Origin of the sequence: Acidocella aromatica, from assembly GCF_014201825.1 — a bacterium.
GTDB lineage: Bacteria > Pseudomonadota > Alphaproteobacteria > Acetobacterales > Acetobacteraceae > Acidocella > Acidocella aromatica.
Map to the genome: position 1 here is coordinate 1 of NZ_JACHFJ010000007.1, position 56287 is coordinate 56287.

Genomic DNA, 56287 nt, shown 5'->3' on the forward strand with positions numbered 1-56287 from the left:
CTAACCAAAGTCAGATCCAGCAAGTCAGAGCAAAAACCCCAACCCGGAAACGCCACCAGCGTATCCCTTCCCAGCCTATGCAATTGTCAAACAACGAAGACTAATTCACCCTTGCCTCAGAGCTCTCACCCCGCAGCGAAGGCCAACCAGTCTAACCAACCAACCGTTCAGTTTCAAGTCCAAACGCCGTCGGTGGAGCAGCTTCTATTCAATCAATCAAACACCGTCAACTCAGACGAACACAAAAAAAGTCATCGAAACCGAAACGCCCCACATAACAAACAAATAATCGATTGAAATATAACAATAAAAAATCTTCATGCAGCTTCGGATGCTTCGCATCTAGCCAGCCGACCTCGCCAGAGCCCCCTCGTGGCCAAAAAAAACGCCGGGCCATCACAGCCCGGCGCGTATTTCCCGCCATTTCAAGTACCACTCGACAAATCGCGGTATCCCCTCTTCCAGCGTGGTCGAAGGCACATAGCCGCACAGATCATGCAGCGCTCTTACATCCGCGCAGGTCTCCACCGGGTCAGCCTCCGGCTTGGGCAAGCTCACCGTCACTGCCTCGCGGCCTAGCGAATCTTCCAGTAACCGTACGAGGTCTCGCACGTATTCCGCCCGGTGATTGCCAATATTGAACAGCCGATGCGGCTCGTCATCGCCCGGCAGGTGATCAAATACCCCAAGAATCCCGGCCACGATGTCGTCGATATACGTAAAATCCCGCTTCAGACCGCCGTTTTCGTATAACGTCACCGGCTCTCCAGCCATGATCGCCTCGGCGAACCCGAAATACGCCATATCCGGCCGTCCCCACGGCCCGTACACGGTGAAGAAGCGCAGCCCGGTCTGCTTCAGCCCGAACAGATGCGTGTACGAAGCGCTCATCAGCTCATCCGCCCGCTTGGTCGCGGCATAGAGCGAGGATGGCTTATCCGCCCGCTCGCTCTCGGCATAGGGCAGCACCGAACCGGTTCCGTAAACCGAGGACGAGCTGGCATAAATCAGATGCTTCACGCTCTTCGTGTGCCGCGCCAGTTCCAGCAGCGAGAGATGCCCCGTGAGATTGGATGCCGCATAAGCGAACGGGTTTTCCAGCGAGTAGCGCACCCCCGCTTGCGCCGCGACATGCACGATCACCTCCACGCCATCGCCCAGGCGCAGCACCGAAGCATGGTCGGCAATATCCAACTTATGGAAGGTAAACCCCTTACCAAGCCGGGCCAGCCGGGCCTGTTTCAGCCGCACATCATAATAGGTGTTGAGGTCATCCACCCCCACAACCTCGACGCCCCTGGCCAGCAGCGCCTGCGCTACGTGATAACCAACAAACCCGGCAACGCCAGTAACCAGGACACGCATCAGCCGACGAGCCTGTCTTCAAGCAGGGTAAGAATCGCATGCCCCAGCGTGATGTGGCATTCCTGCACCCGCGCGGTATCGATCTCTGGAACCACAATCGCGAGGTCACAGAGAGGCAGCGCCAGCCCGCCATCGCCGCCCAGCAGCCCGACGCTGACAATGCCCATCTCCCGCGCCGCCCGCAGCGCCCCCAGTATATTGGCCGATTTGCCCGAGGTGGTAATGCCGAACAATACATCCCCTGCCCGGCCCAGGCCGTGCAGGGGGCGAGCGAACATCTCCTCTACGCCGAAATCATTCACCGCCGCGGTCACCGCCGAGGTATCCAGCGCCAGCGTAATTGCAGGCCAGCTTTGGCGCGCCACCGCCCCGCGCAGGCGGATAACCAGCTCTGTCGCCAGATGCTGGGCATCCGCTGCCGACCCGCCGTTGCCGCAGAAAATCAACTTCCCCCCGGCCCGAATTGTCTTTTCACAGGCATCCACCACGGCCAGCACGGGGGCGGCGTTTTCCGCCAGGGCCAGCTTCAGCTCCGCCGAGCGCCGCAGCATCGCGGCATAGCGCCCAGCCTCGGTTTCTTGCGTCGAAATACTAAACTCCCGCCCCTTGTTTCATGGGGCTTATACGTCAGCGCGCCGTTACTGCGCCACCCAGCCGCCATCCATGGAATGGGCCACGCCGGTCATGGTCTCCGCGCCCTCGGAGCACAGAAACACCGTCAGCGCGCCTAAATGCTCCGGCGTGGTAAATTTCAGCATCGGCTGCTTCTCGGCCAGAAGCTTCTTCTTCTCGGCCTCGACATCGGTGCCGTTGGCCGCCGCGCGGTCCTCCAGCTGCTTCTGCACCAGCGGGGTCAGCACCCAGCCAGGGCAGATGGCGTTCACGGTAACGCCGCTATTTGCCAGCTCGATCGCCGCCACCTTGGTCGCCCCCAGCACGCCATGCTTGGCGGCCACGTAGGCCACCTTATTGGCGCTGGCCACCAGCCCATGGGCCGAGGCGATGTTGATGATCCGCCCCCAGCCCTTGGCCTTCATGCCTGGAATGGCTGCCTTCATTCCGTGGAACACGGCCGAAAGATTAAGGGCGATGATCGCATCCCATTTCGCGTCCGGGAAGTCTTCTACAGGCGCCGTGAACTGGATGCCTGCGTTATTGACCAGAACATCCAGCCCTCCCAGCGTCGCCTGCGTCTTGGCGACAAGCCCGGCAACCCCCTCCGCCTTGCTCAGATCCGCGCCGTCATAGCCCACTTTCACGGAAAATTCTTGGGCCAGCCCTACGCGCAGGGCCTCGATCTCCCCGGCATCGCCAAAACCGTTCAACATCACATCCGCGCCCTCTGCCGCCAGCGCCCGGGCGATCCCGAGGCCAATGCCGCTTGTCGAGCCGGTTACCAGAGCCACCTTGCCTTTTAACGCCATCTCGAACACTCCCGTTTTGCCCTGCGGCAACAGCATCATGCGCCCCAACCCGCGTCAAGCATTGGTAGTGTCTCAGTTTGAAATTTCTGCCGCCGCTTTTTTGTAAACCGCCGGGCGGTTTGGTTTGGCGGCGCGAGCGTCGATCAGCTTCACCACGTCCTCCATGCTCCACAGCGTGGCGCTCAGGCCAGCCGCCATAGCCGGGGAGCAACGCAGCGTCTTGTGCTGGCGGACGAAGTTGTACCAGACGGTATAAAGCGCCACCATGTCCGTGTGGCTTTCCACCTTCTTGGAGAAGCCATTGGTCAGCCGTGTGAACCGGCGCATGGACATGCGCATGGTGAGGTTCTGGCGCTCCACGTAGCTCGTGGAAACGTGCTTCTGATCCGGTTTGCCCTCAATGCGGGTTTTCTTGATGCCGGTGCATTCAGCCGGGCTGTAGCGCCCAGGGGCGGAGGTCGTCTCGCCGTACATTTTCACCAGCATGGCGTAATCGACATTGGCCCCGAACGCATCCTCCACGGCGTCCAGATAGGCCTTGTGGCCGTCCGTGGTGAGTTGGACGCGATTAGCGAGGCGATCCGCCACGTCCAGCATGAACTCATGAGCATAGCCAGCATCACGACCGCCCACCAAGAAGGCCACAATCAGCTTGCTGTCAGCATCCAGAGCGGTCCAGGTCCATACATCGCCCGCACCTTCTGGGGCAGCTTTAGCCGCCGCCACGTTTTTCTGCTTGGCGTAGCAGAAGGACCAAATCTCATCGCACTGCACACGCTTGGATCGGACATTCCGCACCGCCTCGTTGTGGAAGGCTTCACAAGCCGCGCCAGCATCGGCCAGCAGCTTCGCCACGGTGTTGATGCTCACATCCGCGATCCGCGACACGGAGCGCATGGACGAGCCCTCGCAAAGCATCGTGAGGATATTGGCGCGCTGGGCAATGCTGAGCTTGTTCATGCTCATTTTATATGAACTTTTATGCTTAGCGTCAAGGATATTTACTCAGATGCATCCACCTCTAGTTCGCCCAGAAATGATAGCTGCCGATTTTTGTCGAAAGTGCCAGGAAATGCCCGGTCAAATTTCTTAATAAACTCGTCCTTATCGTCACAAACTTTCATAATGTTGGTGACAACAGCTACTTGTTTTTCAAGATGCGGCTGGCCAATTTCCTTGCTTAAAAATTGGTGGTGACGGCTTCTTCTTTGCCATTTTTCGTCAGCCGGATTTTTCTGTTCGATCTCCTGAATAACTCCAACAGGAAGACGATCATATATCATCCATTTGGTGAGTTTTCCGGCGAATCTCGGCCCGCGTGTACCATTTGCCAGTCCGCCGGCCGGAGGCCATTGCCATCCCCACAACCGGAACATCTCTTTGTAGAACTCCTCTGGGAATCGCTGTGACCAAGGAAGAAGTTCTGGAGATATGTACGCAGATAATATCTTACGCAGCTCACTCCTGTCTCTTACTTCCTGATACCGGGTAGCTTCGTCAACCAGGGCAATAATGCCCACATGGGCCAGGCCGCGCATAAGCGATTCGGCCCGTTCAGCGGCGGGCAATTGGGTTTTGCTCAGGGCTTTCGCTGCACGGGCTTTAAGCCACACGTCGCAAATATGCGGTATAAGCTCAGCGCGGATGCCGTGAGCCGTACCACCAGATCGAGACCCCGCAGTGTACAAGATTGGCTCAAACTCCATCAGCTCCATATCATTGATAATGAACGGTTTTAGGGCGCTGGCGGTCAAAAAATAAGGGAGTTGTCCAGCACCCTCAATGGATGCTCTTTTCCAGTCTTGTCCCCCAGGATTCCTTCCGAGGGCCTTTCCCATTCCGCGCATTGAAATAACCCTCGTCCCGTCATCCAAGACGGCACAAGGGATAACAGAATCGCCTATCTCCAACTCTCCGAGAGCAATCGCTTGGCGAACATTTGGGGGTATCACCTCAGGCTCTACCGCGCCTCGCCACCGCGCCTTTGCAGCGGTCTTAGCAATCTCCCGCCGCTCTTCGGTAGTAAGTTTACTTGCACGCGCCTTGCCGCCGAGCGCTTGTGGAGATGGTGCGTTCTCATCACTGGACAAATTGCGGCTCCATGCTTGCTGATCATTCTCTGATTAGCAAGCATGGAGCCGGCCAAGCAAGCATTTATTTTTTTATGCTTGCTGTTTTTTTCCATCTCTTTTCCGCCGCCTTTTTAGCAATCTCTGCCCGACGTTCCGGCGGCATCTTCGCCGCCCGCGCCTTCCCGCCCAGCTTCCCCAGGGTAGCGGCAGCGGACGCGGGTGCGATGTCCTCGGTTTCCTCGCCAGTTGCGATTCTCATGACTTTCACGGCATTGCCGATCACATCAGCGGGGCGCTTCTCGCCTTTGGGGCCTTTAGGCATCCTCGTCACCATTTGTGGCGGTCTGCATATAATTGACGACTGAACTTTGATCGTTGGCCGCCAAGGTAAAGGCTTGCGCTAAATGCAGTCGAGCATCCATTAGCGTCCATGCGCCGCTTTTGTAGTTCTCCAGAACAGTATCAAGGTAACGGTCTAAGAGAATGTGTTGCTTTTCCGTCAATTCCAATGTCACGGCGTACTCCTATGCTTTCCGCTAAGCATAGGTCATCTGGCCCGGAAATGCACGGCCCAAGGAGTCTAACTCCTGAGATTTTCAAACTGAGACACTACCCAAGCATTCCGTGGGCGTTCCCTCCCGCCGCCTATATGAGTACAACCAAGCACAAAGAGGAGGAGTTTCCTGTCTCATGGATATGCAGACCGACCCGCGTCACCCGCATCACGCCCCCCTGCCCCCGATGCCCAAAGTTCCCCGCCCCAAAGGATGCGAAGGTGTCGGCCTGGTGCTCCAGGGCGGCGGCGCGCTGGGCGCCTATCAGGCCGGGGTGTACCAGGCACTGCACGAGGCGGGGCTGGAGCCGGACTGGATCGCCGGCATGTCCATCGGCGCCATCAACTCCGCCATCATCGCGGGTAACCCGCCAGAGCACCGCGTCGCCAAGTTGGAGAAATTCTGGCTCGATATCACGGCGCGCGATCCGTACACCGTCTGGCCCGAGGGCGACTACGCCCGCATGCTACGCAACATGGTCTCAGCCATGAACGGCGTGCTGTTCGGCCAGCCTGGCTTCTTCCGCCCCCGCCCCTTCTCCGGTTTCTTCGCCCCGCGCGGCTCGCGCGCCGCCACCGCATTGTACGACACCGCCCCCTTGCGCCGCACGCTGGAGACCCTGGTCGATTTCGACCTGATCAACGACGGCCCGATACGCTTCGCGGTGGGCGCGGTGAATGTCGCCACCGCCAATTTCCAGTATTTCGACAATCACGACGTGGAAATCGGTCCCGAGCACATCATGGCCTCGGGCGCCCTGCCCCCCGGCTTGCCGATGATCCGCATCGGCCGCCACCGCTACTGGGATGGCGGGCTGGTCTCCAACACCCCGCTGCAACACTTGCTCGACCATATTGGCGGACGCAACATGCTGGTCTTCCAGGTCGATCTGTTCTCGGCTCAGGGTGATATCCCGCGCGACATGCCTGAGGTCCTGGCCCGCATGAAGGACATCCAGTACTCATCCCGCACCCGCACCACCACCGATCATTTCCTGCAAACTCACCGTTTGCAGCAGGACCTGCGCGAGGCCCTGCACATGGTGCCGCCGGAGTTGCTCACCGAGAAACAGCAGGAAATGAAGGCCGATCTCGAGCGCCTGCCCGAAATCAACATCATGCAGCTGATCTACCAACAGAAGGCTTATGAGGGCGACGCCAAGGATTACGAGTTCAGCCGCATCTCGATGAAGGAACACTGGCGCGCCGGCTATTACGACACGCGCAACACATTGGCCCATAGCGACTGGTTCACCTTCACGGGTGAGGGCGGCATCAACTCCTACGACATCCACCGCATGGGCGAGTGATCCCAAGCTCCCGGCAAAACCCTGCCAAGCCGGCGCCCTCCCCTTGCGCGCGGCGCGGCGGCCATGGCAACCAATGCGCCCGTTAACCCCCGGAGCCGGAAAACCTTGAGCGACTTATTCGAGAGCGGTGCGAGCAAAGACTACGGCGCGAAGGACATCGAGGTCCTCGAGGGCCTGGAACCCGTCCGCCGCCGCCCCGGCATGTATATCGGCGGGACGGACGAAACCGCCCTGCACCACCTCGCCGCCGAAATCCTGGACAACTCCATGGACGAAGCCGTGGCCGGCCATGCTAGCGTCATCGAGATGACACTGGAGCCCGGCAACAAGCTCACGGTGCGCGACAATGGCCGCGGCATCCCCATCGACCCGCACCCGAAATTCAAAGACAAATCCGCACTCGAGGTGATTCTCACCACGCTCCACTCGGGCGGCAAATTCTCCGGCAAGGCCTACGCCACCTCGGGCGGCCTGCATGGCGTCGGCTCCTCCGTGGTCAACGCCCTTTCCACCAGCTTCACGGCAGAGGTCGCGCGCGAAAAGAAGCTCTACCGCCAGGACTATTCCCGTGGCATCCCGCAGACCAAGCTCGTCGAGGTCGGCCCGGTGCAGAACCGCCGCGGCACCTCCATCAGCTTTGTCCCCGATGCCGATATCTTCGGTCCGCTGAAATTCTCCCCCGCCCGGCTCTACAAGCTCTGCCGCTCCAAGGCCTACCTGTTCCGTGGCGTGCGCATCCGGTGGTCCTGCGACCCGTCGCTGATCAAGGCGGAGTCGGACGTTCCCGCCCAGGCCGAATTACACTTCCCCGGCGGCCTGCGCGATTCGCTCGCCGCCGAACTCGGCGACACCGCCCTGGTCCTGCCCGAGATCTGGGCCGGCGAGGCCAAATTCGCCCCCGTTAACGGCCAGGAGCAGGGCAAGCTGGAATGGGCACTCGCCTGGGTGGAACAAGGCGACTCCAGCATCGACACCTATTGCAACACCGTCCCCACCCCGCTCGGCGGCACGCATGAGGCCGGGTTCCGCGCCGCGTTGCTGAAAGGCCTGCGCGCCTGGGCCGAGACACGCGGCAATAAGCGGGGTGCCGCCATCATCGCCGAGGACGTGCTGGGCTCCCTCCGCGCCAAACTCTCCCTATTCATCCGAGAGCCGCAATTCCAAGGCCAGACCAAAGAGAAGCTGACCACCTCCGAGGCCACGCGTCTCACCGAAACCTCGCTGCGCGACCGCTTCGACCATTTCCTCGCGGGCGACCCGGCCAATGCCGACAATTTGCTGGCCTTCGTCGTCGACCGCGCCGAAGAACGCCTGCGCCGCAAGGAGCAGAAGGACACCCCCCGCAAATCCGCCACACGCCGCCTCCGCCTGCCTGGCAAACTCGCCGACTGCGCCACGGAGAACGCCGAAGGTACGGAAATTTTCCTGGTCGAGGGCGACTCCGCAGGCGGCTCCGCCAAACAGGCCCGCAACCGCAACACCCAGGCGATTCTGCCGCTCAAGGGCAAGATCCTCAACGTCGCCTCCGCCTCAGGCGAAAAGCTGCGGCAGAATCAGGAGCTGAAGGACCTTATCGAGGCCCTGGGCTGCGGCGCCGGGCAAAACTTCAACCGCGCTGCCCTGCGCTACGAGCGCATCATCATCATGACGGATGCCGATGTGGACGGCGCGCATATCGCCTCGCTGCTGATGACCTTTTTTTACCGCGAGCTGCCGGAGCTCATCCGCCACGGCCATGTGTACCTGGCCCAGCCGCCGCTCTACCGAATCGTACACGGCGCCAAGAGCATCTACGCCATGGACGATGCCGAGCGCGAAAAACTGGTGAAGAAGTTCAAGCCCGGCGCGAAGCTGGAGATCAGCCGCTTCAAAGGTCTCGGTGAAATGCCGCCCGCCGTGCTGAAGGAAACCACCATGGACCCGGCCAAGCGCACATTGCTGCGCATCATGGCCTCGCCTGAGACCCGCGCCGCAACCTCCGACTTGGTTGAGCAGTTAATGGGCAAGCGCCCCGAACTGCGCTTTCAATTCATCCAGGAAAATGCAGGCAAGGTTGTGGAGCTGGACATCTAGCGCACAACAAAAAACGGCTCCGGGCCGCCCCGGAGCCGTTTTTTACAATCCGTTAACGGATAAGGTCAGACCAGCTTCTTCAGCGTCGGAGAGGCCTTGAAGCGCACGGTCTTGCCGGCCTTCACCTTGATCTCCTCGCCAGTGCGCGGGTTCACGCCCTTGCGCGCCTTGGTCTTACGCACGGTGAAGGTGCCGAAGCTCGGCAGTGTAAACTTACCGTTCTTCTTCATCTCCTTAACAATCGCCTCGATCAGGTCGGTCGCGGCGCGGTTCGCGGCAACACCCGTAATTTCGGCGGAGTTCTGGATAACTTCAGCAATAAATGCCTTCGACATATATATAAGCCTCTTTCCTGTTTACGCGGCCTGGGCGGGCTATTTTCGCCAAACCACTGTTCCTACCAGTCAAAAACGCTCCAGGCGCGACTGCGAACAGCCGGGCGCGTTGGCAAAATGTCTAGCCTGCACCTAGAAAAAACACCATAGCATTGCGCCGGGCGGCATTAAAAATATTAGATGTGGGAAAGAAGAATGGTGCCCAGGGGCGGAATCGAACCACCGACACTGCGATTTTCAGTCGCATGCTCTACCAACTGAGCTACCTGGGCACTTGGGTAGCGGGTGACTAGCCTAGGCTGTCCCCTGTTGCAAGTCCGCTGGTGCTGTCACTGGGAATTGAACCCAGGACCTCTTCATTACCAATGAAGTGCTCTACCCCTGAGCTATGACAGCGTGCGGTGGGCGCCCCTATATTCAATCCTGCGGCGGGACGCAACATCCCACGGCGCATTAAGTTGACACTTTCTGCGCGAGGCGGTTTGAACAAGCCGCATGAAAGCTCCGCAGACTCCTCCCAAACCAAGCCCGGCCGAGGCCTCCCGGGCCACGCGGGAGGCTGCCGAAGCCGCAGCCCTGCGGACGAATCTGCAGCGCCGCAAGGCCCAGGCGCGCGCCGCAGCCCCCCCCGCCCCCGAAAAGGAAGACGACAAATGCCGGTAATGTCCGACCACTGGATTCGCCAGCAGGCCCAGCAGCATGGGATGATCGAGCCCTTCGTCGAGGCACAGAAGCGCGATGGCGTGGTCTCCTATGGCCTCTCCTCTTATGGCTACGACGCCCGCTGCGCCGAGCATTTCAAGATCTTCACCAACGTCGATTCGGCGGTGGTGGACCCCAAGGAATTCAACCCGGCCAGCTTCGTGGACCGCACCGGCCCCGTCTGCATCATTCCGCCCAACAGCTTCGCCCTGACCCACACGGTGGAATATTTCCGCATCCCGCGTGATGTTTTGGTGATTTGCCTTGGCAAATCCACCTATGCGCGCTGCGGCATCATCGTGAACGTCACGCCGCTGGAGCCCGAATGGGAAGGCCAGGTGACGATCGAGATTTCCAACACCACCCCGCTTCCGGCCAAGATCTACGCCGGCGAGGGCATCTGCCAGTTCCTGTTCCTCAAGGGCGAAAGCCCGTGCGAGATCTCCTATGCCGACAAGGCCGGCAAATATATGGGCCAGCGCGGCGTCTCGCTGCCAAGGATGTAAGATTACATGGATTCGATTCGCATTACCGGCGGCGTGCCGCTTAACGGCACCATCGCCATCTCGGGCGCCAAAAACGCCGCCCTGCCGCTGATGACCTGCGGCCTCCTCACCGATGAAACCCTGACCCTGACCAACGCCGCCCGTCTGGCCGATCTGCAGACCATGGCGGACCTGCTGCGCCAGCACGGCATCTCGGTGGAATGGAACGGGCGCAGCATCTCGCTTGGCGGCCCCATCACCAACACCGAGGCCCCGTACGACATTGTGCGCAAGATGCGCGCCTCGATTCTCGTCCTCGGCCCGCTCCTGGCCCGCTGCCGCGAGGCCCGCGTCTCCCTGCCCGGCGGCTGCGCCATCGGCACCCGTCCGGTGAACCTGCACCTCAAGGGGCTGGAAGCCATGGGTGCCAAGATCAAGCTCGATGGCGGCTATGTGGACGCCTCCGCCCCGCAGGGGCTGAAGGGCGCAACCATCGTGTTCCCCTTCGTCTCCGTCGGCGCCACCGAGAACCTGCTCATGGCCGCCTCGCTGGCCGATGGCGTGACCACGCTGAAGAACGCCGCCCGCGAGCCGGAAATCTCCGACCTCGCGCACTGCCTCATCGCCATGGGCGCGAAAATCGAGGGCGTCGGCACGGACACGCTGGTTATCGAGGGCGTGAAATCCCTGCACGGTGCCGAGCACGCCATCCTGCCGGACCGCATCGAAACCGGCACCTACGCCTGCGCCGCCGCCATCACCGGCGGCAATCTCTTCCTTGAGAACGCCCGCGCGGCCGATCTCGGCGCGGTGCTCACCTCGCTGCGCGAGGCGGGGATCGTCGTCACCGAGGAAGCCAACGGCTTCCGCGTCGCCCGCGCCAACGGGCTGCACGGGGTGGACGTGATGACCGAACCCTTCCCCGGCTTCCCCACGGACATGCAGGCCCAGTTCATGGCGCTGATGGCGGTGGCGGACGGCGCCTCGATGATCACCGAGACCATCTTCGAGAACCGCTTCATGCACGTGCCCGAGCTCAACCGCATGGGGGCAAAAATCAACGTCCACGGCTCCTCGGCCATCATCCGGGGCGTGAAGCAGCTCTCCGGCGCCCCGGTCATGGCCACGGATCTGCGCGCCTCCTTCTCCCTGGTGCTGGCCGGTCTGGCGGCGCAAGGCGAAACCACCATCTCCCGCGTCTATCACCTGGACCGCGGCTACGAGGCGGTGGAACAGAAACTCACCGCCTGCGGCGCGCGGATTGAACGGGTAGCCTGAACTTCCCACATACCGGGGCATGGACGCCTTCAAGCTGGACCGCTTCACCGCCGCCCAGGCCCCGGTTATCGACATTATCCGCCGCGAACTCGCGGACGGGCGCAAACGCTCGCACTGGATGTGGTTCATCTTCCCCCAGATTGAGGGGCTAGGCTTTTCCGCCATGTCGCAGCGTTACGCCATTTCCGGGCTGGAGGAGGCCAAAGCCTATCTCGCCCACCCGGTTCTCGGGCGGCGGCTGCTCGAATGCACCCGCCTCGCCATGCAATCCGGCAACAGCGCGCTGGACATCTTCGGCCCCATCGACGCGCAGAAACTCCGCTCCTGCCTAACCCTCTTCGCCGCCGCCAGCGACGATCCGGTCTTCCCCCTGGCTTTGGCGCAATTCTTCAACGGCGAGCGGGACGACGCCACGCTGACCAAACTTACGGCGTAAGACGCAATTCCATATTCACTACCTCCACTGGCAACCCGCCGCGCGGATGGGTGTAAATCCCCCGCCCCACCTCCACAAAACCGCAACGCGCATAAAACGGAGCCGCATTCAGCGTCGCCTCCAGCCGCACCAGCCCGTCGAGCCGCGCCGCCGCCACGCCAATCTCCAGTAATCGCCGCCCCAGCCCGGCCCCGGCAGCCTCAGGGCGCACAAACAGCCGCGTCAACACGCCAGGCGCAGTATCCACAAAGCCGAGAATCATCCCACCTGCCTCGGCCACGCGCACAGCGCCGCCGCCGATCACCTCTTCGTAATGCGCGGCATCGCGGCCATCCATCCAGGCAGTGATCTGCGCGGGGGCGTAATATCCCGCCGCCCCCCCGAATCGCCGCCGCCGTCACATCATAGAGCGCCTGCCCCTCGCCCGCCCGCGCCGGACGGATGATGGGCATCACCCGTTCAGCTCGACGATCTTGATCCGCTTACCCTGGGTGGAGAGCGCGATCTCGCCCCGGATCAGCCGCAGCGCATCCTCGCCGAACATCTCCCGCCGCCAGCCTTCCAGGATCGGGTTCGGCGCGGTCTCGTCCAGCGCCAGCGCCTCGATCTCCTCGCCGCTGGCCACCAGCCGCGCCGCCACGTTGTTCTGCTCGGCGGCGGCGTTCAGCAGCACCTTCAACAGCGCCACCAGAGCCGGAGAAGCGCGCGGCGTATCACGGGGCCGCTCGATGCGCGGCAAATCCGCTTCGCCCAGCGCCTTGGCCTCGGCAATCGCCGCCAGCAGCGAGACGCCCGATTTGCCATTGGCGAAGCCGGCGGAAATCCCGCGCGCCCGGGTCAGCGCCTCGGCGTTATCCGGCGCCAGCGCCGCCACTTCGGGGATCTGCTCATCCTTCAGCAACCGCCCGCGCGGGATGTTGACCCGCTGCGCCTCGCGCTCGCGCCACGCGGCGATGGCTTTCACCAGGGCCAGCTGGCGGCGGTTATTGGTGCGGATCTTCAGCCGCTCCCAGGCCCGGGCTGGGTCCACCCGATAGGTGTTCGGGTCCGCCAGCACTTCCATCTCCTGGCCCACCCACTCCAGCCGCCCTTCCACACGCAGCCGGGCGGAAAGCTTCTCGTACACGGTGCGCAGATGCGTCACATCGGCGGCGGCGTAGTCGATCTGCGCCTTGGTCAGCGGCCGGGCCGACCAGTCGGAGAAGCGGTATGTCTTATCTATATGCCCCCCGGTAAGCGACTGCACGAGCGAGTCATACCCCACCTGATCGCCAAACCCGGCCACCATGGCCGCCACCTGGGTATCGAACAGATTGACCGGCACCGCCCCGAACAGCAGCAGAAAAATTTCCACATCCTGGCGGCAGGCATGGAACACCTTCACCGGCTCGGGCTTGGCCAGCAGCTCGCCCAGCGGGGCGAGATCAATGCCCTTGGCCATCGCGTCCACCACCGCCACGTCCTGCGTGCCCGCCAGCTGCACCAGGCACAGCTCCGGGTAATAGGTCTTCTCGCGCATGAACTCGGTGTCCACCGTGATGAACTCTTCCTCGGCCAGACGCGCGCAGAGGCTGGCCAGAGCCTCGGTGGTAGTGATGAACTGGGTTGGTATCTCGGTCATATCCCTCCCTTAACTCCCTACCGGCTTGACAGGAAGCAGCCCCCGGTTTCTTTGCCCGCCATGGAACAGATTCACGCCTATCGCTCTCATAATTGCGCCGCCCTGCGCAGCTCCGACATCGGTAAAACCGCCCGGCTTTCCGGCTGGGTGCATGCCAAGCGCGACCATGGCGGTCTGTTGTTCATCGATCTGCGCGACCATTACGGCCTGACGCAATGCGTGTTCGCCTCCGGCACCCCGGCCTTCGCCGCCGCCGAGACCGCGCGCGTCGAGTCGGTCATCACCGTCACCGGCAACGTAGTCGAGCGCGCTCCCGGCACCACCAACCCCAAGCTCCCCACCGGCGAAATCGAGCTGCGCGTGGACACGCTGGAGGTCCAGGGCCCGTCGGATGTTCTGCCCATCCAGGTGGCGGGCAACGAGAACTACCCGGACGAGCTGCGCCTGAAATACCGCTTCCTCGATTTGCGCCGCGAGCAGGTGCACAAGAACATCATGCTGCGCGCGGGCGTCATCGCCTCCTTCCGCCGCCGCATGATCGAGTCCGGCTTCACCGAGTTCCAGACGCCGATCCTCACCGCCTCCAGCCCCGAGGGCGCGCGCGACTTCCTGGTTCCCGCCCGCAACCATCCGGGCAAGTTCTACGCCCTGCCCCAGGCCCCGCAGCAGTTCAAGCAGTTGCTCATGGTCGCCGGGTTCGACCGTTACTTCCAGATCGCCCCCTGCTTCCGCGACGAAGCCTCCCGCGCCGATCGCTCCCCGGGCGAGTTCTACCAGCTCGACTTCGAGATGAGCTTCGTCACCCAGGAGGACGTGTTCAACACCATCGAGCCGATCCTGCACGGCGTGTTCGACGAGTTCGCCAATGGCCGCGATGTCGGCAAGCCGCCCTTCGAGCGCATCCCCTACGATGTGTCGATGCTGAAATACGGCTCCGACAAGCCGGATTTGCGCAACCCGATCGTGATCTCGGACGTCACCGACGCCTTCCGTGACTCGAGCTTCGGCCTGTTCGCCCGCATCATCGAGGGCGGCGGCATCGTCCGCGCCATCCCCGCCCCGGGCGCTGGCGGCAATCCCCGCTCGTTCTTCGACAAGCTGAACGAATGGGCGCGCGCCGAAGGCGCTGGCGGCCTTGGCTACATCACCTTCTCCGAAGCCGGTCCGCAGGGCCCCATCGCCAAGAACCTCTCGCCCGAGCGCGCCGAGGCCATCCGCGAGATCTGCGGCCTGAAGGCGGGCGACGCCGTATTCTTCGCCGCCGGTAAGGAACTGGACGCCGCCAAGTTCGCAGGCTCCGTACGCACCAAGCTCGGCAACGATCTCGGCCTGATCAAGGCGGGCGAGTTCAAGTTCTGCTGGATCGTCGATTTCCCGATGTACGAGTACGACGAGGAACTGAAGCAGGTCGTGTTCAGCCACAACCCGTTCTCCATGCCGCAGGGCGGAATGGAAGCGCTGGAGGGCCAGGACCCGCTGACCATCAAGGCCTTCCAGTACGACATCGTCTGTAATGGCATCGAACTGTCGTCGGGGGCCATCCGTAACCACCGCCCGGACATCATGCTGAAGGCCTTCGAGATCGCCGGTTACGGCCCGGAAGAGGTGGAAGCCCGCTTTGGCGGCATGCTCAACGCCTTCCGCTATGGCGCCCCGCCGCATGGCGGCTCCGCCCCGGGCATCGACCGTATCGTCATGCTCCTGGCCGACGAGCCGAACATCCGCGAAGTCATCGCCTTCCCGCTCAACCAACAGGGTGAAGATTTGATGATGGGCGCTCCCGCCCCTGTACCCGCCGCGCGGCTCAAGGAACTCTCCATCGCTCTGGCGATGCCGCCAAAGCCCGTTAAATCCTAAGCCTTTCCCGGCCAAGCGGCTGCCCCGCTTGGCCGTTTTTTTATCCGGCGGGCTGCCCCGGCAGCTCCGCTTCAAGAATCCCCTTCCTGTCACAAAAGCTTCACGCTACCGTCACAGCACTGTCACGGAACGCGCCTAAGGAAGCGCTCATGGAAATAGCGAGTCATCAAAATATGTCATCCGACATGGGGCTGCCCGACGCCCTCCGCCAAGCTACCCGCAGCAGCGATGCGCGCGTCTCCATCCGCAACCTGAATTTCTATTACGGCGAGACGCACGCCCTCAAGAACGTCTCGATCGACTTCCCCGACCGGCAGACCACGGCCATGATTGGCCCCTCCGGCTGCGGCAAGTCGACGCTTCTGCGCGTCCTCAACCGTATGTACGACCTCTATCCCGGCCAGCGCGCCGAGGGCGAGGTGCTGATCAACGGCCAGAACATTGTCGCTCCCGGCCAGGATTTGAACCAGCTTCGCCGCCGCGTCGGCATGGTGTTCCAGAAACCCACCCCGTTCCCCAAATCCATCTACGAGAACGTGCTCTTCGGCGTGCGCCTGCACGAGAAGCTCTCCAAGGCCGAGCTGGATGAGCGCGTGGAATGGGCCCTCACCCGCGCCGCCCTCTGGAACGAGGTGAAGGACCGCCTGAACAGCTCGGCCCTGGGCCTCTCCGGTGGCCAGCAGCAGCGCCTGTGCATCGCCCGCTCCATCGCCGTCCGCCCGGACGTGCTGCTGCTCGACGAGCCCACCTCCGCGCTGGACCCGATCAGCACGCTCAAGATCGAGGAGTTGGTGGACGAGTTGAAGCGGGATTTCTGCATCGTCATCGTTACCCACAACATGCAGCAGGCCGGTCGTTGCGCCGATCAGGTGGCGTTCTTCTATCTCGGCGAGCTGGTCGAGGTCGGGCCGTCGAGCCAGATCTTCACCGCCCCGCGCGAGCGCAAGACGCAAGAATACATCACCGGCCGCTTCGGCTGAGCAAGGGATCCGCACCATGGCCGACGAGCCGAAACACATCGTATCCTCTTTCGAATCGGATCTGAAGAAGCTTCACGACATGATCGCGATGATGGGCGGTCTGGTTGAGCGCGCCGTCGCCGATGGCTCGTCAGCCCTGCTGGACCACGACCCGGATCTGGCCGCCCGCGTGATCGAGCACGACCCGAAGATCAACGCCGAGCAGCATAATGTCGAGCTGTTCGCGGTGCGCCTGCTGGCCCTGCGCCAGCCGGTGGCGGACGATCTGCGCCAGGTCATCCAGGCGCTGAAGGTGGTTACCGACCTTGAGCGCATTGGCGATCTCGCAGCCAATATCGCCAAGCGCAGCATCGTCATCAACCAGGTGGCCAGCAGCTTCTCGCTCTCCAGCCTGGGCCAGATGGCCACGCTGGTGCAGCAGAACCTTAAATCCTGCATCGACAGCGTCGGCGAGGCCAACCCGCAGAAGGCCGTCGCCGTATGGCGTGCCGATCAGGCGGTGGATGACCTCTACAACGCCATCTTCCGCGAGCTGATCACCTACATGATGGAAGACGCGCGCAACATTACCGCCTGCACGCATCTGCTGTTCATCGCCAAGAACCTCGAGCGCATCGGCGACCACACCACCAACATCGCCGAGCTGACCTATTACGCCGTCACTGGCGAAAGCCTGCCGGATTTCCGTCCCAAGGGCGACAATACCGCCGCCTACATGCCCTCCAACGCCGGTTAAGATGTCCGATCTGAACAAACCTTACATCCTCATCGTCGAAGACGAAGCGCCGCTGGTCACGCTGCTGCGCTACAATCTTGAGAAACAGGGTTTCCGTGTCGAGGACACCGGCGACGGCGGTGAGGCGCTGACCCGCATTACCGAGGCGCCGCCCGACCTGCTGCTGCTGGACTGGATGCTGCCGACCATGTCGGGCATTGAGTTGTGCCGCCAATTGCGCCGCCGCCCGGCTACGCGCGCGCTTCCCATCATCATGCTCACCGCCCGCGCCGAAGAGCAGGATGCCGTGCGCGGCCTGGATACGGGGGCCGACGACTACATTACCAAGCCCTTCTCCACCGAAGCGCTGATCGCCCGCATCCGGGCCCTGCTGCGCCGCTCCGGCTCGGTGCCGCAGAAGCTGAAGCTAAATTTCCACGATATCTCGCTGGACCCGGCCTCACACCGCGTCATCCGCAACGGCCGCGCCCTGCATCTCGGCCCCACCGAGTTCCGCCTGCTGGAATTCTTCCTGCGCCACCCCAAGCGCGTATTCTCGCGCGAGGATGTGCTGAACGCCGTCTGGGGACGGGACATCCATGTCGAGCCCCGCACCGTGGACGTGCATATCCGCCGCCTGCGCAAGGCCATCAACGGCCCAGGCGAAGTTGATATCGTCCGCACCGTGCGCGCCGCCGGTTACGCACTGGACCTGGATCTGGGCGAGGTCGCCTAACTAATTTGGTGGAGCCCTTATTGAAAAATGGCTCCACCAAAAATTTCTGTTATTTTCTGAACCGCATCGGGTCGATGGCCGGGATAATGGCACCAGCCGGGCCCGGGTCCTCACCCTTCACCATCGCCGTCACCAGCACACTGGCGGCGGGCGCGGTCTGGATACCATAGCCCCCCTGCCCCACACACCAGAAGAAGCCGGGCGTCGCATTGTCCCAGCCAAAGGCAAGTGAGCGGTCCTGCGTGAAGGTGCGTAAGCCCGCCCAGCTATGCTCCACGCGCCGCACCTCGATGTTCAGCGCGTGCTGCATGCGGTCAATGCCGATCGCCACGTCCAACTCATCCGGCTGCACGTCATGCGGGGTATCCGGCGTCTCGTCGCAGGGTGTCACCATCAGCTTGGTCCGCGCCTCTGTGCGCACGTACCAGTCATGCCCGGCCGACTGCACCATCGGCCAATGCTCCACCTCGTAGGGGGCGGGGTCGATGATCGCGGCGGTACGACGGCACGGCACCAGCCCGATGGGCTGCAGCCCGGCGATTTTCGCCACCTCGTCGCCCCAGGCGCCAGCGGCGTTGATCACGATCGGCGCGGTGATTACCACATCGCCCGAGGTCTCCACCTCCCACACGCCGTTCTTGCGCTCAATCCGCGCGGCCCGGTTGCGCAGCATCAGCTGCCCGCCCGTCTGGCGCACCCGGCGCAGATAGAACTGGTGCAGCGCCGCCACATCCATGTCGAACCCATCCGACTCCAGCCCGGCGCGCACGGCGTAACCGTCGATGAGCGCGGGACAGAGCACCTTGGCCTTGGCCATGGAGATTTCCTCGATCCCCAGCCCCTGGCCGATCAGCGCATCCAGCGCCTCGGTCTGGTCGGCGGGGGCAAGGTAGAGGATCTCGCGCCCCACAGCGAGCTTGTCGGTGCCAATATCGGCGGGCGGGTCCTGGTAGAAATCGTAGGAGAGCCCGGTCAGCAACCGCACGTCGGGCGGGCCGTAATTGCGGATCCAGATTGCCGCCGACCGCCCGGTGGTGTGAAATCCCGCCTGCTCCTCCTGCTCCAGCAGCGCCACCTTATGCGTGGCCCCCAGCCCAGCGGCGGCGGAGGCGCCAACAATCCCGGCGCCGATGACAATGACATCGAAATGCGCGCTCATAATCCAAAAAACTCCTGCAGGCTGGCCAGAACCTCGGCCGGTTTATCGGCGTGCAGCCAGTGCGCGGCACCCTCGATGCGCTGGCGCATGGCGTTGGGGAACAGGCGGCGGATCGGTTCGTCAGCCTCCGCCCCCACATAGTCGGACAGCGCCCCCGAAAGGAACAGCGCCGGAGCCGTGAAGGGCTGGCATCCTGGCGGATCCACCCAGTTCAGCATATCCGGCATCGCGGCCTGTATCTCCTTGAGCCCCACGCGCCAATGCGGGTTGGCCCCCAGCACCAGATTATTGAGCAGAAAGGCCCGCATCGGTGCCGCCTTCACCGTCTGCGCCAGAGCCTGCTCCGCTACAGCACGAGTGAGGCCGGGATGCAGCTCGATGGCCAACATCGCCGCGACGTAATCGTCATAATCATGGTCGTAGGCGATGGGCGCGATATCCATCACCACCAGCTTCTCCACCAACTCCGGGCGGGTCAGCGCCAGGGCCATGGCCGTCTTGCCGCCCAGCGAGTGCCCGGCCAGCTTCACGCGCTCCAGCCCCAGATACGCCAACGTCTCCGCCACATCCGCCGCCATGGTCACGAAATCCATCGGCAGGCCGTGCGGGCTCTCCCCGTGGTTGCGCAGATCCAGCGCGATGACACGCGCCTTCCCGCTCAGTCCCCGGCTCAGCACGCCGAGATTCCGCGCCGCGCCGAACAGCCCATGCAGCAGCACGAGCGGCTCACCTTCCCCCATCTGGGTCGCGTTTAATATCATAGACATAGTTCATCACCCGCCTTGGTAAAAATCTCAAGCGCCAAGACGCGAATCCAGCTATGAGCGCAACATGATTCCCGCTTTGGTTGCCGTCGCCGCATTGTGCTTCCTGGGGTTGATCTTCTATTTCCCTCAAGCCACGGCGCTGCTCTGGGTGCTGGCGCTGGAAACCTCCCCCGATGCCTGGCTGGCTCAACTCATCGGCGGACACGAGACGATCATCGCCCTCATCAAGGCCTCCGGTATCGGGCTGGCGCTGGTGCTGGCCATCCGCCAAGGCGTTCGCTGGGACCGCTTCAATCCAGCCTTCGCCTTCGCCACCATGTTTCTCATTGGGCTGATGCACGGGCTCTATCCCGGCCTTAGCCTGGTCGACTCGCTGCGCTCGCTCATCGGCTCCTGCGCGCCGTTCCTGTTCTCCTTCGTCCGCCTGCCGCCCAACATCATCCGCTCCGTCATCCGAGCCGCCATCTGGGGGCCGCTATTCACGGTTGGCTTCGGCGCGCTGCTGGCGCTTACGGGGCTGGGGCATATGTATGTGGTGGAACAAGGGGCGCTGCGCCTTGGCGCTTCCGGTGAGCCCCCCTTCCTCGCCGGTTTTGCGCTGATTGGCATCTATGCCGGGCTAATGGAGAGCCTCGCCGCCGCCAACGCCACAACCACGTTCATGGTCGCGGTCAATTTCTGCATCGTCCTGCTCACCGGGGCGCGCACGCCGCTGTTCCTGGCCGCGCTCAACATCCTGGCCGTGCTGATCATGCAGCGCCGCCTGTATCTGCTGGCACTGGCGGGTGCGCTGGGCAGTGCCGCCATCCTCTTCGCCAAGGGGCTTACCTTCATCCGCGTCGTCGGCCTCACCGAGCTGGACGAAGCCGCCAACCTCTCCAACCGTGGCCTCGTCTGGCCCTATTTCCAGCAGGCCCTGCTCCACTCGCCCGTGTTCGGCTGGGGTGTTGGGGCGGGCAAGGTCATCATCCCCGTCACCTCCATCCTGGACCAAATGATCGGCACCAACGCCGCGCATGACGAATACTTACGCATTGGCGCCGAGGGCGGGTTCTTCGGGCTGGCTTTGCTCATCGGGCTGATGACGCTCTGGATGCTACGCGGCACCGCTGGCCTGCCACGGCCACAGCGTCATCTCATGCGACTAATTTTCATTAGCTTCGCCGTGCATTCTACCATGGACAACACCCTCATCGCCACCACCGCATCTGTATTTTTCCTTTGGATAAGCTGCATCTTCGCAAACACGGAAAATGGGACTACACCGGCCGCATGATCACGCGCCGCACCGCTCTCGCCCTTCCCTTCGGCCTGCTTGCTCCCGCCGCTTACGGCGACACGCCGCCTCCGATCTGCGTGGTGATGAACTCCGGCGCGGCCTCAATCTCGGTGATCGACATGAACACCCGCCAGATCATCGCCACCGAGCCCGCCTTCCGCGAGCCAAGCCACTGGGCACTGACCCCGGACCGCAAGACCCTGTACGTGTGCGATGCCGGTGGCAACGCCTTCTTTGCCTTCGACCCGGTAACCGCTGCCCCGCTCGGCCATTGCACGATCGCCGACCCCTACCAGCTCGCCTACTCGCCGGACGGCAAATACCTCGTCGTCAACGCCCTGCGCCTGAACCATGTGGACGTGTACGACGCCGCCAGCCTCTCTCTGGTGAAGCGTTTCAAGGCCGGCGAGATGCCGAGCCATCTGGACTTCTCGCCCGATGGCCGCTGGTGCTTCAGCTCCCAGCAGAAAACCAACGCGCTCTTCTCCTTCGACGTGCAGACCCTGGAGCCGCGCTGGACCGTGCCCATCGGCAATACCCCAGCCGGCGTGCTCTGGCTCAACGATAAGATCATCGTCTGCATCATGGGCGAGAACGGCATCATCGAAGTCGATCCGGTGGATGGCCGCATCACCCGCCGCATCGAAACCGGACCCGGCGCGCATAACGTGTTCTACGACGAGGACAACAAGATCCTCTACATCTCCAACCGCGGCCCGGGCGACACCTCGCTCGCCGCCCTCGACCCCGAGACGCTGGAGATCAAGCGCATCTACAAGATCCCGGGCGGGCCGGACGACATCGAGATCGCCCCGGACGGCAAGATCTGGATCGCGCGGCGCTTCGCTGAGGCGGTCGCCATCCTCGACCCCGTGACCGGCGAATACGACTCCATCCCCGTCGGCCGCTCACCGCACGGCATCTATCTCAGCACCTGCCTCGCCCGTAAGGGCAAGCTCACGGCGGAGATCATCTAAGGAGATTCAGCAATGAGTCTGGACCGTCTCTTCTCGAATCTCGCCGGCTACATGGACCAGTACGCCGTGCTGCCCATCCTCTACCATTTCCACTGGATGGAATGGGATGAGCTGTCCTTCGACTGGTGCCTCGTCTGCATCTACGGCCTGTTCGCGGTCATCGTCACCTACGCCGTGTGCCTGCCCATGGAGCGCTGGCGCCCCGTGGAGCATTGGCCGGACCAGAAGGCCGTGCTGACGGATGTGTTCTATACCCTGCTCAACCGCGTGGGCGTGATTCCGGTCATTACCTTCCTGCTGTTCTACCAGGCGCAGACCTGGTTCACCGGCTGGGTGGTGGATATGGGCTTCATCCCGCCCACGCTGGACTCGCTGGTCCCCGGCCTGTTCGGCCACCCGATCATCACTTTCTGGATCTACGCGCTGATCCTGGACTGCGCCGATTACTGGCGCCACCGGCTCTCGCACAGCTTCCGCGCCTGGTACGCGCTGCACGCCCTGCACCACGCCCAGCGGCAGATGAGCTTCTGGTCCGACGACCGCAACCATATCTTCGACGATTTCATCACCTTCGTATGGTTCTTCGTTATCGGCCTGCTCATCGGCATCCCGCCGCTGCAATTCCCGCTGCTGATGCTGGGGCTGCGCTTCATCGAGAGCTTCTCCCACGCGAATATCCGCATGTCCTTCGGCCCGCTGGAGCCCATCCTGGTCTCGCCGCGCTTCCACCGGCTGCACCACGCCCTGCGCGCCGCCGGGCGGGGGTCTTGCAACTATGCGGGCGTATTCTCCATCTGGGATGTGATCTTCGGCACCGCCGACTTCTCCAACGCTTACCTGCCCACCGGCGACGCCAAAGCCCCCGAGGCCCTGGCCACCGGCACCTACCTGGAGCAGCAACTTTGCGGGGCGAAGATGTTCTTCCAGTCGCTGGCCAAATCCTGGCATGCCCTTGGCAGCCGCCGCCCGACGTAATAACGGATCGAAACCATGGAACACAAAGTCAAAAAAGTCGTCCTGGCCTATTCCGGCGGGCTGGACACTTCCGTCATCCTTCGCTGGCTGCAGAACACCTATAACTGCGAGGTGGTCACCTTCACGGCCGATCTCGGCCAGGGGGAGGAGCTGGAACCCGCCCGCAAGAAGGCCGAGATGTTCGGCATCAAGCAGATCTTCATCGAGGATCTGCGCGAGACCTTCGTGAAGGATTTCGTCTTCCCGATGTTCCGCGCCAACGCGCTGTACGAGGGGCAGTACCTGCTCGGCACCTCCATCGCCCGCCCGCTCATTGCCCAGCGCCAGATCGAGATCGCCGAGATGGTCGGCGCCGACGCCGTGGCCCATGGCGCCACCGGCAAGGGCAACGACCAGGTGCGCTTCGAGCTGGGCTATTACGCCCTGAACCCGAATATCCGCGTCATCGCCCCCTGGCGCGAGTGGGACCTGACCTCCCGCACCAAGCTCATCGAATACGCCGAAACGAACCAGATCCCCATCACCAAGGACAAGCGCGGCGAGGCCCCGTTCTCGGTGGATGCGAACCTGCTGCACTCCTCCTCCGAGGGCAAGCTGCTGGAAGACCCCGCCATCGGGCCGGATGAGATCGTGTATCAGCGCACCATCTCGCCCGAAGCCGCCCCGGATGTGGCGACCGAGATCAGCATCGACTTCCTGCACGGCGACGCCGTGGGGCTAAACGGCGAGGCGCTCTCGCCCGCCACCATCCTCACCCGCCTGAACGAGTACGGCAAAGCCAACGGCATCGGCCGCCTGGACCTCGTGGAAAACCGCTTCGTCGGCATGAAGTCCCGCGGCGTGTACGAGACCCCGGGCGGCACCATCCTGCTGGCCGCGCACCGCGGCATCGAGTCCATCACGCTGGACCGCGAGGCCGGGCACCTGAAGGACAGCATCATGCCCCGCTATGCGGAGCTGATCTATAACGGCTTCTGGTTCTCCCCGGAGCGCCGGATGCTCCAGGCGCTGATCGACACCTCGCAGGCTTCCGTCACCGGCCGCGTGATGCTGAAGCTCTATAAGGGCAATGTCATCGTCACCGGGCGCGAGAGCCCGCATTCGCTCTACAACACCCGCATGGTTACCTTCGAGGACGATGCCGGCGCGTATAACCAGCAGGACGCCGCGGGCTTCATCAAGCTCAACGCCCTGCGCCTGCGCCTCGGTGCTTCCATCGGCCGCCGCGGCGGCGCGCTGTAAGCCTCCCCAAAAATCAAAAGGGCGCTCCCGCAAGGAGCGCCCTTTTTTGTTACTCGGCGACCATCTCGCCAGAACCGCCCAGCTCGGCGGGGAAATCCTTCAGCTTCGGCAGCCCATCCTTCATCGGCAGCACGGTCTCGGCATAATTCACATGCACCGCCGCCTTGAAGGGCAACTCCGGCAGCGTGGCCGCGAACACGTCGATCAGCCCGAAGCCGGGATGCACCGTCATCAGATGCCCACCGCATTTGCGGCAATATTGCCGCTCGCTGGCCGGGGTCTTGGCGAAGCTGGCGATCTCTTCCTCGCCCTGCGTCACCCGCACAGCCTCAGGCTTCCACAGGGTAAAGGCGTTCACCGGCCCGGCGGACCAGGACCGGCAGGAGCGGCAATGGCAATAGCCCATCGCCTCGGGCGCGCCGGTGGCTTCCAACGTCACGGCTCCACAGAAACAGGCACCCTTATAGGTTTGTGTCATGGCATTCCTCAGCAATTTTTGTTGTAGCTTGCGCAGGATGGTGACGGACTCGCCAAGCTGTCAAACCCTGTTCCAGAATGGATCAGCCCTGCGCCAAAGGATTTGCCCATCAGCGTCCCGCGCTATAAGATGCATTTTTAATGCACCTTATAGCAGGAGCTGGCCATGCCCGCATCCCCTGAACTCACCGACACACAACTGCGCGAGTTGGTCGAGCGTTTCTACGCCCGCGTCCGGCAAGATCCAAACCTTGGCCCGATCTTCAACGACGTCATCCATGACTGGCCGGAGCATCTCACCAAGCTGACCGATTTCTGGAGTTCGGTGATGCTGACCACCGGGCGCTACCACGGCAACCCGATGCAGGTCCATTTCCGGCAGAAATACCGCCTCACCCCGGCCTTGTTCGAGCGCTGGCTGGAGCTCTGGCGCGAAACCAGCACCGAAACCCTCCCGCCCGCCTATGCTGCAGCCATCCAGGCCAAGGCCGCGCGCATGGCCGAGAATTTGCAGCGTGGTTGCGGCCTGCTGCCCGCGAATTGGTAAAGCTTCGTGCGTTGAAGGCGAATATTAAGTAAGAAGCTATCGGCGAACAAAAAACGAACAAATAGTTAACAAACATGTTGTCGTTTTGTTCTCTCTGTGTCAGCTTGATTTTAACGAATCACTCTGGCCTTTGAGGGAAAACACGCTATGGTTGTAATTACCACAACTAAGAAGCCGCGTTTGACATCGCTCGAGTCGATGTTGGACGTTCCTGAAGAAACCCCAATGGCAGCAACGATGGCAAAACCTGATCTCGAAAAGAACAAGGCGCTTGACGCCGCGATGGCGCAGATTGAGCGCGCTTTCGGCAAGGGCTCGATCATGCGCATGGGCGCCAAGGGCGGCTCCGAGGCTATCGAGGTCATCCCCTCCGGCTCGCTGGGCCTGGATCTGGCCCTTGGCATCGGCGGCCTGCCACGCGGCCGCGTTATCGAGATTTACGGCCCGGAAAGCTCCGGCAAGACCACGCTGGCCCTGCACGCCATCGCCGAGGCGCAGAAGCGTGGCGGTGTCTGCGCCTTCATCGACGCCGAACACGCGCTCGACCCCGTCTACGCCCGCAAGCTCGGCGTGGATATCGACAACCTGCTGATCTCCCAGCCCGACACTGGCGAGCAGGGGCTTGAGATCGCGGATACGCTGGTCCGCTCCGGCTCCATCGACGTGCTGGTCATCGACTCCGTCGCCGCCCTCGTGCCCCGCGCCGAGCTGGAAGGCGAGATGGGCGACTCCCATGTGGGCCTGCATGCCCGCCTGATGAGCCAGGCGCTGCGTAAGATCACCGGCTCGGTGGCGCGCAGCAACACCATGCTGATCTTCCTGAACCAGATCCGCCTGAAGATCGGCGTAATGTTCGGCAACCCGGAAACCACCACCGGCGGCAACGCGCTCAAGTTCTACGCCTCAATCCGCATGGAAATCCGCCGCACCGGCTCGATCAAGGAGCGCGACGAGGTCACCGGCAACCATACACGCGTCAAGGTTGTAAAAAACAAGCTGGCCCCGCCCTTCCGGCAGGTGGAGTTCGACATCATGTTCGGCGAGGGCATCAGCAAAAACGGCGAGCTGATCGATCTCGGCGTGAAGGCCGGTGTGGTCGAGAAATCCGGCGCCTGGTTCTCTTACGACAGCCAGCGCATCGGCCAGGGGCGCGAGAACGCCAAGCAGTTCCTGCGTGACAATCCAAAGATGGCCGAGTCCATCGAGAAAAAGATCCGCGAGCAATCCTCTGCAATTGCCGAGGCGCTAATGGTTGCCGACGCTGGCGACGGTGATGGCGGGGACGATTAACCGCCAGCGTAAATTTGCTTGACCCCTGGCGCCAGCTGGCTTCTACGTTACGGCCGCTAACAACCGGGGGGCTAGCGGGCTTAATGTATAACCTGTTGCTACGCCTGCGGGAACGCGCCTGGGCGGGCTACAGCATCGCGATCTGCACGTGCCTGCTGGCGCTGGCCATCCGCCTCGCCATCGGCCACCTTGTCTCCGCCCCCTTCTTCACGTTTGTCCCCGCTATCATCCTGTCCACCCTGGCCGGAGGCTTTGGGCCGGGCCTGCTGTGTTCGTTCCTTACCGCCGCCCTGGTTGCCCATTTTCTTCCTCCCTTGGCCAGCTATGGCATCCACTGGCCGAGCCAGCGGATGATGACCCTCCTCTTCCTTGTCGCGGCGGGCCTTATCGTCACCCTCACGGAACTCAGCATGCGGGCTAGCATCCGCTTTGCCCGTGCCACGGAGCAGCTCCATACCGCCAACGAGGCGCTGGAAGCCCGCATCGCCGCCCGCACGGCGGAGCTGATGGAAACAGAGCAGCAATTGCGCCAAGCGCGAAAAATGGAGGCGCTCGGGCATCTCTGCGGCGGCATCGCGCATGATTTCAGCAATCTGCTTACCGGCATCACCGGCAGCCTGGACGTGCTGCAACTGCGGCTACTGGAAGGCAGGCTGGACAATCTGGACCGCCACATAACCGCCGCGCGCGATGCCGCCAGCCGTGCCACGCGCCTCACGCAACGACTGCTGGACTTCTCCCGCAACCACCCGCTGGAACCACATGTCACCGATATCAACTTCCTGATTACCGGCATGGAGGAGCTGATCGCCCAGGCCATCGGCCCCGGCGTGGTGCGTAGGCTGGAGCTGGTGCCGGACATGCACACCACGCTGGTGGACCCCAACCAGCTCGAACACGCGCTGCTCAACCTGTGCATCAACGCATCAGACGCCATGCCCCAGGGCGGCACGCTCACCATCGCCACGGAGAATGTCACCCTCAGCACGCCGCATGCCACGGCGCTCAATCTGCCGCCCGGTGATTACGTCACCCTCTCCGTAGCCGACACCGGCACCGGCATGACACCGGACGTGCTGGCCCGCGCCTTCCACCCCTTCTTCACCACCAAGCCCGCGGGCAAAGGCACCGGCCTCGGGCTCTCCATGCTCTACGGCTTCGCCCGCCAATCGGGCGGTCATGTGGACATTCACTCAAACCCGGGCGACGGCACCACGGTCACGCTGTACCTGCCCCGGCACGACGGCGCCGCCAAAACGCTGCCCGGCACGGACAGCGCCTGGCCTCCGCCACGTAACTGTCAGGCGCGCGGCTGCATCCTGATCGCCGACGACGAAGCCAGCATCCGCGACTTGGTCGCCGAGGTGCTGAGGGACCAGGGCTACACCGTTGAACAGGCCGCGGACGCCCACAGCGCGCTCGACCTCCTGCTCAACGGCACCCCGGTAAACCTGCTGATCACAGACCTCCGCCTGCCCGGCATGAGCGGCCAGGAGCTTGCCGCCGCCGCCCGCGCCATGCGCCCCTGCCTCAGAGTCCTGTTCATGACCGGCTATGCGGAGAGGGCGGCAATTCCCTTCCAGGACACCCGCATCCTCGCCAAACCATTCTCCATGGCCACCCTGCCACCGCTGGTGGCTGAAATGCTGTCAACGCCCGTACTTGGCGAAAACCCTGCGGCCCTGTAATTCAGCCTGCATGGTCACCAGTAACGATATCCGCGCCACCTTCCTCAACTACTTCGCCCGTAACGGGCACCAGATCGTGCCGAGCGCGCCCCTAGTGCCGCGCAACGACCCGACGCTGCTTTTCACCAATGCCGGCATGGTGCCGTTCAAGAGCGTGTTCACCGGGCAGGAGAAGCGCCCGTATGTGCGCGCCACCTCGGCCCAGAAATGCGTACGCGCGGGCGGCAAGCATAACGACCTGGATAATGTGGGCTACACCGCTCGCCACCACACCTTCTTCGAGATGCTGGGGAATTTCTCCTTCGGCGATTATTTCAAGGAACAGGCAATCTTCCATGCCTGGACCCTGCTGACCAAGGATTTCGGCCTGCCCAAGGACAAGCTGCTGGTCACCGTGTACCACACGGACGACGAGGCGGCCGCCCTGTGGAAGAAGATCGCGGGCCTGAGCGATGAGAAGATCATCCGCATCCCCACCGACGATAATTTCTGGCGCATGGGCGATACCGGCCCCTGCGGCCCCTGCTCGGAAATCTTCTACGACCATGGCGATAAGATCGCCGGTGGCCCGCCCGGCTCCCCGGACGAGGATGGCGACCGCTTCATCGAGATCTGGAACCTCGTGTTCATGCAGTACGAGGAAGGCCCGCCCGGCACGCGCACCCCGCTGCCGCGTCCTTCCATCGACACCGGCATGGGCCTGGAGCGCTTCGCCGCCATCCTGCAAGGCAAGCACGACAATTACGACACCGACACCCTGCGCGCCCTGATCCTGGCCTCGTCCGAGGCCACCGGCCAGGACCCGGACGGCCAGTTCCGCGTCAGCCATCGCGTGGTGGCCGACCATTTGCGCTCCTCCGCCTTCCTGATGGCCGATGGCGTGCTGCCCTCCAACGAGGGCCGTGGCTATGTGCTCCGCCGCATCATGCGCCGCGCCATGCGCCACGCGCACATGATGGGCGCGAAGGAGCCGCTGATGCACCGGCTCGTCCCCGCACTCACCCGCCAGATGGGCCAAGCCTACCCCGAGCTGAACCAAGCCGAGGCGCTGATCACTGAGACGCTGCAGCTTGAGGAAGCCCGTTTCCGCTCGCTGCTGGACCGCGGCATCTCGCTCCTGCGCGAAGAATCCGAGACTATTCCCGCCGGCGGCTCCCTGCCCGGCGCCGTGGCCTTCAAGCTCTACGACACTTACGGCTTCCCGCTGGACCTGACGCAGGACGCCCTGCGTGAGGAAGGCAAGGCCGTGGACGTGGACGGTTTCAACGCCGCCATGGCCGAGCAGAAGGCCCGCGCCCGCGCCGCCTGGGCCGGTTCAGGCGAGGCCGCGACCGAGTCCGTTTGGTTCGAGCTGGAGCAGCAGATCGGCGCCACCGAATTCTTGGGCTACAGCACCGAAACCGCCGAGGCCGCAATTTCCGCTCTGGTGGTTGACGGCAAGCCGACCGACGAGGCGCTGCTGGAGCAGACCGTCTATGTGCTGCTGAACCAGACGCCCTTCTACGCCGAGAGCGGCGGTCAGGTGGGTGATACCGGCTTCATCACCGGACCGGATAATCTGCGCATCCGCATCACCGACACGCAGAAGAAGCTCGGCGGGCTGTTCGTGCACGTCGGCGTGGTCGAGGCCGGTACGGCCCGCGTCGGCCAGCCCGTGCTGGCCGAGGTAAACCACGCCCGCCGCGGCAAGATCCGCGCGCACCACTCCGCCACTCATCTGCTGCACGAGGCACTGCGCCGCGCGCTTGGCGCGCATGTCACGCAAAAAGGCTCGCTCAACGCGCCGGACCGCCTGCGTTTCGACATCTCCCAGCCCCGCCCGATCACGGCGGAGGAACTGGCTCAGGTGGCGCGGGACGTGAACGCCCGCATCCGCGAGAACACCGAGGTCACCACCCGGCTAATGACGCCGGACGAAGCGGTGAAGCTCGGCGCGATGGCGCTGTTCGGCGAGAAATACGGCGATGAGGTGCGCGTCGTCTCCATGGGCAACGCGCAGGAGGATAAAGCCGCCTGGTCGATCGAGCTGTGCGGCGGCACGCATGTCTCCCGCACCGGCGATATCGGTCTGTTCCGCATCGTCTCCGAGGGCGCGGTCTCGGCCGGCATCCGCCGCATCGAGGCGCTGGCCGGCGAAGCCGCCGTTGCCGAGGTCGAGGGCGAATCCCGCCTGCTGGCCGAAGCCGCCGCCACGCTGAAGGCCCAGCCCGCCGAGTTGCCCGGGCGCATCACCGCGCTGCAAGAGGACAAGAAGCGCCTGGAGCGCCAGGTGGCCGAGTTGCAGAAGAAACTGGTGCTGGCCACCGCCACCCAGTTCGAGGACGTGAACGGGGTGAAGGCCATCCTGCGCAACGTCGGCGATGTCTCACCCAAGGAACTGCGCCCCATCGCCACCGAACTGCTGAAGACACTGGAGACCGGCATCGTTGCCCTCGTCTCCACCGCCGAACAAAAGGCCGCCATCGTGGTTGCGGTGTCCGACGGCCTGCCGCACAGCGCGGTGGAGCTGGTGCGCGCCGCGGCGGCCGCCGTGGGCGGCCAGGGCGGCGGCGGCAACAAGGCTGTGGCTCAGGCGGGGGGCCCCAATGCTGGGCAAGCCAGCGCGGCGCTGGCGGCTATCAAGACTGGGATCGGGGCTTAAGCCTCCAAACCAAAAGGGCCCCAAACGGGGCCCTTTTTCATGTCCATCTCAACCGTTCCAGCGCGGAATGGCGAGATAGGCGAGGCGCTTGGCCTCCTTACGGGCGCGGGCCACGGAGTCGAGGATCAGGCCGCAGGTGAAGCTGAGCATCGCGATCATGATGACGCCCGTAGCCAGCACGGCGGTGGGCAAACGCGGCACCAGCCCGGTGTGTAGGTAGGTGATCACCACCGGCAGGCCGAGCCCAATCCCCAACAGCAACAGCACCACCCCAGCGGCGCAGAAGAATTGCAGCGGCCGCTCCTCCTTCACCAGCACCACAACGGTGCGCAGAATGCGCAGGCCATCGGAATAGGTCCGCAGCTTGGAGACCGAGCCAACAGGACGCTCCCGGTACGCCACCGGCATTTCGGCCAGGGGCATCATCAGGTCCAGCGCATGGATGGTGAATTCCGTCTCCGTCTCGAACCCCGAGGCCAAAGCCGGGAAAGTTTTCACGAAGCGGCGGGAGAAAACGCGAAAGCCGGAGAGCATATCCTGGATACGGTCGCCAAACACGGCCCGCACCAAACCAGAGAGCACAAGGTTACCCGTGCGGTGCCCACGCCGGTAGGCGCCGATCGGCCCCTCCCCCGCCTGCTCGATGCGCTGGCCGTTCACCATGTCCAGTTGTTCATCCAGCAGACGGCGCACCATCTCCGGCGCGGGGCTCGCGTCATAGGTATCGTCGCCATCCACCAGCACGTAGGCGTCGGCCTCGATATCGGCGAACATCCGCCGCACCACATGCCCCTTGCCTTGCAGCATTTCGTGCCGCACCACCGCCCCAGCCGCCTGCGCCGCCGCCGCCGTATTGTCGCGCGAGTTGTTGTCGTAAACAAAGACATCAGCCCCCGGCAGCGCTGCACGGAAATCGGCCACCACCTTGGAGATGGCGACCTCCTCGTTGAAGCAGGGGATCAGGACGGCGATGCGCGGCGCGGACATCCTGGTCGTCCTAATGCAGATAATAGCTGTTCAGCAGGCACATCGGGATATAGCCAATATCGTAGAGCCCCAGCAGAACCACCGGCAGCGCGGGCAACAGCGGCGGTATATGCCAACGCGGGCGCAAGCTGGGGACGGCATAGAGCAGAAACGGCAATAGCGGCAAAAGATAGCGCCCCTGCATTCCCTCGATATGATCAAAGCCCACGCCAGTCCAACTGATATAGGATGCCACAAGGATCAGCACGAAATTGCCGAATAGAAGCGCCGTGGTCCATACGAGGTTCACCGCTTGCGTGCCAACAGGCAATAGCTTCGGCCTCTTGCTGAACAATAGCCCCGCCAGCACCACGATACCCGCCGCTGACCACAACCCGTAATACCAGTCCGGCAAAATAATCCGCAAAGGCCCAAGCACCCCGATGGTGGAAGCCAGTGTTGCAGCGGCACCGCGCACCATCTCGTGCAGGGGCATGGTAATGAACCGCAAGGGCTGGGCCAGCAGGATATTCAGATTGGCTGCCGGATCGACATGGTCGAGCAATACCGTTCGGTCCCCCAAAAAGAGAGGCCCGGGGTGATACGGTGCCTTGCCGAACGGCACGGCGACGAAAACGGCAACCACACCGGCCCAAATCAGCACCGGCAGCACAGCCAGCACTACGTCCCGCAAACGCCAAAGTAAACCCGGCGCGAAGAGCGGCAGCAGGAACACGCCAAGCAATGGCAGATAAGGCGGAATAGTCAGCAGCAGCACTACAAGCGCCAAAAGTCCGAACCACCGGAAACCGCGCGTGAGAGCGGCAGCGCTCAGGCAGGCAAGGCCGATCAGCACCCCATCCACGTTCACCGTACCAGCCAAAAACAGGCTCATTGGCAGCAGCAGCACGGTCAGCAGCAGCGCCTCGCCATAGGCGGCAACCCTAAGCGCCAGCAAGCCCAGCGCCAGAAACGCCGTGAGCATGCCAAAACGCGCCAGCATGAAGCAAACGAACGGCTTGCCGCCCGCGAACAGCATGCCCAGCGCCAACCCCAGCGTGGCCGGCAGATAGGCCAACGGGAAATATCTGCCGGTATTGGGAATATCGTTGAACACTCGCCCCGGCTGCGGCGGCTGCGTTAGCATCTCCTCGGCATCGTCCGCCGTTACTACTAAACGGCTGCCAAGCTGAGTGCTAACACCGATGGCCGCGCTCATGATTCCCGGGTTTACCTTTACGCCGGAGAGCATCTCCATCTGGCCGGTGTTGGGGTCCAGCACCGGCTTGCGTACGGCCAGTATCGCGCCGTGCAGCAGCCCGGCAGCGCGGGCAACATGGGCCGGCTCATCTGGGCTTTGCCCCGGAGGGGTGAACAACGCGGTAAGCACGGTGACCGGCAAGGCGCACAACAAAAACAGCGCCATAACGGCTGACTTGCCGCTATAGCGCTGAAATACCTCAAACCAGTCAGACATTCACGCCCCGATTCCGCAGCCTCTTACCGCTGGCTCTAGCCGGATTGCGGTAAGAGGGACAAGACCAGGGCGGAAAGATCAGAACGCCAGCGTGGTCGCCTGCATCACCAGCGGCAGGGCGCGCACCTGGGCCAGCACCGCGTCCGGGGTCTCGCCGTCGGTGGAGACGAGGCAGATCGCATCCTCGCCCTCGGCCGCGCGGCCCAGGTGGAAAGTGGCGATGTTCACGCCCGCCTCGGCCAGCAGCGTGCCGAAACGGCCGATGAAGCCCGGCTTGTCCTTGTTGGTGACGTAGAGCATGTGCGGGGCGAAATCCGCCTCGACCTTGATGCCCTTGATCTCGACCAGACGCGGACGGCCATTGCCGATGAGCGTGCCAGCCACGGCGCGGGTGCCCTTCTCGGTGGTCACGCTGATGCGCACCAGGGTCTGGTAGTCGCCGGTACGGTCGGTGGAGGCTTCCGCCACCTCGATCCCGTGGTCACGCGCCAGCACCGGGGCGTTCACCATGTTCACGCCTTCCATCACCGGGCCAAGCAGACCGGCCAGGGCGGCGGCATTCAGCGGGCGGTGGTTCAGCTTGGCCACCGCGCCCTCGTACTCCACCAGCACCTTCTTGATCTCGCCGTCCTGGGCGCGGGTCATCTGCCCGGCGAAGGCGCCCAGCAGACGGCACAGATCCATATACGGGCGCAGGCGCGGAGCTTCCTCGGCGGTGACGCTCGGCATGTTCAGCGCGTTGGTCACGGAGCCGGTGAGCAGGAAGTCGGAGATCTGCTCAGCCACCTGCAAGGCCACGTTCTCCTGGGCCTCGTTGGTGGAGGCGCCCAGGTGCGGGGTGCAGACCACGTTCTCCAGCTCGAAGAGCGGGCTCTCCTTGGCGGGCTCGACCTCGAACACGTCCAGCGCCGCACCGGCGACATGGCCGGACTTCAGCGCGTCGTACAGCGCCGCCTCGTCCACCAGACCGCCGCGGGCGCAGTTGATGATGCGCACGCCCTTCTTGGTCTTGGCCAGGGCCTCGCGCGAGATGATGTTGCGGGTCGCCTCGATGAGCGGGGTGTGCAGGGTGATGAAATCGGCCTTGGCCAGCACGGTGTCCAGATCGGCCTTCTCCACGCCCAGCTCCACGGCGCGGGCTTCGGTCAGGTACGGGTCATAGGCCAGCACCTTCATCTTCAGCCCCACGGCGCGGTCCGCCACGATGGAGCCGATATTGCCGCAGCCGATCAGGCCGAGGATCTTGCCGGTGACTTCCACGCCCATGAAACGGTTCTTCTCCCACTTGCCGGCCTTGGTGGAGGCAGTGGCCTCCGGCAGCTGGCGGGCGAGCGCGAACATCATGGCGATGGCATGCTCGGCGGTGGTGATGGCGTTGCCGTTCGGGGTGTTCATCACCACCACACCGCGCGAGGTGGCGTTCTTCACGTCCACATTGTCCACGCCGATACCGGCGCGGCCGACCACCTTGAGGTTGGTGGCGACGTCCAGCACTTCCTTCGTCACCTTGGTGGCGGAGCGGATGGCGAGGCCGTCATACTGCCCGATGATCTCGCGCAGCTCGGCGGGGGTGAGACCGGTCTTCACGTCAACTTCGACGCCGCGCTCCTTGAAAATCTCGATGGCGGCGGGGGACAGCTTATCCGAGATAAGAACTTTGACCATGTGAGGAATTTCCTGTGAGGATTTATTGCCGCTTTTTGAAAAAAGCGGCGCCAAAAGCTTTTATGAGTTGAGCCTGGGGCGGCTCAAAAGTCAGCGCCCCAGGAGCAAAAATCAGAACTCGGCCGCGACGGTGTCGATGGCGTAGTCGATCCACGGCAGCAGGGCCACGATGTCGGAAGTCTCGACAGTCGCGCCGCCCCAGATACGCAGGCCCGGAGGCGCGTCGCGATACGCACCGGCGTCCAGCGCCACGTTTTCCTTCTCCAGCAGCGCGGCGACAGCCTTGGCGGCCTTGGCCTGCCCTTCGGCATCCAGCTTCTGGAACCAGGGGGCGTCGATGGCGATGCAAATGGACGTGTTGGAGCGGGTTTCCGGCTTCTCGGCCAGGAAGCGCACGCGCTCATTGCCCTCGACCCAGTCGGCCACGGCCTTCAGGTTGGCGTTGGAGCGGGCGATCAGCCCCTGCAGCCCGCCGATGCCCTCGGCCCAGCGCAGCCCGTCCAGCGCGTCCTCGACGCAGAGCATGGACGGAGTGTTGATCGTCTCGCCGACAAAAATACCCTCGCTCAACTTGCCGCCGGAGGTCAGGCGGAAGATCTTCGGCAGCGGCCAGGCGGGCTTGTAGGTAAGCAGACGCTCAACAGCGCGCGGGCTCAGCGCAAGCATGCCATGCGCGCCCTCGCCGCCCAGCACCTTCTGCCAGGACCAGGTCACGACGTCGAACTTGTCCCAGGGCAGATCCATGGCGAAGGCCGCCGAGGTGGAGTCCGCGATTACCAGACCTTCACGGTCGGCGGGGATGAAATCGCCATTGGGGAAGCGCACACCGGAGGTCGTGCCGTTCCAGGCCAGCACCACGTCGTGGCTGAAATCGATCTGGGTGAGATCCGGCAGTTGGCCATAGGGGGCCTTCAGCACGCGGGCATCTGCCAGCTTGAGCTGCTTCACCACGTCGGTCGCCCAGGCTTCAGAGAAGCTCTCATGCGCCAGCACATCAACCGGGCGGGCGCCGAGCAGCGACCACAGGGCCATCTCCACCGCGCCGGTGTCGGAAGCGGGAACGATGCCCAGGCGCCAATCGGCGGGCATGTCCAGGATCTGCTTGGAGCGGGTGATAACCTCGGCGAGCTTCGCCTTCGGGCCCTTGGCGCGATGCGAACGGCCCAGCAGCGCGCCTTCAAGCGCGGCGAGGGTGAAGCCAGGGCGCTTGGCGCACGGGCCGGACGAGAAATTAGGATTTTGCGGACGAACGGACGGCTTGGCGGCCGGAGAAAAATCTGCCATAAAACCTCTCCCTTACAGAAGAAAAGCGCCCCGGTGGGGGGGCGTGACCCGGAAAGCCCTCTAGCCTAATTCCTCCACCGCCGCAATACTCATTTCGCCCTCTTTCCGAGACAGCCATGCCCGAACTCGACAATATCGACCGCGCCATCCTCCGCCTCCTGGCCGCCGACGCCTCGCTCTCTCTCAACGACATCGCCGACAAGGTCGGGCTGACCGCCACGCCGTGCTGGAAGCGCATCAAGCGCATGGAGGAGGTGGGCATCATCAAGGGCCGCGTCGCGGTGCTGGATGCCGACAAGCTCGGCCTGCCCGTCTCGGTCTTCGTCTCGGTGGAAACCTCCGACCATTCCGCGGAATGGCTGGCGCGCTTCGCCCTGGCCATCGCCGAGACCCCCGAAATCGTCGGCGCCTGGCGCATGAGCGGGGATGTGGACTACCTGCTGCATGTGGTGGTGCAGGATATCGCGGCTTACGACTCGTTCTACCGCAAGCTCATCGCCGCCGTGCCGCTGCGCAACGTCTCCTCGCGCTTCGCCATGGAGCGGATGAAGGACGGCGCTCTGCCAATCTAGCGTTTTTCGTTTTCATAAAGAAATAACAACCTGACAATCCATGGTTTTGCTTCCTTCTCACGACGAAGACCACAAAGCCGCATGGCAGGCGCGCGAGAATTCGAAAATGCAGCATAAAATCCGCACTATTCATTCTCCTTAAAGCGGTGTAACCCGCGCGTAAGCACAGGTTAAGAAACATGAGGTTTCCTGGCCTTTTTTGTTTTTGTCAGGAGACTTGAGTCATGGCCGATCTCGCCACCACCATCAGCAAAGCCATCACCACCATTCCCGAATGCCTCGCCGCCGGCGTGGTCGACGTCGCTTCGGGACTGCTGCTCGACATCAAGACCGTCGATTCCCACCCGAACGAGGTGATCGACCTGCTTGCCGCCGCCACCTCCGATCTGTTCCAGGGGCCGAATGTCGTCGCCGTCGAGAACCTCTTCAAGAAGGCCCGTGGCATCGAGACCAACGAGCACTACTTCGAAGAAATTATCGTGAACAGCAAGAACCTGCTGCACGTGTTCATCCGCGGCCGCCGCAACCAGGACTACGTGGTGTGCTTCATCTGCCGCAAGACTGTGAACCTCGGCATGGCGCTCACCAAGGCGCGTGGCAGCATGCCGGAAATCGAAATGGCGATCTGAGACACATCGCCGTCCACGAAAAAGCCGCCTGAAAAGGCGGCTTTTTATTTTTAACAGAATGTTAGAGCCGCTTTCAGCCCGGCACACCCTTGGTCGTGGAATACTCGAAATGCAGCGCCGTATCGGGGTTCACGATACCGTAGATGGAATGCGCGGCCACCGCGCCCTCGGCAAAGCCCTGCAGGATGAGCTTGAGCTTGCCGGGATAGGTGACGATATCACCCACCGCGAACACGCCGGGAAGAGACGTTTCCATCGTCGCGGACGTGACCGTCACGTGATTTTTCTGCGTCAGTTCCATCCCCCATTCGGCAATCGGCCCCAGCTCCATCGCCAGCCCGAAGAAGGGCAGCAGCACATCGGCCTCCAGCTTGCGGGTGTTACCATCCAAGTCCGCGACCTCCACCGCCTCCAACACGCCGCCCTGCCCGTGCAGCGCGTGCAGCTGGTACGGGATCACCATCTCCACCTTGCCCGCTTCGGCCAGGGCATCGAGCTGCGCGGCGCTCTCGGGGGCGGCGCGGAACTTCGCCCGGCGATGCACCACGGCGATGTGCGCGGCCACGCCTTGCAAGGCCAGCGCCCAGTCCACGGCGGAGTCGCCGCCACCGGCGATGACCACGCGCTTACCACGCAGATCCTCTCGCTTCTTCACGTAATACCGCACCGCACCGGCGGCCTCGTAGGCGGAGAGCCCCTCGAGCGGCGGGCGGTTCGGCCCGAACGCCCCGGCGCCAGCCGCCAGAATCACGGCCTTGGCGGTAACCTTGTCCCCCGCGCTGGTGGTCAGGGTGAAATTGCCCTTGGCACCGTCCAGCCCAGTCACTTGGCGGCCAAGCAGCTTCACACAGTCGAACGGCGCGATCTGCTGCTCCAGCTGCGCGATCAGCGCCGCGCCCTCGATGGCCGGGTGGGCTGGAATGTCGTAGATCGGCTTTTCCGGGTACAGCGCCACGCACTGCCCGCCCAGCTCATCGAGCGCGTCGATCAGCACGCAGGACATTTTCAACATCCCGCATTCGAACACCGCAAACATGCCAGCCGGGCCGGCGCCAATAATCGCGACATCGGTAGAAATCTGTTCCATGGAGGCTGGTCTGCCGCAGCGCCCTTCCACAATCAAGCGCGTACAGGCAAAACGCCCCCATGAGACTCCGCCTGCCCGATGATGCCGCCACACAGGACCTCGGCCGCCGCTTGGCCGCCAAGGCTCGCCCTGGCGACGCGCTGCTGCTGGAAGGCCCGCTCGGCGCGGGCAAATCCACGCTGGCGCGGGCCTTTATCCGCGCCTTGCTGCGCGATGAGCGGCTCACCGTACCCAGCCCGACCTTCACTTTGGTGCAGAGCTACACCACGCCGGAGGGGCTGGAGATCTGGCATTACGATCTGTGGCGGCTGGATGGCCCTTCGGGACTGGAGGAGTTGGGCTGGGACGAGGCGCAGGCGGGAATCGTGCTGGTGGAATGGCCGGACCGGCTTGGGCCACTCACGCCGCGCCACGCGTTGCGCCTCACACTCTCGCATGACGGTGCCGGACGCATGATAGACATGTCCGGCGATGAAAGGTGGTTCGATGCATCCTGATACGGCGGTGATTCTGTGCGCGGGGCTTGGCACGCGCATGCGCCCCCTCACCCTTACCACGCCCAAGCCGCTGCTGGCGCTCGATGGCCAGCCGATCCTGGCGCACACGCTGGCGCAACTGCGCGCGGCTGGCATCAAACGCTGCATCGTCAACACGCATTATCTGGCCGGGCAGTTCGATGACTTCCTGCGCACCTATCCCGAGGTGACGATCACCCATGAGGATGAGTTGCTGGACACGGGCGGCGCGGTGGCTTCCATGGCGGCCAAGGGGCTGCTGCCGAAGGCACCGTTCTACATCGTGAACGGCGACAGCTACTGGGTGGATGGCCCCTGCCCGACTCTGGCGCGGATGTCCAACGCCTTCGACCCGGCACGCATGGACACGATGCTGCTCCTGGCCCGCGCCGCCGGGGCGGTGGCGGATACCGGCAAGGGCGACTTCATCTGGCCGCGCGATGGCGCCCTGGCCCGGCGCGGCGAACGAGATGTGGCGCCCTTCGTCTATGCCGGTGTGCAGCTTGCCACCCCCGCCCTGTTCACCGGAGCGCCGGAAGGAGCGTTCAGCCTGAACCTGCTCTGGGACAAGGCGCTGGAAACCGGGCGGCTGAACGCCATCGTACATGACGGCGTGTGGTTCCATCTTTCCACGCCCGACGACCTGGACCGCGCCGAGGCCGTGCTACAGGCGCGGGAAGTGGGCAACACGACTTGAAAATCGGCGCTTTTTCTCCTGAAGCGCCATTTCTTCCCGCCCTCGCCCGGCTCTGGCTGGCGGGCGAGGGCAGCCCGCATGACGGGCTGATCATCCTGCCCAGCCGCCGCGCGGCCCAGGCGCTGGCGGGCGCCTTTCTGGAAGCCAATGGCGGACAGGCGCTGCTGCTGCCGCGCATCGTGGCGCTGGGCAATATCGACGAAGCCGGGCTGCTCCTCAGCACTGGGTTTGCCCTCCCCCCCGCCATCGCTGATTCGCGCCGTCAGGCGCTGCTGTCCCGGCTGATCCTGGCCCTGAACGGTGAGAGCGGCGCACCCACGCGCCTCGGTCCGGCCTGGGCGCTGGCGGCGGAGCTGGCCTCGCTGCTCGACGAGGCCGACCACGCGGAAATAGACCTCGCCACCACATTGCCCAATGTGGTGGCGGCGGAGCTGGCCTCGCACTGGCAGAAGACACTGCAATTTTTGCAGATCGTTACCCATGCCTGGCCAGACTACCTTACCGATAACGGACTACTGAACCCGGCGCGGCGCCTGGTAAAGCTCATCGACGCCCAAGCCGAAGCTTGGCGCGCCGCCCCGCCGCCGCACCGAGTATGGATGGTCGCCGCCGAGGGCACGCCTGCGATTTGCCGCATGGCCCGCGTGGTGGCCGAATTGCCGCAAGGCATGCTGATCCTGCCGGGCTTCGACCCCGCGCTCAAGGACGAAGCCTGGGACGCGCTGGATGACAGCCACGCCCAAGGAGGCATCGCCAAGCTGCTGGCGTCCATCGGGGCACGGCGGGACGAGGTCGTGTTCCTCCCCGCCCCGTCCTCCGCCCCCCCCGCCAAGCGGGGGACCGTGCTCTCCCGCGCACTACTGCCGGCCGAATCCCTGGATGTGTGGCAGTCGGAAGAGGCGCTGAACATCACCGGCCTCGCTCGGCTGGAAGCGCCCGACGAAGCCCAGAACGCCACGGCCATCGCCATGATCCTGCGTGGCGCGCTGGAAGTCCCCGGCACCACCGCGGCGCTCATCACGCCGGACCGCGGGCTGGCCGCGCTGGTGGCGGCGGCGCTGAAGCGCTTCGGCATCACCGCCGATGACAGCGCCGGCGAGCCCCTGGCCCAGACACCCCCCGCCACCTTCCTGCGCCTGCTGGCCCGTGCCGCCGTGGAGGATTACGCGCCCCTGCCGCTGCTCTGCCTGCTCAAGCATCCGCTCGCTGCCGGAGGCATGCCGCCGCAGGATTTCCGCGACCTCGCCCGGCGGCTGGAAATCCTCAGCCTGCGCGGCCCACGGCCCTCGCCGGGGTTCGGCGGGCTGAAATTCCGCCTCAAGACCGAGCGCCAAGCGGAGCGGGATTTCCTCGACCGGCTGGAGCACCTGCTGCGCCCCCTTGCCTTGCCGGAAACGCTACCCCCCACCGAGGCGCTGCGCTGCCTCATCACCGCCGCCGAATCCCTCGCCGCCACGCCTGAAGCCACGGGGGCCTCCATATTGTGGTCCGGTGAGGCTGGGATGGCGCTCTCCGAACTGCTGCTGGAGATGCTCGGCGCGCTGGAAGACATGCACGAGATCCGCCGTGACGAGTTGGCGGAGCTGCTGGACGAGTTGCTGCAAGGCGCGGTGGTCCGCCGCCCCCGGGCCAAGGACGGGCATCCGCGCATCGCCATCTGGGGCATCCAGGAGGCGGCGCTGCAAAGCGTGGACGTCGCCGTGCTCGGCGGGCTGGTGGAAGGCGTCTGGCCCGCCCCGGCGGAACCCGGCCCCTGGCTCTCGCGCCCCATGCGCAAGCTGGCGGGCCTGCCCTCGCCGGAGCAAAAGATCGGCCAAGCGGCGCATCATTTCTTCTCCCTGGCCAGCGCCTGCCGCGATGTGGTGCTCGCCGCCCCACTGCGGCGCGAGCGCGCCCCCGCCGTTCCCGCGCGCTGGCTTACCCGGCTGGAGGCGATGCTGGCCGGAAGCAAGCTGGCACTCCCCCGCCACGACGCGGCCAGCTGGGCAGCGCAGCTCGACCTGCCGCAAGCCCGCCAGCGCCGGACGAAACCCCGCCCCACCCCGCCCGTAGCCGCGCGCCCGAATACGCTCTCAATCTCGGATGTCGCCACGCTGATGGCCGACCCATATGCGCTCTATTGCCGCAAGATCCTGGCGCTGAAGGAGCTGGACCCGCTGGACGAGGAGAGCGACCAAAGCCTGTTCGGCGACATCGTGCATGCCGGGCTGGCCAGCTTTTTTGCCGATAAGAACGCCGCCGCCCGCCCCAATGCCGCGCAGGCGCTCACCGCCTCGTTGCTGGCCGAGATGCGCCAGCAACGCCCGCGCGCGGCGCTGGAACAATGGTGGGCGGCACGGCTGGAGCGCATCGCCGCCTGGGTGATCGGCGAGGAACAAGCCCGCCGCGCGGCGAACGGCGCGCCCAAGGCGCTGCTGCATGAGGTGAGCGGCGAGCTGCGTCTGGGCCACTTCACGCTGAAAGGCCGGGCCGACCGCATCGAACTGGGTGCCAACGATATGGTTAGCATCATCGACTACAAGACCGGCACGGTGCCAAACGCGAAGGCGGTGAAAAGCGGCGGCGCGCCGCAGCTGCCGTTGGAAGCGGTGATGGCCGAGGCAGGTGCGTTCGGCGAGGAATTCCGCGCCAAGGTGGCGGAACTGGCCTATTTCAAGCTCTCCGGCCGGGCCGAGGCGGGCGAGGAAACCCGTCCCTTCAAGAGCGCTGAAGAGATCGCCGAGGCCATCGCCAAAGCAGGCGAGGCGCTGCCGGAGCTGTTCGCAAAATTCGCCCGCGCCAGCACGGCGTATCTGGCCAGCCCGCATCCCTCGCGCACCAACCAATACGATGCCTATGCCGGGATCTCCCGCCGCGCGGAATGGGAGGATGAGCCGGAATGAACGCGACCGACATCGCCAATAACGAGCAGCGCAAAGCTTCCGACCCGCTGGTCTCGGCCTTTGTCGCCGCCTCGGCGGGCTCTGGCAAGACCAAGCTGCTCACCGACCGTCTGCTGCGCCTGATGCTCGCCGGCACCGCGCCGGACAAGATCCTCTGCCTGACCTACACCAAGGCCGCGGCGGCGGAGATGCGCATCCGCCTGAACAAGCGCCTGGGCGAATGGGTGGTGAAGGACGATGCAAGCCTGCGCGCCGACCTCGCCGCGCTGAACGTGCCTGTGAACCCAGAGCCCCTGGGCCTCGCGCGGAAACTCTTCGCCAATGTGCTGGATCTGCCAGGCGGAATGCGCATCGAGACCATCCATGCCTTCTGCCAATCGCTGCTGCGGCGCTTTCCGCTGGAAGCCGGGCTGTCGCCTCATTTCGAGGTGGCTGATGACGAGCAATCCGCCCGCCGCCTGCGCGAGGCGCGCGAGGCCGCCCTGGCCGACCCGGCGGTGCGCGATGCGGTGCGGGCTTTGGCGGCCGAGACCAACGAACAGGATTTCGCGGCACTCACGCAGGTTTTCGTGCAGGAAGCACCCGCGGAGTTGCTGCGCGATGCCGCCCTCGCGCAGCTGATCGCCCGGCAGCGCGGCGCGCTGGGCGCGGGCGAGAAAACATCCGATGAGATTCTTACAGGTTCGGTCAGCATCTCCCGCGAGACGCAACTGCGTGAAATACTACACCAGATCGCCGAGCGCGGCACCGCGACCGGCGCCAAGAACGCCTATCCGCTGCTCGACTGGCTTTCCCTGCCGCCGCAGGAGCGCGCTGCCAGATGGGAGGTCTGGGCCAACGGCTTCCTCACCAGCGGCAAGGCCCGCACCTTCAAGGGCTATTGCGGCCCAAAGCTGAAAGCCGAAGAGGACAGCTTCAAGGATGAGCTGATCGCCGAGAGCCAGCGCATCCGCGCCGTGCAGGAGATGTTGAAAGCCGCGAAACTCGCCGAGCTGAACGACCATCTGCTGACATTGCTGCTGCCCATCGCCTCGCAGGACCATAACGAGAAAACCCTCGCCTCGCATCTCTCCTACACCGACCTCGTCACCCATACCGGCCAGCTTCTTATCGACCCTGGCGCCGCCTGGGTGCTTTACAAGCTCGATGGCGGCATCGAGCATCTGCTACTGGACGAGGTGCAGGACACGGCCCCCGCGCAATGGGAAATCGCCAATGCACTGGCCGCGGAGTTCTTCGCGGGCGAAGGCGCGCGCGAAGCAAGCCGCAGCATCTTCGCGGTGGGCGACGCCAAACAGTCGATCTTCTCCTTCCAGGGAGCGGATCTGAAAAGCTTTGAGGCCTACAGGAAAAAATTCAAAGCCCAGGCCGTGGGTGCGGGGCGGAACTGGCTCGATGGCCAGCTCTCCGTCTCCTTCCGCTCCACCGCCCCCGTGCTGGCGCTTACCGATGCCGTGTTCGCCGAAGGTCTGGCGCGCGACGGCGTGATTGCCCGCGATGACACGCTGCGCCACGAGGTCAGCCGCGCGGGCCAAGCCGGACGGGTGACGCTCTGGCCCCTCACCCAACCGCGCGAGGCCGCCGAACTGCCCGATTGGGGCCTGGCCGAGGATTACGAAAGTGCCGATTCAGCCAAGGCCGTGCTGGCGCGGGACATTGCTGACTGGATCGCGGCGCGGCTAAAACGCCCCCTGCCCTCGCATAACCGCCCGGCCCGGCCTGGGGATTTCCTGATCCTGGTGCGCCGTCGCGACGATCTGCTGAGCGCCATCACCGCCGAGCTGAAGGCGCGCGGCATCCCCGTGGCGGGGCTAGACCGCATGGTGCTAACCGAACAGCAAGCGGTGAGCGATCTGCTGGCTTTGTGCGACGCGCTGCTGCTGCCCGACGACGATCTCGCCTTCGGGCAATTCCTCGTCTCGCCGCTCGGCGGACTTACCGATGCCAGCCTGATGGACCTCGCTTTGGGCCGGGGCCAGAAGCGGCTGGTGCAGGCGCTCTACGCCAGGGCCCTTGAACGCGCGGATTGGGCCGAGGCAAAAACCTTCTTCGAGGCCCTGCGCTCAAAGGCGGATTTCTACGCCCCCTACAATCTTCTGGCCGAAGCGCTGGGGCCGCTGGGCGGACGTGCCAAGCTGCTGCGCCGTTTGGGCCCGGAGGCGGCGGAGCCCATCGACGAATTCCTCGCCGAGGCACTGACCTTCGCCGGACGCGAACCCGGCTCGCTCCAGGCTTTCGTGTTCGCGCTGCGCCAGACGGGCGCCTCCATCAAGCGTGAGGCCGAGGCCGGGGGCGACGAGGTGCGGATGATGACCGTGCACGGCGCCAAGGGGCTGCAGGCCCCCATCGTCATCATGCCCGACACCACCACCCTGCCCAAGAACGAGCGCCGCCTGTTCTGGCTTGATATGCCGCAGGAGGAGGTGGCGGTACCTGTCTTCTGCCCACGCGCCGATCTGCGCTCGGAAGCGGTGGAGGATGCCGCCACAGCCGTCAAAGAAGCCACGCGCCAGGAATATAACCGGCTACTCTACGTGGCCCTCACCCGCGCCGAGGACGAACTGCTAATCTGCGGCGCCGCCGGCAAGAATGCCCCGCCCGAGACCTGCTGGTACGAGGCCGTGCGGCGCGGCTTCGCCTTGCTGGAAACGCGCGAGGAAAACGGCGCGCTGGTGCATGATTGCGAACAGGTGGCCAAGCCCGACCGCGTCTCCACCCATGCCGAAACCGCCCTTGCCCCCCTGCCCGCCTGGCTCTCCGGCGCGCCGCTCTGGCAGGCCAGCTTGCCGCCCAAGGAAGCCGCCAAGCCGGAGCGCATCGTCCCCAGCCGGAGTACCGAGAAAGAGGCCAAGCGCGTCATTGCCACGAGCCCGTTGGCCCCCGAACCCGAAGCCGCCCAGGCGCTCCGGGCGGCGGCGATGGAAAAGGGCATCGCCGTGCATGCTCTGCTGCAACACCTGCCGGACCTGCCTGCCCCGGTGCGCGCCCAGGCGGCCCTGGCTTACCTTGCCACCCAGCCTGCTTTAGTCTCGCAAGCCGAGGCGCTGCGCGACGCCGTGCTCGCCATTCTGGAGGCTCCCGCCCTCGCCCCTCTGTTCAGCCCCAGCTCGCGCGCCGAGGTGCCTCTGGCTGGCGTGGTGGGGGATAAGGAAATCGGCGGCATCGTGGATCGTCTGGCCGTGACGGACGAAGCCATCTGGCTCGCCGATTACAAGACAGACCGCGCACCGCCCGCCGATTCTTCCGGGATTCCACCCAAATATCTAAGTCAGCTCGCCGCCTACCGGGCGATCCTGCGGCAGGTGTACCCCAACCGCCCCGTGCGCACCCTGCTGGTCTGGACGCAGAGCGCCACCGCCATGGATGTGCCGCCCGCGATGCTGGATAGCGCCACCCCGGCTTGATCCTGGGCGGGTTCGCCTCCATGTTGTGGTGCATTGCAAATAAGTCTGGGTGTATCATGACCAAAGCCGTTACCGACGAAACCTTCGAGACCGATGTACTGAAATCCAGTGCCCCCGTGCTGGTGGATTTCTGGGCCGAGTGGTGCGGGCCGTGCCGGTCCATCGCCCCCTCGCTCGAGGATCTGGCCAAGGAATATGAAGGCAAGCTCGAGGTGGTGAAGGTGAACATCGACGAGAACCCGATGACGCCGACCAATTTCGGCGTGCGCGGGATCCCGACCCTGATCATCTTCAAGGACGGCAAGCCGGCCGCCACCCAGGTGGGCGCCGCGCCGAAATCCGTGCTGAAGGCCTGGATCGAGAAGAGCCTCTAAGCCATGCTCGAGACTGTTGCGGAACACCCGCCCGAGGGCGTGCCGATGGTGCGCGTCATCGCCATGCCTGCCGACACCAACGTGAATGGTGACATCTTCGGCGGCTGGCTGATGAGCCAGATGGACCTTGCCGCCGGCAATCTCGCCTCACGCACCTCTCACGGGCGCTGTGTCACCGTCTCGGTGGATGCGATGAGCTTCCTGCGCCCGGTGAAGGTGGGAGATGAGGTGAGCGTGTATTGCGAGCTGATGTCCTCCGGCCGGACCTCGATGAAGATCGCGGTGGAAGCTTGGCGGCGCGCGCGTGTCGAGCAAGAGGAATACCGCGTGACCAAGGCGGTGTTCACCTTCGTGGCCATCGATTCCGAGGGCAAGCCGCGCCCGATCAAGGAACACTAAGAAAGACCGTCGCTTGGCTGGGGGCGCCGGATGGCAGCCCCCGCCCCTCGATGAACGCCAAAATATCAGCATCCGGCACCGCCCGCTCCAAGTCGCGCGGGATCAGATGATAATCGGGCGGATAATAAGCCAGCGTCACCGGCGCATCCTGCGGGATCGCCTCCCAGCAGCGTCGCATCGCCGCCTTCGGGATCAGCTCGTCATGCCCACCATATAAGATGAGCGCATGCTGGTGGAAGCCGCCGCAGGCGGCCTGGGCTTGGCTCATCAGATCCACCACACCGGCCAGATGATCCACGCGTGGCGCATGGATGGTCAGCGGATCCTCGCCAAAGGCGATCAGCGCCGCCCGGTTATCGGACGCCTTGATATGCATCCCGCGCCCGGTGAGCCGCTTGGCCGGCGCAAGGAGGGCCGTGACCCGCAGCGTGGCTTTATAGAACGGGTTCATCGCCGGGCCGCCCCACACCGCCGGGGCGGTAAGGATATAGCCATCCACCAGCGGCGGGTTGGGCTGCGCCCCCAGCAGCAGACCGATGCCCCCCCCCATGCTCTCGCCCATGACAAACAGCTTCACCCCCGGATACTGGGTGCGCAACTGCACAGCCTCGTCTCGCGCCTCATCCACCAGCGTCTGCGTACCGGGCCAATGGCCGCGGTTCTTCGTGGCGCCGAAACTCGACTGGTCAGGGGCATAAATGGCGATGCCATGCGGGGTCAGGTAGTTCGCCAGCATCTCCCAGCCGTCGCGGCTGTCGGTGTAGCCATGCAATGCGAGAATGACGGCCTTCACCTGCCCCTGGGCCGGGTAGAGCCTGTAAGGCAGGCGGGCGCCATCCGGCAGGGCGAAATAGCCGCTTGTAATAATGGGATGTCCCGGTTTGCCCTGCGGCACGCCGAAGGGGATGGGCGTGCAGGCCGCCAGCACCAGCGCCGGGAGCAAGACCAAGGCCAGCTTGGGCAATGCGCGGAATGCCGTTATGATGCCCCCGAGTGTGACCAGAAAAGGCAGGATGCGATGAGCGTGCAGACAGAAGCGGTGAATGCGACCGAGATCATTCATGTGAAAACCCCTGCGATCTCCTGCGATGGCGGCGTCGGCCCGCTTGGCCACCCGCGTGTTTACCTGCGAATCTTGGATAAGCAAATCGCCTGCCCGTATTGCTCGCGCATCTACGTGCTGGAAGAGGGCGCGGTGGACCACAGCCATTGAGGCTGGTTCTCGTCGACGGCTCGGGCTTCATCTTCCGGGCCTTCCACGCCCTGCCCGACATGACACGTCCCGATGGGGTGCATGTGAACGCCGTATTCGGCTTCTGCAACATGCTGGCAAGGCTGTTGAAGGAGCATACCGGCACGCATCTGGCCGTGGTGTTCGATGCCGGGCGGCATACCTTCCGCAACCGGCTCTACGATAATTACAAGGCCCACCGGCCCGAACCGCCGCCGGAGCTGGTGCCACAATTTGGGCTGATCCGCGAGGCGACGCGCGCCTTTGGCCTGCCGGCCATCGAACTGGCCGACTGGGAGGCGGACGATCTGATCGCCGCCTACGCCAAGGCCGCCACCGAGGCCGGGGGCGAGGCGGTCATCGTCTCCTCCGACAAGGATTTGATGCAACTGCTCCGCCCCGGCGTGACCATGCTGGACCCGATGAAGAACGTCCCCATCGGCCTGGCCGAAGTGGAAGCGAAATTCGGGGTGCCGCCGGAGAAGGTGGTCGAGGTGCAGGCGCTGATCGGCGACTCCGTGGACAACGTGCCGGGCGTGCCAGGCATCGGCCCCAAGGGCGCTGCGGCGCTGATCAACGAATACGGCACGTTGGAGAAGGTATTGGAGGCGGCCCCCTCCATGAAGCCAAGCAAGCGGCGCGACGCGCTGATCGAGCATGCCGACAAGGCGCGGCTCTCCAAGCAACTCGTGATATTGCGCGACGACTCCCCCCTGCCCGCCCCGCTGGACAGCTTCGTGGTGAAGCCCTGGGACCCGGCAGTGCTGCGGGATTTCCTGGTCCAGAACAATTTCAAGAGCCTGCGCCACCGCTTGGGGCTGGAGGGCGAGCCCGAAGAGGAAGCGCCGCCACCCGTGAGCGCCGCTGAATTCGGCCCCTATACGGCCGTTGCCACGCGCGAGGCCCTGGAAGCCGTCTGCGCCCAGGCACGCACCGCCGGGATGATCGCCATCTCGGTGCAGACCGACGCGCCCGCCGCGCTGCATGGCAATCTGGTGGGGCTGGGGCTGGCCACCGCGCCGGGGCAGAGCACCTACCTGCCACTCGCCCACAACCTCGCCCTGGATGACACGCCACAGCTGAAACTGGCGGATGTCATTTCGGTTCTGGCTCCACTCCTCGCCGCCCCCGGCGTTTTGAAGATTTTCCATGACGCCAAGCAGGGCCTGGAAGCTTTGCACCGCGCTGGGCTTGAGAATATTGCGCCCATCGACGACGTGATGCTGATCTCCTACGCGCAAGATGCGGGGAATTTCGCGCATGACGCGCCGACGCTGGCGCGTGTGCATCTGAACCACACGGCCAAGAGCGTGGACGAGGTGACCGGCAGCGGCCGCGCCCGCCTCGGCTTCGCCAGCGCGCCGCTGGACAAAGTCACCGCCTACGCCGCCGAGGCCGCCGATCTTTCGCTCCGGCTCTGGCAGAATCTTAAGCCGATGCTGCGCGTGCATAAATCGCTGGCGCTGTACGAGCTGGTCGAAAAACCTCTCATCCCCGTGCTCGCCGAGATGGAAGCCTATGGCGTGATGGTGGACCGCAACGATCTTTCCGCCATGTCCGCCGAGTTCGAGAGGCGCATGGCCGAGATCGAAACGGATATCCACCGCCTCGCGGGCCAGACCTTCAATGTCGGCAGCCCGAAGCAGCTCGGCGAGATCCTGTTCGAGACGATGCAGCTCCCAGGAGGAAAAAAGGGAAAGACTGGCGCCTGGGGCACGGATTCCTCGGTGCTGGAAACGCTGGCTGAACAGGGCGTGGAAATCGCCCAGCGCGTGATGGACTGGCGCCAGCTCGCCAAGCTGAAAAGCACCTATGCCGATGCGCTGATCGGGCAGATCGACCCGAATACGGGCCGAGTTCATACCAGCTTCCAGATGGCCGCAACCACCACGGGCCGCCTCTCCTCCACCGACCCGAATTTGCAGAACATCCCCATCAGGACACAGGAAGGTGCACGCATCCGCAAGACCTTCATCGCCGCTCCCGGCCATAGCCTGATCTCGGCGGATTACTCGCAGATCGAGCTGCGCCTGCTCGCGCATGTGGCGAATATTCCAGCGCTGAAGGACAGCTTCGCTAAAGGCGAGGACATCCACGCCCGCACCGCCTCCGAAGTGTTCGGCGTGCCGATGGAAGGCATGGACGCGCTGACCCGCCGGCGCGCCAAGGCGATCAATTTCGGCATCATCTACGGCATCTCCGCCTTCGGCCTCGCGCGCCAGCTCGGCATCGCCCCTGGCGAGGCGCGCACCTATATCGACGCCTATTTCAAGCGCTACCCCGAAATCCGCGCCTATATGGAAGAGACGAAGGAGCAAGCACGCACGCATGGCTTCGTGCTCACCCCGTTCGGGCGGCGCTGCTGGGTGCCGCGCATCAAGGACAAAATCCCGAGCCTTCGCGCCTATGCCGAGCGTCAGGCCATCAACGCCCCGCTGCAAGGGGGCGGCGCGGACATCATCAAGCACGCCATGGTCAAGCTGCCCGCAGCCCTGCGCGAGGCTGGGCTTAAGACGCGGTTAATTTTGCAGGTTCATGACGAATTGCTGTTCGAGGCACCGGATGCCGAGGCCGAAACGGCCGCCGCGCTGGCGCAAAAGGTTATGCAGAACGCCGCCGAACTTTCCGTGCCGCTGGTGGTGGAAACCGGCATCGGTAAAAACTGGGGAGATGCGCACTAGGCCCCTGACAGCCGCGAGGGGCGCTTAAAACCAATACCCGCTCTGCCGAGGCCGTATATGAGGTCTGGAACGAGCAGGCTATAACGCTAACGCCTTCAACAAGATCAGGATGTAACATCATGAGTGCTAGTGCCGTAACGAGCCCGAAGACCAAAGTCACAGCTTTGCCGGGGGATGGCATCGGCCCCGAGGTGATGGCCGCCACCATCCGCATCCTGGATGCCGCCGGCGCCCCGATCGAGTGGGAATACGCCGAGGCTGGCGCCGAGGCATTCAAAAAAGGCGTTATTACCGGCGTGCCGCGCGAGACGCTGGACAGCATCTCCACCAACAAGCTGGCGCTGAAGAGCCCGCTGGAGACCCCGATCGGCTATGGCGGTAAGTCCGCCAACGTGACCATGCGTAAGTTCTTCGAGCTGTACGCCAACATCCGCCCGGTGCGCGAGCTGCCCGGCATCACCACCCCGTTCTCGGGTCGCGGGATCGACATGGTGATCGTGCGCGAGAACGTCGAAGACGTGTACGCCGGCATCGAGCACATGCAGACCACCACCGTCGCGCAGTGCCTCAAGCTGATGACCGCCCCGGGCTGCGAGCGCATCATCCGCGCCGCCTACGGCCTGGCCCAGGCGGAAGAGCGCAAGGGCGTGACCGTCGCCACCAAGGCGAACATCATGAAGCTCACCGAGGGCATGATGAAGCGCATGGGCGAGAAGGTCGCCGCCGAGTTCCCGGACATCAAGCCCGGCCACATCATCATCGATAACTGCGCCCACCAGCTCGTCATCAAGCCGGAAGCGTTCGATGTCATCGTCACTTCCAACATGAACGGCGACATCATCTCCGACCTCGCGGCCGGTCTGGTCGGCGGTCTGGGCATCGCCCCCTCCTCCAACCTCGGCGACCACGCCGCCATGTTTGAAGCCGTGCACGGCTCCGCGCCGGACATCGCCGGCAAGGGTCTGGCCAACCCCACCGCCCTGCTCTCCGCCTCGATCATGCTGCTGCGCCACATCGCTGCATTCGACGTGGCTGAGAAGGTCGAGCAGGCGCTGTTCATCACCCTGGCCGAGGGCAAGAACCTCACCGGCGACCTCGCCCCGCGCGGCCATGGCGTCGGCACCGCCGCCTTCACTGACCAGGTCATCGCCAATCTGGGCCGTTCCTCGGCGATGAAGTCCCGCACCTACAAGAAGTTCGAGCTGAAGACCTGGCCCGAGCTGACCGCCCACTCCGAGCCCACCACCCGCGAGCTGGTCGGTATCGACGTGTTCCTGGAGACCGATCTCGGCTCCGAGGAACTGGGCAAGACGCTGGAAGCCATCGCCCAGGACAGCCCCTTCACCCTATCCGGCATCTCCAACCGCGGCGTGCAGGTCTATCCCCCCACGGGCGGCTACACCTTCCTGGTGGATCACTTCGCCTGCCGCTTCATGTTCAAGAACCCGATCTCCCTGACCGACTCCACCAGCAGCGGCCAGCCGGAGATCAGCTACCTGGTGCAGCGCCTCGGCGCCAAGTTCACCTGGATGCACATTGAGAAGCTGCAGCGCTTCGACGGCAAAGATGCCTTCGAGCGTCCGCAGGGCGCGTAACGCCTCCCAAACGGAAAAGCCCGGACCAAGGTCCGGGCTTTTTTTATTGCAGGAGCTTTGGCCCCGAGCCTTAGTGGCGATACGTCGCGAGCAGGTCTTCCATATCGCTGGCATGGGCTTCCTCGTCCTCAGCGATCTCGCTCAGCAGCGCGGCGGAGTCCGGGTCTGTGCTCTCGAAATGCGCGACCAGCTCGCGGTACAGCTCCATGACGCAGCGTTCCGCGGCCAGGTTCTCCTCCAGCCGCTTGGCCAGCGCGCCCTCGGCGGCATCCGGCGAGACATGGCGCGAGAACAGCCCCGCCGGGGCGTAATCCGGCTTGCCGCCCAGCGCCAGAATCCGCCCGGCAATGCGCTGCACATGCACGCGCTCGTCAGCAGCCTGGGCCTGAAACTCGGTCCCGGCCCAATTCGACTCCAACCCCTCGCGCGAGATCGACATCATGCTGTAGCGCAGTACGCAGGCAATCTCGGCGGTCAACAGCGTCTGCAACAGTGCCACGCTATGCTCCGGCCCGGTTCCTCCCGCCTGCAAACAAGCCTGCGCCGCCGCGTACTGGCCCTCAATGTCCTGAAGGAAGTAACTTTCCCTGGTGGCGGCCTCTTCGAACATGGCGCTGGTCTTTCCGGCTGGCGATGTAATTAAGAATTATTCTCATTAAATATAAGCAGAAATTCCTGCTATACTCAAGCCTCACCACGCCTGCGCGCCTAGGATGGACCTTTATCCCCGCCTGGGGTTCAGCTAAAGCCGGGTAATGACCACGGTACTCCCCAACACATTGCGTAACGGCCCGGATGGGCGCGGGCGGTTCGGCGAATTCGGCGGGCGCTTCGTCGCCGAGACACTCATGCCGCTGATCCTGGAGCTGGAAGCCGCCTACGAGGCGGCGAAGGCCGATCCGTCCTTCCAGGCCGAGCTTGATTATTATCTCAAGCACTATGTGGGGCGGCCGAGCGCGCTGTGGCATGCCGAGCGGCTGAGCCGCGAGCTTGGGGGAGCCAAGATCTACTTCAAGCGCGATGAGCTGAACCATACCGGCGCACACAAGATCAACAACTGCCTGGGCCAGATTCTGCTGGCCAAGCGCATGGGCAAGACCCGCATCATCGCCGAGACCGGCGCCGGACAGCACGGCGTGGCCACCGCCACGGTGTGCGCGCTCTTCGGCCTGCCCTGCACCGTATACATGGGCGCGGTGGACGTGGAACGGCAGAAGCCGAACGTGTTCCGCATGAAGCTGCTGGGGGCCGAGGTCGTACCGGTCAGCTCCGGTGCCGGCACGCTGAAGGACGCCATGAACGACGCCATGCGCGACTGGGTCGCCAATGTGCAGGACACGTTCTACATCATCGGCACAGCCGCCGGGCCGCACCCCTACCCGGCCATGGTGCGCGACTTCCAGTGCGTCATCGGCGAGGAAGCCAAGGCCCAGATGCTGGAGGCCGAAGGCCGCCTGCCGGATGTGGCCGTGGCGGCGATCGGCGGCGGCTCCAACGCCATCGGGCTGTTTCACCCGTTCCTCGACGACACGTCCGTGCGCCTCATCGGCGTGGAAGCCGCCGGCCACGGGCTGGACAGCAACGAGCACGCGGCTTCGCTCAGCCGTGGCCGCCCTGGCGTGCTGCACGGCAACCGCACCTATCTGCTGCAAGACGATGACGGACAGATCCTGGAAGCCCACTCCATCTCCGCCGGGCTGGATTATCCGGGCATCGGGCCCGAACATAGTTGGCTGCATGATATCGGCCGGGTGGAATACGTGGCGGCGACGGACAAGGAAGCCCTGGCCGCCTTCCAGCTCTGCACCCGTACCGAGGGCATCATCCCGGCGCTGGAGCCGAGCCACGCGCTCGCCCATGTCACCAAGATCGCCCCGAAGATGAGCAAGGACGAGATCATCCTGATGAATCTCTGCGGCCGTGGGGACAAGGACATCTTCTCTGTGGCGAAGCACCTGGGAGTGGAACTGTGAGCCGTATTGCTGGTGTGTTCGCCGGACTGAAAACGCAGGGCCGCGCGGCGCTGATCCCCTTCGTCGAGGCTTATGACCCGAACCGCGAGACCTCGCTGGCGCTGCTGCGCGGCATGGCCGAGAACGGGGCGGACATCATCGAGATCGGCATGCCCTTCACCGACCCGATGGCCGATGGCCCGACCATCCAGGCCGCCGGGCGGCGCGGGCTGCTGGCCGGGGCCAGCCTGCACGGCGTGCTCGGGCTGGTGGAGGAGTTCCGCCGCACCAACAACCACACCCCGCTGGTGCTGATGGGCTATCTCAATCCCATCCTCTCCTACGGTGTGGAGAAATTCTGCGCCGACGCCGCGCGTCTGGGTGTGGACGGGCTGATCGTGGTGGACCTCCCGACCGAGGAAGCCGATCTGCTGCTGCCCGACGCTGGCAAGAACGGGTTGGACGTGATCCGCCTCGTCGCCCCCACCACTTCCGACGCCCGCCTGCCCTTGGTGCTCGAGGGCTCGTCCGGCTTCGTTTATTACGTCAGCATCACCGGCATCACCGGCACACGCACCGCCTCGGCAGCCGACCTCGCCCGCGACATCCCGCGCATCCGCGCAGCCACCAGCCTGCCCATCGCCGTGGGCTTCGGCGTGCGCACGCCCGAACAGGCCGCTGTGGTGGCCCAGCATGCCGACGCCGCGATCGTCGCCTCCGCGCTGATCGAAACGCTGCAGCGTGAAAATGTGGACGCCGTGCTGCGCGACGTGAAAGCGCTGTCCGCAGGCGTGCGCGGGGCGCGCCAGAAGGCGGCCTGAGCGGATACTAAAACACCGCCCCTGATTTGGAGGGGCGGTGTCTGTTTTTACCTTACTGATTATGCTGCCAGGGCGATCCGTTGCCATGGTCCTGGTTCTCCGGGGGGCGCTGTTCCCCGCCGCCCCGGGGCTGTTGCCCGCCACCTTGCTCCTGCCAGCCGCCACCGCCGCCTTGTTGCTGGTGTCCCTGCCAGGCATTGCCACCGTTTTGCTGGTAGCCGCCGCCTTGCTGCTGGTGCCCCTGCCAACCGCCATTACCCTGCTGGTGGTAGCCGCCGTCTCCACCTTGCTGGTATCCACCGCCGCCCTGCCCCGGATGGCCCTGCCAACCACCACCACCGTGATCGCCATCACGGCCCTGCCAGCCGCTACCGCCGTGGTCGTGGTCGTCGTCGTGGCCATGCCAACCACCACCACCGCCACCAATATAGACGCCGCCGCTATAGGCCGGCTCGGCGTAATACCCGCCGCCACCGTAATAGCCGTCACCGCCGCCATAATAGCCGTCGCTGCCATACACGCAGCCGGTGAGGGCCAAGCCAAGAACCGCCAAGGGGGCAATAAGGAGCTTTTTCATGATGGGCTTCATGCTCGTCCTGCACCGTGGCGGCAATACGGCAGGATTGGCACATGATAACGTCGCTTCTGCTCCGCTATTCGCATGTTTCAGACCTTCGGCGTTCCCGCCTCCGGGCATCACGCTCTAGCGCAATCCCCAGACAAAGAAATCCGGATTTTCCCAACCTGGCTTGCCATAACGCAGGGGGGCGCCGTCACGGGTCAACACGCAGCCACCCGCCGCCTCCAGCACAGCCTGCGGGGCGGCGGTGTCCCACTCCATGGTGCGGCCAAGGCGCGGATAAAAATCCGCCTCCCCCTCCGCCACGCGCAGGAATTTCAGCGCAGAGCCGATATTGGTGAGCGAGGCGATCCTGTACCCGGCCAAAAACTCCGCCAAACGCGGATCATTGGCATAATGGCGCGAGGCCATCACCGCCAGTCCCTCGGGCGGGGGGCGGCGGGCTGCAATCTTCTCCTCCACCCCAGCTCGGCGGCGCCAAGCCCCCTGCCC

Annotated in this window: 52 protein-coding genes and 2 tRNA genes (1 of these 54 cut by a window edge); 31 read left to right on the top strand and 23 right to left on the bottom strand. The window is 64.2% G+C overall.

Going from position 1 to position 56287, the window contains the following annotated elements:
* Nucleotides 1-396: 396 nt before the first annotated feature.
* From HNP71_RS08455 to HNP71_RS08485, 7 genes are all read right to left on the bottom strand, one after another.
* Complete coding sequence (locus HNP71_RS08455) at nucleotides 397-1365, bottom strand: NAD-dependent epimerase/dehydratase family protein (RefSeq protein ID WP_183266463.1); 969 nt, start codon at nucleotides 1363-1365, stop codon at nucleotides 397-399.
* Entirely contained in the window at nucleotides 1365-1916 is a 552-nt protein-coding gene (locus HNP71_RS08460; RefSeq protein WP_183266464.1) for a D-sedoheptulose-7-phosphate isomerase, read from the bottom strand. Before HNP71_RS08460 ends, HNP71_RS08455 begins: the two co-directional genes overlap by 1 nt.
* An 87-nt stretch (nucleotides 1917-2003) precedes the next feature.
* Nucleotides 2004-2828, bottom strand: coding sequence for a 3-hydroxybutyrate dehydrogenase (locus HNP71_RS08465; protein ID WP_456304183.1), 825 nt, complete (start codon nucleotides 2826-2828; stop codon nucleotides 2004-2006).
* A gap of 33 nt (nucleotides 2829-2861) precedes the next feature.
* On the bottom strand, nucleotides 2862-3749 hold the full coding sequence (locus HNP71_RS08470; RefSeq protein ID WP_246344140.1) for an IS1 family transposase: 888 nt from the start codon (nucleotides 3747-3749) through the stop codon (nucleotides 2862-2864).
* A 41-nt stretch (nucleotides 3750-3790) separates the two neighbouring features.
* Entirely contained in the window at nucleotides 3791-4879 is a 1089-nt protein-coding gene (locus tag HNP71_RS08475) for a P63C domain-containing protein (RefSeq protein WP_183266465.1), read from the bottom strand.
* A 64-nt stretch (nucleotides 4880-4943) separates the two neighbouring features.
* Nucleotides 4944-5183, bottom strand: coding sequence for an RNA-binding protein (locus HNP71_RS08480; RefSeq protein ID WP_183266466.1), 240 nt, complete (start codon nucleotides 5181-5183; stop codon nucleotides 4944-4946).
* Nucleotides 5176-5376: a hypothetical protein gene (locus tag HNP71_RS08485; RefSeq protein WP_183266467.1), complete on the bottom strand. Its 201-nt coding sequence runs from the start codon at nucleotides 5374-5376 to the stop codon at nucleotides 5176-5178. Before HNP71_RS08485 ends, HNP71_RS08480 begins: the two co-directional genes overlap by 8 nt.
* A gap of 175 nt (nucleotides 5377-5551) precedes the next feature.
* Here HNP71_RS08485 and HNP71_RS08490 point away from each other — a divergent pair, with 175 nt between their 5' ends.
* A complete protein-coding gene (locus HNP71_RS08490) occupies nucleotides 5552-6724 on the top strand; it encodes a patatin-like phospholipase family protein (RefSeq protein WP_183266468.1) in 1173 nt (390 codons plus the stop codon).
* 63 nt (nucleotides 6725-6787) lie between these two features.
* Nucleotides 6788-8797 carry a DNA topoisomerase IV subunit B gene (gene parE / locus HNP71_RS08495; RefSeq protein ID WP_183266469.1) on the top strand — a complete coding sequence of 670 codons (2010 nt, stop codon included), beginning with the start codon at nucleotides 6788-6790 and terminating at the stop codon, nucleotides 8795-8797.
* Between the two features lie 65 nt (nucleotides 8798-8862).
* Here the strand turns inward: parE and HNP71_RS08500 are convergent, their stop codons facing one another.
* The 3 genes from HNP71_RS08500 to HNP71_RS08510 all read right to left on the bottom strand — a co-directional run bounded on the left by HNP71_RS08500 (nucleotide 8863) and on the right by HNP71_RS08510 (nucleotide 9528).
* Nucleotides 8863-9132: an HU family DNA-binding protein gene (locus HNP71_RS08500; protein WP_183266470.1), complete on the bottom strand. Its 270-nt coding sequence runs from the start codon at nucleotides 9130-9132 to the stop codon at nucleotides 8863-8865.
* Nucleotides 9133-9328: 196 nt separating this feature from the next.
* Nucleotides 9329-9404: transfer RNA gene (locus HNP71_RS08505), tRNA-Phe, on the bottom strand.
* Nucleotides 9405-9453: 49 nt separating this feature from the next.
* A tRNA-Thr gene (locus HNP71_RS08510) sits at nucleotides 9454-9528 on the bottom strand.
* A gap of 257 nt (nucleotides 9529-9785) precedes the next feature.
* On the opposite strand from HNP71_RS08510, the gene dcd reads away from it, so the two are divergent.
* From dcd to HNP71_RS08525, 3 genes are read left to right on the top strand one after another with little or no spacing between them, the layout of a single operon-like run.
* Nucleotides 9786-10340: a dCTP deaminase gene (gene dcd, locus HNP71_RS08515; protein ID WP_183266471.1), complete on the top strand. Its 555-nt coding sequence runs from the start codon at nucleotides 9786-9788 to the stop codon at nucleotides 10338-10340.
* Between the two features lie 6 nt (nucleotides 10341-10346).
* Entirely contained in the window at nucleotides 10347-11597 is a 1251-nt protein-coding gene (murA, locus tag HNP71_RS08520) for a UDP-N-acetylglucosamine 1-carboxyvinyltransferase (protein ID WP_183266472.1), read from the top strand.
* 19 nt (nucleotides 11598-11616) lie between these two features.
* Nucleotides 11617-12033: a DUF1810 domain-containing protein gene (locus HNP71_RS08525; RefSeq protein WP_183266473.1), complete on the top strand. Its 417-nt coding sequence runs from the start codon at nucleotides 11617-11619 to the stop codon at nucleotides 12031-12033.
* Here the strand turns inward: HNP71_RS08525 and HNP71_RS08530 are convergent.
* Both HNP71_RS08530 and rnd read right to left on the bottom strand, forming a co-directional pair.
* Nucleotides 12023-12370: a GNAT family N-acetyltransferase gene (locus tag HNP71_RS08530; RefSeq protein WP_221246710.1), complete on the bottom strand. Its 348-nt coding sequence runs from the start codon at nucleotides 12368-12370 to the stop codon at nucleotides 12023-12025. The genes HNP71_RS08525 and HNP71_RS08530 overlap by 11 nt on opposite strands.
* A 114-nt stretch (nucleotides 12371-12484) precedes the next feature.
* Complete coding sequence (gene rnd / locus HNP71_RS08535; RefSeq protein ID WP_183266474.1) at nucleotides 12485-13654, bottom strand: ribonuclease D; 1170 nt, start codon at nucleotides 13652-13654, stop codon at nucleotides 12485-12487.
* 69 nt (nucleotides 13655-13723) lie between these two features.
* Between rnd and aspS the strand changes: the two genes are divergently transcribed.
* The 4 genes from aspS to phoB all read left to right on the top strand — a co-directional run bounded on the left by aspS (nucleotide 13724) and on the right by phoB (nucleotide 17942).
* Nucleotides 13724-15511 carry an aspartate--tRNA ligase gene (gene aspS / locus HNP71_RS08540; protein ID WP_183266571.1) on the top strand — a complete coding sequence of 596 codons (1788 nt, stop codon included), beginning with the start codon at nucleotides 13724-13726 and terminating at the stop codon, nucleotides 15509-15511.
* 185 nt (nucleotides 15512-15696) lie between these two features.
* Nucleotides 15697-16491 carry a phosphate ABC transporter ATP-binding protein PstB gene (pstB, locus tag HNP71_RS08545; protein ID WP_408840821.1) on the top strand — a complete coding sequence of 265 codons (795 nt, stop codon included), beginning with the start codon at nucleotides 15697-15699 and terminating at the stop codon, nucleotides 16489-16491.
* Between the two features lie 16 nt (nucleotides 16492-16507).
* A complete protein-coding gene (gene phoU / locus HNP71_RS08550) occupies nucleotides 16508-17227 on the top strand; it encodes a phosphate signaling complex protein PhoU (RefSeq protein ID WP_183266476.1) in 720 nt (239 codons plus the stop codon).
* 1 nt (nucleotide 17228) lies between these two features.
* Entirely contained in the window at nucleotides 17229-17942 is a 714-nt protein-coding gene (phoB, locus tag HNP71_RS08555; protein ID WP_183266477.1) for a phosphate regulon transcriptional regulator PhoB, read from the top strand.
* A 49-nt stretch (nucleotides 17943-17991) separates the two neighbouring features.
* Here phoB and HNP71_RS08560 read toward each other — a convergent pair whose 3' ends face one another.
* Nucleotides 17992-19101 carry an NAD(P)/FAD-dependent oxidoreductase gene (locus HNP71_RS08560; protein WP_183266478.1) on the bottom strand — a complete coding sequence of 370 codons (1110 nt, stop codon included), beginning with the start codon at nucleotides 19099-19101 and terminating at the stop codon, nucleotides 17992-17994.
* Nucleotides 19098-19868, bottom strand: a complete 771-nt coding sequence (locus tag HNP71_RS08565) for an alpha/beta fold hydrolase (RefSeq protein ID WP_246344141.1) — start codon at nucleotides 19866-19868, stop codon at nucleotides 19098-19100. Before HNP71_RS08565 ends, HNP71_RS08560 begins: the two co-directional genes overlap by 4 nt.
* Nucleotides 19869-19932: 64 nt before the next feature.
* Between HNP71_RS08565 and HNP71_RS08570 the strand changes: the two genes are divergently transcribed.
* From HNP71_RS08570 to HNP71_RS08585, 4 genes are read left to right on the top strand one after another with little or no spacing between them, the layout of a single operon-like run.
* Nucleotides 19933-21144 carry an O-antigen ligase family protein gene (locus HNP71_RS08570; protein ID WP_183266479.1) on the top strand — a complete coding sequence of 404 codons (1212 nt, stop codon included), beginning with the start codon at nucleotides 19933-19935 and terminating at the stop codon, nucleotides 21142-21144.
* Nucleotides 21141-22124 carry a YncE family protein gene (locus HNP71_RS08575; protein ID WP_183266480.1) on the top strand — a complete coding sequence of 328 codons (984 nt, stop codon included), beginning with the start codon at nucleotides 21141-21143 and terminating at the stop codon, nucleotides 22122-22124. The genes HNP71_RS08570 and HNP71_RS08575 overlap by 4 nt, the downstream gene beginning before the upstream one ends.
* Before the next feature lie 12 nt (nucleotides 22125-22136).
* The gene (locus HNP71_RS08580; protein ID WP_183266481.1) at nucleotides 22137-23099 is read left to right on the top strand and encodes a sterol desaturase family protein; all 963 of its coding nucleotides are present in this window, start codon (nucleotides 22137-22139) and stop codon (nucleotides 23097-23099) included.
* A 15-nt stretch (nucleotides 23100-23114) separates the two neighbouring features.
* Nucleotides 23115-24341, top strand: coding sequence for an argininosuccinate synthase (locus HNP71_RS08585; RefSeq protein ID WP_183266482.1), 1227 nt, complete (start codon nucleotides 23115-23117; stop codon nucleotides 24339-24341).
* 49 nt (nucleotides 24342-24390) lie between these two features.
* On the opposite strand, the gene HNP71_RS08590 is transcribed toward HNP71_RS08585, so the two are convergent.
* Nucleotides 24391-24819 carry a GFA family protein gene (locus HNP71_RS08590; protein WP_183266483.1) on the bottom strand — a complete coding sequence of 143 codons (429 nt, stop codon included), beginning with the start codon at nucleotides 24817-24819 and terminating at the stop codon, nucleotides 24391-24393.
* A gap of 165 nt (nucleotides 24820-24984) precedes the next feature.
* Here HNP71_RS08590 and HNP71_RS08595 point away from each other — a divergent pair, with 165 nt between their 5' ends.
* From HNP71_RS08595 to alaS, 4 genes are all read left to right on the top strand, one after another.
* Complete coding sequence (locus tag HNP71_RS08595) at nucleotides 24985-25365, top strand: group III truncated hemoglobin (RefSeq protein WP_183266484.1); 381 nt, start codon at nucleotides 24985-24987, stop codon at nucleotides 25363-25365.
* 237 nt (nucleotides 25366-25602) lie between these two features.
* Entirely contained in the window at nucleotides 25603-26655 is a 1053-nt protein-coding gene (gene recA / locus HNP71_RS08600; protein ID WP_183266485.1) for a recombinase RecA, read from the top strand.
* A gap of 83 nt (nucleotides 26656-26738) precedes the next feature.
* Complete coding sequence (locus HNP71_RS08605; protein WP_183266486.1) at nucleotides 26739-28343, top strand: ATP-binding protein; 1605 nt, start codon at nucleotides 26739-26741, stop codon at nucleotides 28341-28343.
* Nucleotides 28344-28353: 10 nt separating this feature from the next.
* Nucleotides 28354-30984, top strand: a complete 2631-nt coding sequence (gene alaS, locus HNP71_RS08610) for an alanine--tRNA ligase (protein WP_183266487.1) — start codon at nucleotides 28354-28356, stop codon at nucleotides 30982-30984.
* Between the two features lie 48 nt (nucleotides 30985-31032).
* Here the strand turns inward: alaS and HNP71_RS08615 are convergent, their stop codons facing one another.
* From HNP71_RS08615 to HNP71_RS08630, 4 genes are all read right to left on the bottom strand, one after another.
* Complete coding sequence (locus HNP71_RS08615; protein ID WP_183266488.1) at nucleotides 31033-31971, bottom strand: glycosyltransferase family 2 protein; 939 nt, start codon at nucleotides 31969-31971, stop codon at nucleotides 31033-31035.
* 10 nt (nucleotides 31972-31981) lie between these two features.
* Nucleotides 31982-33427, bottom strand: coding sequence for a DUF2142 domain-containing protein (locus tag HNP71_RS08620; RefSeq protein ID WP_183266489.1), 1446 nt, complete (start codon nucleotides 33425-33427; stop codon nucleotides 31982-31984).
* Nucleotides 33428-33505: 78 nt separating this feature from the next.
* Complete coding sequence (serA, locus tag HNP71_RS08625; RefSeq protein WP_183266490.1) at nucleotides 33506-35092, bottom strand: phosphoglycerate dehydrogenase; 1587 nt, start codon at nucleotides 35090-35092, stop codon at nucleotides 33506-33508.
* Nucleotides 35093-35203: 111 nt separating this feature from the next.
* Complete coding sequence (locus tag HNP71_RS08630; protein ID WP_183266491.1) at nucleotides 35204-36376, bottom strand: phosphoserine transaminase; 1173 nt, start codon at nucleotides 36374-36376, stop codon at nucleotides 35204-35206.
* Between the two features lie 116 nt (nucleotides 36377-36492).
* Here HNP71_RS08630 and HNP71_RS08635 point away from each other — a divergent pair, with 116 nt between their 5' ends.
* Complete coding sequence (locus HNP71_RS08635) at nucleotides 36493-36948, top strand: Lrp/AsnC family transcriptional regulator (RefSeq protein ID WP_183266492.1); 456 nt, start codon at nucleotides 36493-36495, stop codon at nucleotides 36946-36948.
* Between the two features lie 224 nt (nucleotides 36949-37172).
* Nucleotides 37173-37577 carry a hypothetical protein gene (locus tag HNP71_RS08640; protein ID WP_183266493.1) on the top strand — a complete coding sequence of 135 codons (405 nt, stop codon included), beginning with the start codon at nucleotides 37173-37175 and terminating at the stop codon, nucleotides 37575-37577.
* 73 nt (nucleotides 37578-37650) lie between these two features.
* On the opposite strand, the gene HNP71_RS08645 is transcribed toward HNP71_RS08640, so the two are convergent.
* Nucleotides 37651-38664, bottom strand: a complete 1014-nt coding sequence (locus tag HNP71_RS08645) for an NAD(P)/FAD-dependent oxidoreductase (protein WP_183266494.1) — start codon at nucleotides 38662-38664, stop codon at nucleotides 37651-37653.
* A 59-nt stretch (nucleotides 38665-38723) separates the two neighbouring features.
* Between HNP71_RS08645 and tsaE the strand changes: the two genes are divergently transcribed.
* The 6 genes from tsaE to HNP71_RS08675 are packed head-to-tail and all read left to right on the top strand — an operon-like array spanning nucleotide 38724 to nucleotide 46935.
* Nucleotides 38724-39161, top strand: a complete 438-nt coding sequence (tsaE, locus tag HNP71_RS08650) for a tRNA (adenosine(37)-N6)-threonylcarbamoyltransferase complex ATPase subunit type 1 TsaE (RefSeq protein WP_183266495.1) — start codon at nucleotides 38724-38726, stop codon at nucleotides 39159-39161.
* Nucleotides 39151-39876, top strand: a complete 726-nt coding sequence (locus tag HNP71_RS08655; protein ID WP_183266496.1) for a nucleotidyltransferase family protein — start codon at nucleotides 39151-39153, stop codon at nucleotides 39874-39876. Before tsaE ends, HNP71_RS08655 begins: the two co-directional genes overlap by 11 nt.
* Nucleotides 39873-42758, top strand: a complete 2886-nt coding sequence (addB, locus tag HNP71_RS08660) for a double-strand break repair protein AddB (protein WP_221246719.1) — start codon at nucleotides 39873-39875, stop codon at nucleotides 42756-42758. Before HNP71_RS08655 ends, addB begins: the two co-directional genes overlap by 4 nt.
* On the top strand, nucleotides 42755-46162 hold the full coding sequence (gene addA / locus HNP71_RS08665) for a double-strand break repair helicase AddA (protein WP_183266497.1): 3408 nt from the start codon (nucleotides 42755-42757) through the stop codon (nucleotides 46160-46162). The genes addB and addA overlap by 4 nt, the downstream gene beginning before the upstream one ends.
* Nucleotides 46163-46218: 56 nt before the next feature.
* The gene (trxA, locus tag HNP71_RS08670; protein ID WP_183266498.1) at nucleotides 46219-46536 is read left to right on the top strand and encodes a thioredoxin; all 318 of its coding nucleotides are present in this window, start codon (nucleotides 46219-46221) and stop codon (nucleotides 46534-46536) included.
* Nucleotides 46537-46539: 3 nt separating this feature from the next.
* Nucleotides 46540-46935, top strand: coding sequence for an acyl-CoA thioesterase (locus HNP71_RS08675; protein ID WP_183266499.1), 396 nt, complete (start codon nucleotides 46540-46542; stop codon nucleotides 46933-46935).
* Here HNP71_RS08675 and HNP71_RS08680 read toward each other — a convergent pair.
* A complete protein-coding gene (locus tag HNP71_RS08680; protein WP_183266500.1) occupies nucleotides 46922-47899 on the bottom strand; it encodes an alpha/beta fold hydrolase in 978 nt (325 codons plus the stop codon). The genes HNP71_RS08675 and HNP71_RS08680 overlap by 14 nt on opposite strands.
* A 54-nt stretch (nucleotides 47900-47953) precedes the next feature.
* Here HNP71_RS08680 and HNP71_RS08685 point away from each other — a divergent pair, with 54 nt between their 5' ends.
* The 3 genes from HNP71_RS08685 (at nucleotide 47954) to HNP71_RS08695 (ending at nucleotide 52442) form a co-directional block, all read left to right on the top strand.
* Complete coding sequence (locus HNP71_RS08685) at nucleotides 47954-48148, top strand: zinc-finger domain-containing protein (RefSeq protein WP_183266501.1); 195 nt, start codon at nucleotides 47954-47956, stop codon at nucleotides 48146-48148.
* Nucleotides 48145-50847: a DNA polymerase I gene (gene polA / locus HNP71_RS08690; RefSeq protein WP_183266502.1), complete on the top strand. Its 2703-nt coding sequence runs from the start codon at nucleotides 48145-48147 to the stop codon at nucleotides 50845-50847. Before HNP71_RS08685 ends, polA begins: the two co-directional genes overlap by 4 nt.
* A 119-nt stretch (nucleotides 50848-50966) precedes the next feature.
* On the top strand, nucleotides 50967-52442 hold the full coding sequence (locus HNP71_RS08695) for an NADP-dependent isocitrate dehydrogenase (protein ID WP_183266503.1): 1476 nt from the start codon (nucleotides 50967-50969) through the stop codon (nucleotides 52440-52442).
* 70 nt (nucleotides 52443-52512) lie between these two features.
* Here HNP71_RS08695 and HNP71_RS08700 read toward each other — a convergent pair whose 3' ends face one another.
* Nucleotides 52513-53052, bottom strand: a complete 540-nt coding sequence (locus tag HNP71_RS08700) for a ferritin-like domain-containing protein (protein WP_183266504.1) — start codon at nucleotides 53050-53052, stop codon at nucleotides 52513-52515.
* Nucleotides 53053-53197: 145 nt separating this feature from the next.
* Between HNP71_RS08700 and trpB the strand changes: the two genes are divergently transcribed.
* The 3 genes from trpB to HNP71_RS08715 all read left to right on the top strand — a co-directional run bounded on the left by trpB (nucleotide 53198) and on the right by HNP71_RS08715 (nucleotide 55849).
* Nucleotides 53198-54415: a tryptophan synthase subunit beta gene (gene trpB / locus HNP71_RS08705; protein WP_183266505.1), complete on the top strand. Its 1218-nt coding sequence runs from the start codon at nucleotides 53198-53200 to the stop codon at nucleotides 54413-54415.
* Nucleotides 54412-55215: a tryptophan synthase subunit alpha gene (gene trpA / locus HNP71_RS08710; protein ID WP_183266506.1), complete on the top strand. Its 804-nt coding sequence runs from the start codon at nucleotides 54412-54414 to the stop codon at nucleotides 55213-55215. The genes trpB and trpA overlap by 4 nt, the downstream gene beginning before the upstream one ends.
* A gap of 85 nt (nucleotides 55216-55300) precedes the next feature.
* Entirely contained in the window at nucleotides 55301-55849 is a 549-nt protein-coding gene (locus HNP71_RS08715) for a hypothetical protein (RefSeq protein WP_183266507.1), read from the top strand.
* Nucleotides 55850-55918: 69 nt separating this feature from the next.
* Here HNP71_RS08715 and cysQ read toward each other — a convergent pair whose 3' ends face one another.
* Nucleotides 55919-56287, bottom strand: partial view of a 3'(2'),5'-bisphosphate nucleotidase CysQ gene (gene cysQ, locus HNP71_RS08720; RefSeq protein ID WP_183266508.1) — the 3' end only. It continues 387 nt past the right edge of the window; only the last 369 of its 756 coding nucleotides appear in the window; the start codon falls outside the window, past its right edge; the stop codon is at nucleotides 55919-55921.

Bases quoted from the DNA above. Each gene is read 5' to 3' on its own strand.
- HNP71_RS08470 (WP_246344140.1), bottom strand. From the start codon at position 3,749: ATGAACAAGCTCAGCATTGCCCAGCGCGCCAATATCCTCACGATGCTT.
- HNP71_RS08675 (WP_183266499.1), top strand. From the start codon at position 46,540: ATGCTCGAGACTGTTGCGGAACACCCGCCCGAGGGCGTGCCGATGGTG.
- phoU (WP_183266476.1), top strand. From the start codon at position 16,508: ATGGCCGACGAGCCGAAACACATCGTATCCTCTTTCGAATCGGATCTG.
- trxA (WP_183266498.1), top strand. From the start codon at position 46,219: ATGACCAAAGCCGTTACCGACGAAACCTTCGAGACCGATGTACTGAAA.
- HNP71_RS08695 (WP_183266503.1), top strand. From the start codon at position 50,967: ATGAGTGCTAGTGCCGTAACGAGCCCGAAGACCAAAGTCACAGCTTTG.
- HNP71_RS08640 (WP_183266493.1), top strand. From the start codon at position 37,173: ATGGCCGATCTCGCCACCACCATCAGCAAAGCCATCACCACCATTCCC.
- HNP71_RS08590 (WP_183266483.1), bottom strand. From the start codon at position 24,819: ATGACACAAACCTATAAGGGTGCCTGTTTCTGTGGAGCCGTGACGTTG.
- HNP71_RS08460 (WP_183266464.1), bottom strand. From the start codon at position 1,916: ATGCTGCGGCGCTCGGCGGAGCTGAAGCTGGCCCTGGCGGAAAACGCC.
- serA (WP_183266490.1), bottom strand. From the start codon at position 35,092: ATGGTCAAAGTTCTTATCTCGGATAAGCTGTCCCCCGCCGCCATCGAG.
- alaS (WP_183266487.1), top strand. From the start codon at position 28,354: ATGGTCACCAGTAACGATATCCGCGCCACCTTCCTCAACTACTTCGCC.
- HNP71_RS08565 (WP_246344141.1), bottom strand. From the start codon at position 19,868: ATGTCTATGATATTAAACGCGACCCAGATGGGGGAAGGTGAGCCGCTC.
- HNP71_RS08530 (WP_221246710.1), bottom strand. From the start codon at position 12,370: ATGGATGGCCGCGATGCCGCGCATTACGAAGAGGTGATCGGCGGCGGC.
- HNP71_RS08525 (WP_183266473.1), top strand. From the start codon at position 11,617: ATGGACGCCTTCAAGCTGGACCGCTTCACCGCCGCCCAGGCCCCGGTT.
- HNP71_RS08575 (WP_183266480.1), top strand. From the start codon at position 21,141: ATGATCACGCGCCGCACCGCTCTCGCCCTTCCCTTCGGCCTGCTTGCT.
- HNP71_RS08655 (WP_183266496.1), top strand. From the start codon at position 39,151: ATGCATCCTGATACGGCGGTGATTCTGTGCGCGGGGCTTGGCACGCGC.
- HNP71_RS08630 (WP_183266491.1), bottom strand. From the start codon at position 36,376: ATGGCAGATTTTTCTCCGGCCGCCAAGCCGTCCGTTCGTCCGCAAAAT.
- HNP71_RS08580 (WP_183266481.1), top strand. From the start codon at position 22,137: ATGAGTCTGGACCGTCTCTTCTCGAATCTCGCCGGCTACATGGACCAG.
- HNP71_RS08700 (WP_183266504.1), bottom strand. From the start codon at position 53,052: ATGTTCGAAGAGGCCGCCACCAGGGAAAGTTACTTCCTTCAGGACATT.
- HNP71_RS08490 (WP_183266468.1), top strand. From the start codon at position 5,552: ATGGATATGCAGACCGACCCGCGTCACCCGCATCACGCCCCCCTGCCC.
- trpB (WP_183266505.1), top strand. From the start codon at position 53,198: ATGACCACGGTACTCCCCAACACATTGCGTAACGGCCCGGATGGGCGC.
- recA (WP_183266485.1), top strand. From the start codon at position 25,603: ATGGCAAAACCTGATCTCGAAAAGAACAAGGCGCTTGACGCCGCGATG.
- rnd (WP_183266474.1), bottom strand. From the start codon at position 13,654: ATGACCGAGATACCAACCCAGTTCATCACTACCACCGAGGCTCTGGCC.
- tsaE (WP_183266495.1), top strand. From the start codon at position 38,724: ATGAGACTCCGCCTGCCCGATGATGCCGCCACACAGGACCTCGGCCGC.
- HNP71_RS08585 (WP_183266482.1), top strand. From the start codon at position 23,115: ATGGAACACAAAGTCAAAAAAGTCGTCCTGGCCTATTCCGGCGGGCTG.
- HNP71_RS08570 (WP_183266479.1), top strand. From the start codon at position 19,933: ATGATTCCCGCTTTGGTTGCCGTCGCCGCATTGTGCTTCCTGGGGTTG.
- dcd (WP_183266471.1), top strand. From the start codon at position 9,786: ATGCCGGTAATGTCCGACCACTGGATTCGCCAGCAGGCCCAGCAGCAT.
- murA (WP_183266472.1), top strand. From the start codon at position 10,347: ATGGATTCGATTCGCATTACCGGCGGCGTGCCGCTTAACGGCACCATC.
- HNP71_RS08455 (WP_183266463.1), bottom strand. From the start codon at position 1,365: ATGCGTGTCCTGGTTACTGGCGTTGCCGGGTTTGTTGGTTATCACGTA.
- addA (WP_183266497.1), top strand. From the start codon at position 42,755: ATGAACGCGACCGACATCGCCAATAACGAGCAGCGCAAAGCTTCCGAC.
- parE (WP_183266469.1), top strand. From the start codon at position 6,788: ATGGCAACCAATGCGCCCGTTAACCCCCGGAGCCGGAAAACCTTGAGC.
- HNP71_RS08635 (WP_183266492.1), top strand. From the start codon at position 36,493: ATGCCCGAACTCGACAATATCGACCGCGCCATCCTCCGCCTCCTGGCC.
- HNP71_RS08620 (WP_183266489.1), bottom strand. From the start codon at position 33,427: ATGTCTGACTGGTTTGAGGTATTTCAGCGCTATAGCGGCAAGTCAGCC.
- HNP71_RS08615 (WP_183266488.1), bottom strand. From the start codon at position 31,971: ATGTCCGCGCCGCGCATCGCCGTCCTGATCCCCTGCTTCAACGAGGAG.
- HNP71_RS08465 (WP_456304183.1), bottom strand. From the start codon at position 2,828: ATGATGCTGTTGCCGCAGGGCAAAACGGGAGTGTTCGAGATGGCGTTA.
- HNP71_RS08560 (WP_183266478.1), bottom strand. From the start codon at position 19,101: ATGAGCGCGCATTTCGATGTCATTGTCATCGGCGCCGGGATTGTTGGC.
- HNP71_RS08595 (WP_183266484.1), top strand. From the start codon at position 24,985: ATGCCCGCATCCCCTGAACTCACCGACACACAACTGCGCGAGTTGGTC.
- HNP71_RS08605 (WP_183266486.1), top strand. From the start codon at position 26,739: ATGTATAACCTGTTGCTACGCCTGCGGGAACGCGCCTGGGCGGGCTAC.
- phoB (WP_183266477.1), top strand. From the start codon at position 17,229: ATGTCCGATCTGAACAAACCTTACATCCTCATCGTCGAAGACGAAGCG.
- HNP71_RS08500 (WP_183266470.1), bottom strand. From the start codon at position 9,132: ATGTCGAAGGCATTTATTGCTGAAGTTATCCAGAACTCCGCCGAAATT.
- HNP71_RS08480 (WP_183266466.1), bottom strand. From the start codon at position 5,183: ATGCCTAAAGGCCCCAAAGGCGAGAAGCGCCCCGCTGATGTGATCGGC.
- HNP71_RS08715 (WP_183266507.1), top strand. From the start codon at position 55,301: ATGGTCCTGGTTCTCCGGGGGGCGCTGTTCCCCGCCGCCCCGGGGCTG.
- HNP71_RS08685 (WP_183266501.1), top strand. From the start codon at position 47,954: ATGAGCGTGCAGACAGAAGCGGTGAATGCGACCGAGATCATTCATGTG.
- pstB (WP_408840821.1), top strand. From the start codon at position 15,697: ATGGGGCTGCCCGACGCCCTCCGCCAAGCTACCCGCAGCAGCGATGCG.
- HNP71_RS08645 (WP_183266494.1), bottom strand. From the start codon at position 38,664: ATGGAACAGATTTCTACCGATGTCGCGATTATTGGCGCCGGCCCGGCT.